The sequence below is a fragment of the Kineosporia rhizophila genome (assembly GCF_021277265.1).
Classification (GTDB): domain Bacteria; phylum Actinomycetota; class Actinomycetes; order Actinomycetales; family Kineosporiaceae; genus Kineosporia; species Kineosporia rhizophila.
In genome coordinates, this window is sequence record NZ_JAJSOH010000002.1 from 685627 (window position 1) to 734817 (window position 49191).

Sequence of the window (49191 nt, forward strand, 5' to 3'; positions counted from 1 at the left end):
GCGCTCCGGCAGCGACAACCTGATCAGCTGGCGCCTGCTGGCCACCGACGCCAAGACCGCCGCGTTCGACGTGTACCGCGACGGCAAGCTGGTCAAGGCCGGGATCACCGGCTCCACCAACTATCTCGACAAGGGCGCCGCCGCCGGGGCCACCTACACCGTGAAGACCGGTTCCGAGACGGCCACGGTGCGCAACCTCTCCAGCGGCTACCTGCGGGTGCCGATCGCCAAGCCGGCCGGGGGCACCACGAAGGACGGTGTGGCCTACACCTACACCGCCAACGACGCCTCGGTGGCCGACCTCGACGGCGACGGCGAGTACGAGGTCGTGCTGAAGTGGGACCCGACCAACGCCAAGGACAACTCGCAGTCCGGCTACACCGGCAACGTCTACGTCGACGCCTACGAGCTCGACGGCAAGCGGCTGTGGCGGATCGACCTCGGCAAGAACATCCGGGCGGGCGCGCACTACACCCAGTTCCAGGCCTACGACTACGACGGCGACGGCAAGGCCGAGGTCGCGATGAAGACGGCCGACGGCACCAAGGACGGCAAGGGCACCGTGATCGGCACCGCGAGCGCCGACCACCGCAACAGCAGCGGCTACGTGCTCACCGGTCCTGAGTACCTCACCGTGTTCAACGGCCAGACCGGGGCCGCCGCCGCCACGGTCAACTACCTGCCCGCCCGCGGCACGGTCTCGAGCTGGGGCGACAAGTACGGCAACCGGGTCGACCGCTTCCTGGCCGGCACCGCCTACCTCAGCGGCAGCACGCCGAGCCTGATCGAGGCCCGCGGCTACTACACCCGCTCGGTGATCACCGCCTGGGACTACAAGGCCGGGAAGCTCACCCAGCGCTGGCAGTTCGACTCCTCGAAGCAGACCAAGCCGGCCGAGTGGGCCGGGCAGGGCAACCACCAGCTCTCGGTGGCCGACGTGGACAGCGACGGGAAGGACGAGATCGTCTACGGCGCGATGGCCCTGGACGACAACGGCAAGGGCCTGTGGACGACGAAGCTCGGCCACGGTGACGCGCTGCACGTGGGTGACCTGATCCCGTCCCGCGCCGGGCTCGAGGTGTTCAAGGTCAACGAGAGCAAGGGCAGCGGCCCGGCCGACTACGTGGCCGACGCGGCCACCGGCAAGATCATCACCAAGTCGGCCAGCTGCGCCTGCGACACCGGCCGGGGTGTGGCGGCGGACATCTGGGCCGGCAGCCCGGGCGCCGAGCAGTGGTCCTCCAGCGTCGACGGCACCCGGGACACGGCCGGCAAGAAGATCGGCAGCAAGCCCGGTTCCACGAACTTCCTGGTCTTCTGGGACGGCGACACCTCGCGGGAACTGCTGGACGGCAACAAGATCAGCAAGTGGTCGCCGACCGGTGAGACCCGGCTGCTGACCGCCGCCGGGGTGCACTCCAACAACAGCACCAAGTCCACCCCGGCGCTGTCCGGCGACATCCTGGGCGACTGGCGCGAAGAGGTCATCTGGCCGGAGTCCGACGACTCGGCCCTGCGCATCTACAGCACCCCGCACCAGAGCTCCACCCGGTTCGTCACCCTGATGCACGACTCGCAGTACCGGGTGGCCGTGGCCTGGCAGAACACCGCGTACAACCAGCCCCCGCACCTGAGCTACGCGCTCCAGAAGTAGAGACCAGAAATGCAGGACGACGAACCGGTGGGGGTACCTCCCGGAGCCGGAGGCGATGGGGGCCTGGTCCGCGCGGCCCAGGCCGGCGATCAGGCGGCTCTTCAGGAGCTGCTGGCCCGGTACGTCGTCCTGGTCCACAACCTCGTCGGCCGGTCGGTGAGCCGGCCGGCCGACGCGGAGGACGTCACCCAGGAAGTTCTGCTGCAGGTGGTGCAGGACCTGCCCACGCTGCAGAGCCCGGCCAGCTTCCGGTCCTGGCTGGTGGCGATCACCAGCCGCCGCATCGCCGACCACCAGCGTCGGGTGGGGGCCGAATCACTGCTGCCGGCCGTCCCTGCCGAGCCGGCGGAGACCTTCGAAGACCTTCTGGTGCTCCGGCTCGACCTGCAGGGCCAGCAGCGTGACCTGGTCCGGGCCGGGCGGTGGCTCGACCCGGAACACCGCGCGCTGCTGGCGTTGTGGTGGCAGGAGTGTGCCGGGCGGATCAGCCGGGCCGAGATCGCGAACGCCCTCGAGCTCGGCGAGGCCCACACCGCGGTGCGCCTGCAGCGCATGCGCGAGCAGCTGGAGCAGTGCCGGCTGGCCGTGGCTGCGCTCGACCGCGAGCCGCGGTGTGGTGGGCTCGTCCCGGTGCTCCAGGAATGGACGGGGCAGGCGAACCCGTTGTGGCGCAAGCGGATCACCAAGCACGTGCGCACCTGCGTGGTCTGCCTGCGCGAGGCCGAGGACCAGCTCCCGGCCAGCCGGCTGATCGCCGGCCTGCAGTTGCTGCCGCTGCCCGCCGCGCTCGTCGCCGCGCTGACCGGCAAGGGCCTGCTGGCACCGGAGTCCGGGCCGACCGAGCTCACAACGGCCACAATTGAAGACGACCGGCCGGACTGGGAGGTCGAGGAACCGGAACGGGGTGCCTGGGCTGCGGTCAAGTGGGCCGGGCGGGTGGCCACCGTGACTGCGGCGGCCACCCTGCTGCTGTTCACCGGGGGCTTCCTCTACGACGTGAACCGGCCGCCCACCGTGCGTTCGGAGCATCCGGTGGGCGCCGAAGCGCTCAGCGCTTCGCTGTCCACCTCTCCACCTGCGGTCTCGGTGTCGCCCACTCCCCCACCGGCTCCGGCGAAAACGGCCAAAGCCCCGGCGCCGGCGCCGGTGGTGAAAGACCGCTGCGACCGGTCCGGCCTCCCGAGCGGGGTCTGGCCCGCCTGGACCATGCCCAATTCCGGCGCCGATCTGCCCGACCAGCAGCGTTATTCGGTGCGCGAAGACGGAACCGTGCGCGACCAGATCACCTGTCTGACCTGGCAGCGGGAAACCCCGTCCGGGCGGTACACCTTCGCCGCCGCCAAGAAGTACTGCGCGAACCTGACCCTCGCCGAAGGGAACTGGCACCTGCCCACCCGGGTGCAACTCACGTCCATCATTGACACCACCCGACTGGGCCCGGCCATCGACCCCGAGGCCTTCCCGGGTACTCCGGTGTCGTTCTTCTGGACGGCATCGCCGTGGGCCACCCCGCACGATCCGGCCTTCGCCTGGATCGTCAACTTCTACGAGGGCCTGACCAGCAACGCGGCCGATCAGTCGGGTGAGTTCGCGGTGCGGTGTGTGCAGTCGCCGTCCGGCCAGGGCTCGGTGCAGTACGAGGTGAACGGCGACGAGGTGTCGGATCCGATGACCGGGCTCACCTGGCAGCGGGCTACTTCGCCGACGATGGCGGCGGGTGAAGCGGCTGCGTACTGCGCCGGTCTGAAGGGCGGGAACTGGCGCCTGCCGGGGGTTCAGGAACTGGCCACGTTGGTGGACGAGTCACTGGTGGGTCCGGCCATCGACCGTGAGGCCTTCCCGAGCACCCCGGCCCGCGGCTGGTACTGGGCCGCGAACCGGGCTGCTGAGGACGAGAAGGCGCGGTGGGCGCTGAACTACGACGACGGGTACACGAACTACCGGGATCTGGACGCCGGCGTGGTGCGCTGCGTGCGGAACCAGTAGGGGTAACCGGATCGCTGCCTGCAGCATCCTCCACCCGCATCGGGCACCGCCGTCCGGCACCCGGCACCCGTGCTGCCCCGGGCTCAACCTTGCGTTCGGCGTGTCGTGTTACCCCGGGTGGGAGGGCGGGTCAGGTGCGCTACTTTCTGACCACTTTCAGCCCAGTCGAACCGGCAGCGTCGAGGAGCTGTTCGAGAACATCGACGGGATCGGGATCAGTTCCGCCTCGTCCACCGCCAGCTCGATGCCCGGGAACCGGTCGAACACCGCCGGGATCGCGATCACGCCCTCCATCCGGGCCAGCACCGCGCCCAGGCAGACGTGCATGCCGCCCCCGAAAGCCAGGTGCTTGCGCTGGGTCCGGGTGATGTCGAAGACCCCCGCGTCGTCCCCGTGCTGCTTCTCCTCGCGGCCGACCGCGCTGTACGGCGCCATGATCGCCTCCCCCTTGGGGATCACGACCCCGGCGATCTCCACGTCTTCCAAGGGGTAGCGGAACGGGAAGTTGCCGATCGGGGCGTCCCAGCGCAGGGTCTCCTCGACCACCGCGGCCCAGACCTCCGCGCCGCCGGCGACCGCGATCGTCCTCTGTTCGGGGTGGGTCAGCAGGGCCCGCACGGCGTTGGTGATCAGCGCGACCGTGGTCTCCTGCCCGGCCGCGAGCATCACCAGCAGGGTGCCGACCAGTTCCTCCTCGCTCAGCGCGTCGGGCTCGGCGTCCCGGGCCGCGATCAGGGCGCTGGTCAGGTCGGCGCCCGGTTCGGCCCGCCGGGCCTCGACCACCCGGGCCAGCAACTGGTACGTCTCGATCTGGAAGCCGACCACCTCCTCGGAGGTGAGGTCGGAGCGGAAGATCTGGTCCATCAGGAACTTCAACCGCGCCCGCTCGGCCTCCGGCACCCCGAACAGCTCGCAGATCACCCGCACCGGCACCACGTCGGAGAAGTGCTTGCGCAGGTCCACCACACCGTCCGGGCCGGCCTGGGCGGGCAGGCCGGCCAGCAGTTCGGCGACGATCTGCTCGATCTGCGGGCGCAGCTCCTGCACCCGGCGCGGGGTCAGGTTGGCGGTGACCAGCTTGCGCAGCCGGCGGTGCTCGTCGCCGTCCGCGGTGACCATGTTGTTGACCTTGACCATGCCGATCAGCGGCCAGGAGTCGTCCACCTGACCGGAGCGGATGGCGTTCCAGTTGCGCCAGTTCTTGCTGAACCGCGGATCGGTGACCAGGTCGTTGAGCAGGGCGTGGTCGGTGACGCTCCAGGCGCCCACGTTGCCGGGCAGCTTGATCCGGACCACCGGGCCGAGGGCCCGCAGCCGGGCCGCCTCACCCTGGTGGTCACGGGCGGCGGGATCCAGTTCGACGACCGGGATGCTGTCGGGATCGACGGTGGTTGCGACGCTTTCGGACACGGTGGCCTCCTGGCAGATGAAAAGGGCAACCTCCCGGGCCGCGTCCGTGCGTCCCGGTCAAGTGATCAGCTCGATCAGCGGTGCTGCAGCTCCGGTGCCGCCGCCACGGTGGAGAACTCGACCGGCAGGGCGGTCGGCACCCGCGTCCACGGCGAGGGCAGCCAGGTGATCTCGGCCGCCGGTACCGAGAGATGGATGTCCGGCAGCAGGTTGAGCACGGTGCTGACCGCGGTGCGGGTGATCAGCCGGGCGGGCACCCGGGCCGGGCAGGAGTGCGGGCCGGCGGCGAAGGCCAGGTGCGCGCGGTTGCCCGGCTCGGCCATCGGGCCGAAACCGGTCTGCATCAGCGGGTCGTCGACCACCGCTCCCAGGCCGAGCAGGAGCACGTCACCCTTGCGGATCTGCTGACCGCCGAGCTCGGTGTCGTGCAGCGCGTAGCGGGCCGGCATCACGTTCATCGGCGGGTCGCGCCAGAGCGCCTCGTCGAGCGCGTCGTCGACCCCCAGACTGCCTCCGCGCAGCTGCGCCGAGAACCGCGGGTCGGTGAGCAGGAAGCGCAGGGTGTGCGAGATCCAGGCGGTGACCGTCTCGTTCGCGGCGGCGATCATCACCACCATCGACTGCAGCCGCTCGGCCTCGTTCTCCAGCGCCGGGTGCCGCAGGAACACCCCGGTCAGGTCGTCGCGGGTGTCGTCCGGATCGGCCGCCCGGGCGCGCAGCAGGTCCAGCAGGATCTCCTCGAACTGCCGGTTGCCGGACTGCGAGTTGTCCTGGCTGCCGAACAGCGCGATCAGCGCCTGGCGCAGCTCCAGGCCCTCTTCCCGCTCCATCCCGAACAGCGAGGCCAGCGCCAGCAACGGGATCACCGCGGCGTACTCACCGATCAGGTCGGCCGAGCCCCGGCCGGCGAACGAGGCGACCAGATCGGCGCAGATCGCCTCCACCTCGCGGCGGGTGCGGCGCTGGTCGATGTGGGCCACGCCCTCGTCGAGCGGGCGCCGCAGCCGGCGGTGGGTCTCCCCGTCGGCGCCGATCACGTTGGCCCGCCAGGCCATCATCGGCAGCAGACCGGAATCCGGGGCGACCACGCCGTCCTGCAGGTCTTTCCAGTTACGGGCGTCGTGCACGAAGGTGCGCTCGTCGCGGGTGATGGTCAGCAGCTCGCGGTAGCCCATCACCAGCCAGGCCCCCACGCCCGGCTCCAGCTCGACCCGGGCGACCGGCCCCTGCTCGGCCCGCAGCTGCCGGTAGACCACGCGATGGTCGGGCGAACCGGTGGCGGAGATCAGCGGAGTCAGCCCGGCCGTGCTCGAGTGGGCCGGACAGCCCGGGGGCGGGGTGTCCGGCTTGAGCTTCATGGTGTCCGAGACGGATCCGAAGACCCTTTCCGGCTCTGGCGTTTCGGTCACGTGGCGTACTCCCGGAAGGAACGCGGATCGTGGGTGGCGACGTACTCGCACAGGGCGAGCAGGGCCTGGGCGCTGGAGTGCCGGTTGCGCGCGTCGCACTCCACCACCGGTGTCTCGGGCAGCAGGTCGAGGGCGGCCCGTACCTCTTCGAGCTCGACCACCGGGCTGTCGGGGAAGCGGTTCACCGCCACCGCGAACGGCAGCTCGCGCTCCTCCAGCTGCTCGAGGACGTCGAAACTCTGCTCCAGGCGGCGGATGTCGACCAGCACCAGGACGCCGATGGCGCCCACCGCCAGATCGGTCCACAGGTCCCAGAACCGCCGCTGGCCGGGCGCACCGAACAGGTACAGCACCAGCTCGGCGTTGATGGTGATCCGGCCGAAGTCCATCGCCACGGTGGTGGTGCGCTTGTGGCTGTCGCCGGGCAGGTCGTCGACCCCGACCCCGGCCTCGGTCATCACCTCCTCGGTGCGCAGCGGGGTGATCTCGCTGACCGAGCCGACCAGGGTGGTCTTGCCCACCCCGAAGGCGCCGACGACGAGGATCTTGGCCGAGCGCTGGACCGTGTCCGGCAGGTAGCGGTCAGCGGATGCCGCGGAGTCCATGCAGCACCTCCTGCAGCAGAGAGGAGTCGGGGGCGGCCGGGCGGGCGGTGCCCGAGCGGGCCGAGAGGTAGCCGGCGTCGATCAGGTCCGAGGCCAGCACGCTGACCAGGCTGACCGGCAGGTCGAGGTGCGCCGCGGCCTCGGCCAGGGAGAGCAGCCGGGCGCACATCCGCACCAGGGCGCGTTCTTCGCGGGTGGCAGTGACCGGCAGTTCGCGGGTGGGGTCGGGGGCGATCAGCAGCGTCTCCACCCCGACGGTGTTGCGGCTGGCCCGGGCCCGGCCCCGGGTGATCACGTAGGGCCGCAGGGCGCGGGCGGAGAACTGCCCGGTGGGCGGGGCTGCGGCCCGGACTCTGGTTTCGTGGTCTGGTTCCCCAGACCCGGTCACTGGGGCGCGTCCTGGCGGGCGGGACTGCTGAGGTTGGCGGCACCGATCTTGAGCACCTGGGCCTGCATCGCCCGGGCCACCTGCCGCGGGTCGACCACCGGATCGGCGACCACCGCCAGGTGGGCACCGTCGGCGCTGCGCAGGAACAGGAAGCCGCCGTCGAACTCGATCATCTGGTGGCGGACCAGCCCGTCGCCGGTGCCGAACTCCTGGCCCAGGGCGCGGCCCAGCGACTGCAGCCCCGAACAGGTGGCGGCCAGCCGTTCGGCCCGGTCGCGGCCGAGGCCGGCCGAGCCGGCCAGGAGAAGGCCGTCGACGCTGAACACCACCACGTCACGGACCCCGGGGACGACGGTGACCTCGGCGATCATCCAGCCTCGGTCCGGGCGGGCGGTCCTCTGCTCCTGGCTCATCCCTGAGTCGCGTCCTTCCGGGTGGTCGAGGGAGTGTCCCCACCCTCGAGATCGGTTCCTGGCGTGGTCGTCCCGGGCTCGGCCGGGGTGACCGGGATGGGCTGGGAGCCCTCGAAGAACCGCTCCATCCAGTCGCCCGCGTCTTCGGGGTCGGTGGCCGGGGCGGTGGGGACGACCGGGCGGGTGGCTGCGGCCGGTTCGCTCCCGACCGGGGTGGCCGGGTTGCGTCGGCGGGACGAACGTCGTTGCGGTAGCTGGGTTTCGCCACCCGGTGCGGGTTCGACGACGGGTGCGGGTTCGACGACGGGTGCGGCCGGCCGGGTGTCGACGACCACCGGGGCGGGCGGCTCGGGCACCACCGGCGCCTCGGGCTCTGCGACGGGTTCCGGCACCGCGACCGGAGCGGGCAGGGCCACCGTCTGGACCAGCACGCTGGGTACCAGGACGACCGCCCGGACCCCGCCGTACGGGGAGATCCCCAGGTCGACGGTGAAACCGTGGCGGCGGGCGAAGCGGCCGACCACGGCGAAACCGGTCTGCGGGATCTCACCGACGTCGCTGACCCCGAGCAGACGACGGCCGGAGACGATCTCCCGGGCCTCGGCCAGACGGTAGTCGTCGAGGCCGAAACCGCTGTCGTCGACCTCGATCACGGCGCCGCGCTGGACCCCGCGCACCCCCACGGTGACCGGGGTGGAGGGGGCCGAGTACTCGGTGGCGTTGGCCAGCAGCTCGGCGATCAGGTGGATCAGCGGCTCGACCACGCTGGGCACCGCGGCCACCGTCTGGTCGCCGGTGACCTGCACCCGGCTGAAGGCGACGATCCGGCCGGAGGCGGCCCGCACCACGTCGACCAGGGCGAGCGGGGCCGGCCACTGCTGCCCGGGCCACTCGTCGCACAGGACCTTCACGCTCTGCGCGTGCCGGGCCTGCTGGGTGGCCGCGTGGTCGACCCGCATGGTGGTCTCGAGCAGGTCCGGGTCGCCCGGGTGCTGCTCGGCCAGGCCGCTCATCGCCTGCTGGATCCGGTGTGCGGAGGTCTGCACCCGGCCGGCCAGCTCGACCAGGGCCAGGCGGCGCGACTCCTCCCGCTCCCGCACGGTGCTGCCGACCTGCTCCAGCATCTCCTCGAGCAGGGCGGCGGTCTCGGGGCTGAGCTCCTGGGGCCGGTCGGCCGGGGGCACCTCGGCCCCGGCCAGGGCGGCCGGCATCCGCGCCTTGACCACGTGCTGCAGCTCCTGCTGCAACTGGATCAGGCGCTGACGCTCACGGGCCACCGCCAGGTCGAGCTCGGCCGGAGTGATCACCGGGCCGTCCGGCACCGGGGCGGCGGGCGGTGGGGTGGGCAGCGCCCGGGCCTTCTCGGGCCAGGGCAGCGAGCCCCCGCGCCGGGCCCAGGCGGCGGCCCCGGCGACCAGAGCACCGACCAGCCACGGAGACGGAGAACGACGTGGAGGCCGCGCTGTGCTCGTCAATGGACACCCTTCGCGTTGCGAGCCGAACACTTCGCCGAATTCGAGCCGTCCGATACGCACGCGGTCATCAAAGTCCTTTTACGACCGTATCGGACTAATGGGCCGAAAACCTAGCACAGGTGTCTGGGCACACCACAGGACGAAATGCTGCGTGACAGCGCTCGTAAAGTAGGCGCATGGATCCGGCAGAAGTGCGCCTGGACGTCTGGGTCTCGTCCGTGCGGTTGTTCAAGACCCGGTCGGCGGCCTCGAGCGCCTGCCGGGGCGGCCACGTCGCGGTCAACGGCAACAAGGCCAAGCCCTCGACGATGGTGCGGGTGGGCGACAAGGTCGAGGCCCTCACCCCTGGCGGGGAGCGGATCGCGCTGGTGCGCAGGCTGATCCAGAAACGGGTGGGGGCCGCGGTGGCGGTGACCTGTTTCGAGGACCTGACCCCGGCGCCGCCGCCGAAGGAGGAGATCGTGCACGTGGCCGTGCGCGATCGGGGGGCGGGCCGGCCGACCAAGCGGGAGCGCCGGCAGCTCGACCGGTTCCGCATCCAGTAGGCGGGGCCGCACCTTTCCCGCCGGTAGTCCCGAGGCTCAACTTCGTCCTGGTGACGTCCGAAGTACCACTGTCGGACGCGTCCAGGAGGATCAGTGCTCAGTCAGCTTCGCCGGTTCCGCATCGGCACCCGTCTGGCAGCGGCGTTCGCGGTGGTCACGGTCCTTCTCGCGATCGCCTCCGGGGCGGCCCTGCACGGCCTGTCCAAGCAGCGGGCCTCGGCCGAGCGGGTGGACGAGCTCACCGACCTGGTGCGCGCGGTGGACAAGGTCAACTTCTACAACGCGGACGTGACCGGCTGGCAGGCCGTCTACGGCTGGGACGCCCGGCGTCTGGGCAGTCAGGCCGCGATCGCCGACGACTCGCCGAACCGCGCCGGATTCCTGACCTCCAAGGCCGGGCTGCTGCAGTTCCTGCAGGACTTCCCGGTGGGGTCGATGACCGCCGCCGAGCGGGAGACCTTCGACGCCATGTCCGCGTCCTGGAACAGCTTCTTCGCCGCCGACGACGAGGCGGTCGAGCTGTACCGGGCCGGCCGGGTCCGGGCCGCCGAGACCCAGATCCTCGAGACCGGCATGACCGTGTACACCGACGTCCTGGAACAGACCGCCTCGATCGCCGACTCGGTGACCGGGCGCCGGGACGCCGAGACCGAGGCCGCCGCGACCAGCGCCACCGAGGTGCGCACCACCGTCCTGGGCGTGCTGGTCGTCGCCGTGGTGCTGGCCACCCTGCTGGCCTGGACGGTCACCCGGAGCATCACCGGTCCGCTCGGCCAGACCGTGAGCAGCCTGCGCCGGGTCGCCTCCGGCGACCTCACCAGCACCCCGACCCCCTCCGGCAACGACGAGATGACCACGGCCGACCGCGCCCTGGGCGAGGCCGTGGGCAACACCCGGACCGCGGTGCTGGCCCTGACCGAGAGTTCGACCACGCTGCACAGCCTTTCCGAGAGCCTGAACCGCACGGTGGTCAAGCTGACCGCCGGCAACACCGAGAGCGCGGCGCAGGCCGGGCTGGTCGCCTCGGCCGCGGACACCGTCTCGACCAACGTCCAGACGATGTCCGCGGGCAGCCAGGAGATGGGCCAGTCGATCCAGGAGATCGCCACCAATGCCACCGAGGCGGCGCGGGTCGCCGCCCAGGCGGTCGGCAGCGCCGAGGCCACCAGTCACGTGATCGGGCGGCTGGGCGAGGCCTCGGCCGAGATCGCCACCGTGGTCCAGGCGATCACCTCGATCGCCGAGCAGACCAACCTGCTGGCGCTGAACGCGACCATCGAGGCGGCCCGCGCCGGGGAGTCCGGCAAGGGGTTCGCGGTGGTCGCCAACGAGGTGAAGGAACTGGCCCAGGAGACCGCCAAGGCCACCGAGGACATCGTCTCCAAGGTCGCCGCGATCCAGTCCGACACCAGTGCGGCGGTCGCCGCGATCAGTGAGATCTCCGAGGTCATCGACCAGATCAGCACGTACCAGAACACCATCGCGGCCGCGGTGGAGGAACAGACCGCGGTGACCGCCGAGATGACCCGGAACGTGGCCGGGGCGGCCGGCAGTTCCGGTGAGATCGCGGCCAACGTCCAGGCCGTAGCCCGGGCGAGCGAGCAGTCGTCCCGCGACCTGGGCGAGGTCCGGGACGCGGCCGGGGCGCTCGAGGCGTCGTCACGGGACCTGCAGAACGTGGTCCGCCGCTTCCAGGTCTGAGGACAGCTCAGGTGTCCACATCGAGCGGATTGTCCGGATGCCCCGGCGTCGCGCCTACTGGAGGAGTACCACCTACTCGTCCCCGGCACCCAGAGACCGACGGGCGGATGCCGGACGCCCTGCGGGTGGGGCAGGACGCCGCTCGGGCGGCGGCGCGTAGGACGGACGCGCGGTCCCTGACCGACGGGGGCAGGGACCGCGCTCCTGAACGAACGGCGGTGCAGAGATCGGCGGACCGTCTAGGACGGCGGCGCCGAGCTCTCCCGGATCACCAGCTCCGGCTCGATCACGAGCCGCTCCGGCACGCTCTCACCGGTCTCGATCTGCGCCAGGAGGGCCTTCAGGCTGCGACGCCCGACCTCCTCGAACGGCTGGCGCACCGTGGTCAACGGTGGGCTGAAGTAGCCGGCCTCGGGGATGTCGTCGAAACCCACCACGCTGATGTCGCCCGGCAGGTCGCGGCCGTTCTCCCGCAGCGCCCGCAGCACCCCGACGGCCATCGAGTCGTTGGCCACGAAAACGGCCGAGACGTCGGGCATCCGGCTCAGGATCTGCCCGGCCTCGTAGCCGGTGGGGGCACTCCAGTCGCCGTAGAGCAGCGGCGGCACCTCGGCACCGGCCCGCTCCAGAGCGGCCGCCCAGCCCGAGATCCGGTCCTGGGCCTCGTAGAAGTGGCTCGGCCCGGCGACGTGCCAGACCGTGCGGTGGCCGAGCGCGAGCAGGTGCTCGGTGGCCACGGTGGCCCCGGCGATCTGGTCCACCGAGATCACCGGAAGGGCGCTGTTGAGCGAACTCTCGACCGCCACCAGGGGAAGGTGGCGGGCCATCGTGGCCAGGCTCTCGCCCACCGAGGTGAGCGGGGCCACCACGACGATGCCCTCGACGCCCTGGCGTTCCAGCCTGGTCACCGCACGTTCAACCGAACCACCCTCACCGCCACCGACGTTCGCGACAGTGAGGATGTAGCCTTCCTCGCGGGCGGCCGACTCGACGCCGTAGAGCATCGACATCGGCCCGTAGAGGGCGCCCCCGATGGTCACCAGCCCGAGCACTTTCGAGCGCCCGGTGACCAGTGTCCGGGCCGCCGAGTTGGGCCGGTAGCCCAGCTCGTCGATCGCGGCCAGAACCACTGCGCGGGTGCGGGAGCTGACGCCGTCACTGCCGTTGAGCACACGTGACACCGTCTGGTGGGAAACGCCGGCGAGGCGGGCGACGTCGTGCATCCCTGGGCGTTTGCGCGCTGCCGCGCCGCCCGGAGAGCTGGGATGGGCTGGATCGCCGCCGGCCTGGGCCGCCGCCCGGGACGGAGGTCTCATCGATCTGGTCCATTCCTCGCGGGAATCACCGGCCCGGTGTGGGACCTACGGCCCGGGCACCTGGAAGGGAGCCCGGGCCGTAGGCCTCACCCGGCTGTCAACCGAACCGCAGCACCACTATCTGGAGCTGGAGCCGGCCCGGCGCTTGGTGATCACGTCGAAGGCGACCGCGGCCAGCAGCACAAGGCCCTTGACCAGCATGACCTCCTCGCTGCCGGCACCCAGCAGCGACATCCCGTTGTCGATCACGGCCATGATCAGACCACCGGTGATGGCGCCGATCACCTTGCCGACACCACCCTGGACGGCCGCACCACCGATGAACGCGGCGGCGATGGCGTCCAGCTCGAAGCTGTTACCGGCGGTCGGGCCGGCCAGGTTGAGCCGGCCGGAGAAGATGATGCCGGCCACGGCGGCCAGCACACCCATGTTCACGAACAGCCAGAACGTGACCTGCTTGACCTTCACGCCGGACAGCGTGGCGGCGTGCAGGTTGCCACCGATCGCGTAGATGTGACGGCCGAAGACGGCGCGGTTGGTGACCAGCGTGTAGATCAGGATGAGCGCACCGAGCAGGACCAGCACCCAGGGCAGGTTGCGGTAGCGGGCGAGCTGCACGATGACGAACATCAGCACCAGCGACGGCGCGATGATCTTCACCAGGAACAGGCCGAACGGCTCGACCGACTGGCCCAGCTTGATCCGGGCGGTGCGCGAGCTGTACTGGGTCCAGACGATCGCGGCCACCAGGGCCAGGCCGACCAGCAGGGTGACCAGGTCGGCGCCGCCGAGCCCACCGAGCGCGACGTTGCCGAGCCAGCCCGGGGTGAACCCGTTGGCCATGGTGCGGACCGCGTCGGGGAACGGGCCGATGCCCTGGTTGCCCAGGATGATCAGGGTGACCGCGCGGAACACGAGCATGCCGGCCAGGGTGACGATGAAGGCCGGGATGCCGAAGTAGGCCACCCAGTAGCCCTGCCAGGCGCCGATCGCGGCACCCATCAGCAGGGTCAGCGGGATCGCGATCGCCCAGTGGACGTCGTGATTGACCATCAGTACGGCCGAGAAGGCACCGGTGGCCGCGAGAACCGATCCCACCGACAGGTCGATGTGACCGGCGATGATGATCAGGATCATCCCGATCGCGAGGATCAGGATGTAGCTCTTCTGCACGATGATGTTCGACAGGTTCTGCGGCTGCAGCAGGTCGCCGCCGGTCAGAACCGCGAACAGCACCACGATCAGGGCGAACGCGAAGTAGATGCCGTTCTCACGCAGGCTGCCGGCGTTGAAACCCCGTCCGCCACTGCGGGTGGCGGTCGCGGCTCCGGCCGTCGCCGCCGCGGGGGCGGGCGAGGACGCGGCGACCGGGGCGGGCTGCGGCTTCTCGGCCGTGACCTCGGTGGTGGTCTCCGCCTTGGTGCCCTCGGCCTTGGTGGCTCCGGTGGCCTCGGGGGTGCCGTCGTCCTTCTTCCCCACCTCGTCGGTGGGGGTGGGCGAGGAGTCAGAGGTTGCCATCGGTCTCACACCTGCCCTTTGGTCATGTACTGCATGAGCAGCTCCTGGGTGGCTTCTTCACGGGACACCTGGCCGGTGATCCGGCCCTCGGAGAGGGCGTAGATCCGGTCGCAGATGCCCAGCAGCTCGGGCAGTTCGGAGGAGATCACCAGGATCGCCTTCCCCTCGGCCGCGAGCTGGTTGATGATCTGGTAGATCTCGTACTTGGCGCCGACGTCGATACCGCGCGTCGGCTCGTCGAGGATCAGCACGTCGGGGTTCGTGTAGATCCACTTGGCCAGCACGACCTTCTGCTGGTTACCACCGCTGAGCTTGCCGGTGATCGAGGCCACGGTCGGCGCCTTGATCCGCAGGCTCTTGCGGAAGCCCTCGGCGACGCTCAGTTCCTCGTTGTCGTCCACCCAGCCGCGCTTGGCCAGCTTGCCCAGGGCGGCGGCGGAGACGTTCCGGGTGATGTTGTCGATCAGGTTCAGCCCGTAGCGCTTGCGGTCCTCGGTGGCGTAGGCCAGACCGTGCTTGATCGCCTGCTGGACGTTCTTGGCCTCGATCGGCTTGCCGAACTTGTACAGCTGACCGCTGATGCCGGTGCCGTAGCTGCGGCCGAAGATGCTCATCGCCAGCTCGGTGCGCCCGGCGCCCATCAGGCCCGCCAGGCCGACGATCTCGCCGGCCCGCAGGCTGAGGTTGGCCTCGCGGATCAGGACCCGGCCGTGCTGGGTGGAGCTGTGCACGGTCCAGTTCTCGACCCGCAGCACCTCCTCGCCGATCTGGATGCTGGGATCCTTGTCCGGGTAACGGTTCTCCAGCGACCGGCCGACCATCAGCGAGATGATCCGGTCCTCGGTGACCTCGTCGCGCTTCATGTTGAGCGAGTCGATGGTCTGGCCGTCCCGGATGATCGTGACCGAGTCGGAGATGGCCTGGATCTCGTTGAGCTTGTGCGAGATGATCACACAGGTGATGCCCTCGTCACGCAGACCACGCAGCAGGTCGAGCAGGTGCTCGGAGTCGTCGTCGTTGAGCGCTGCGGTGGGCTCGTCGAGGATCAGCAGGCGCACCTTCTTCGACATCGCCTTGGCGATCTCGACCAGCTGCTGCTTGCCCACACCGAGATCGATGATCTTCGTGGTGGGGTTCTCGGCCAGGCCCACGCGCTTGAGCAGCTCCGCCGCCCGCGCGTTGGTCTCGTCCCAGTTGATCAGGCCGCGGGTGGCCGTCTCGTTGCCGAGGAAGATGTTCTCGGCTATCGAGAGTTCCGGCACCAGCGCGAGTTCCTGGTGGATGATCACGATGCCGCGCGACTCGCTGTCGCGCGTGCCGCTGAACTGGCAGACCTCGCCGTCGTAGACGATGTCGCCCTCGTACTCACCGAACGGGTAGACCCCTGACAGAACCTTCATCAGGGTGGATTTCCCGGCGCCGTTCTCGCCGCAGATGGCGTGGATCTCGCCCTCGGCCACCGTGAAGGTGACGTTCTGCAGCGCCTTCACGCCCGGGAAGGTCTTGCTGATGTTGCGCATTTCGAGAATGTTGCCGGGCATCCGTGCTCCTCAAGGGCTCTGCCAGGGGATGCGCCGGCCCGTCCACGGGCGGAGGGGTTGCCCGTGGACGGACCGGCAGCTGGGGAGCTCAGGTCAGCTGAGATCCGACTCGGCGTAGTAGCCCGAGTCCACGAGGGTTTCCTTGTAGTTGTCCTTGTTGACGATGACCGACTCCAGGAGCTGCGACGGGACGACCTTCTTGCCGTTGTCGTAGTCCGTGGTGTTGTTCACCTCGGGCTCCTCGCCCTTCATCACCGCGTCGGCCATCTTCACGGCCACGTCGGCCAGCTGGCGCGTGTCCTTGTAGATGGTGGCGTACTGCTCGCCGGCGATGATCGACTTCACCGAGGCGACCTCGGCGTCCTGGCCGGTGACGATCGGCCAGGGGTTGTCGGAGGTGCCGTAGCCGGTCAGCGCCGACAGGATGCCGATGCTCATGCCGTCGTACGGGGACAGCACGCCGTCGAGGCGAGCGCCCTTGTACGCCTTGGTGATCACGTTCTCCATGCGGGCCTGAGCGGTCTCGGGCTTCCACTGCAGGGTGGCGACCGTCTTGAAGTCCGTCTCGCCGCTCTTGACCACGAGGGTCTTGTCGTCGAGGTACGGCTTCAGGGTGTCCATCGCGCCGTTGAAGAAGAACGTGGCGTTGTTGTCGTCGGGCGAGCCGGCGAAGAGCTCGATGTTGAACGGGCCCTTCTCGTCGGTCCGGGTCGTGCCGTCGGCCTCGACCAGGCCGAGACCCTGCAGCAGCGAGGTGGCCTGCTGCACGCCGACCTTGTAGTTGTCGAAGCTCGCGTAGTAGTCCACGGCCTCGGTGTCACGGATCAGGCGGTCGTAGGAGATGACCTTGATCCCCTGCTCCTGGGCCTGCTCCAGCTGCGTGGTGAGCGCGGTGCCGTCGATCGCGGCGACGATCAGGACCCGGGCGCCCTGGGCGATCTGGTTCTCGATCTGCTCGACCTGGGTCGGGATCTTGTCCTCGGCGTACTCGAGGCTGACCTCGTAGCCGAGCTTCTCCAGGGCGGCCTTCACGTTGTCGCCGTCGGCGATCCAGCGCTCGGACGAACGGGTCGGCATGGTCACGCCGACGAGCGAGCCCTCGACGTCCTCGCCGGCCTTGGGGGCGGCGCCACCGGTCTTCTCGGTCGACCCACCACAGGCGGCCAGGGCGGCCACGAGGGTGAATCCGGCGACGATCCGGGTAACTCTGCTGCGTTGCATAGTTCTCTCTCCGGTTTCTCAGACGGCCATCCTTGGCCGCCGGGCAGTTGTGTTACTGGGGAGGGCTTGCGTCAGAACCCTTGAGCCAGGCGGAAGTACGCCTGGTTCCACTTCAGTTCACGTCCGAACCTACGGACGTCGGTCGAAGCGTCGATCAGTGCCAGCTCGGTCTCGAGCATGTCCGCAAGGTCACCGAGGTGCTCTGCGGTCAGCGCGCTGGACAGTACCGTGTGGTGGGGGCCACCGGCAGTGAGCCAGGCCTCGGCCGAGGTAGCCAGGTCCGGCTGGGGTTTCCAGACGGCCCGGGCGACCGGCAGCTTCGGCAGTTCCTCGAGGGGTTCTACCACCTCGATCTCGTTCGCGACGAACCGGAAGCGGTCACCCATGTCGGCGATGCCGATCGTGACCGCCGGGCCGGGGGCGGCGTCGAACACCATCCGGACCGGGTCCTCGCGCCCGCCGATACCGAGCGGGTGGATCTCGATGCGCGGCTTGGCCACCGCGATCGACGGGCAGACCTCGAGCATGTGCGCCCCGAGGATCACTTCCTGGCCCGGCACCAGGTGGTAGGTGTAGTCCTCCATGAAGGACGTCCCGCCGGGCAGGCCCTGGGCGGCGGCCTTGAGGGTGTGCAGCAGGACCGAGGTCTTCCAGTCCCCCTCGCCGCCGAACCCGTAACCGTCGGCCATCAGCCGCTGGACTCCCAGGCCGGGCAGCTGCCGAAGGCCGCCCAGGTCCTCGAAGTTGGTGGTGAAGGCGCCGAAGCCGCCCTCGGTGAGGAAGCTGCGCAGGCCCAGCTCGATCCGCGCGCCGTAGCGCAGCGAGTCGTGCCGCTCGCCGCCCACGCGCAGCTCCTCGGACACGTCGTAGAGGTCCTGGTACTCCTCCACCAGCCCGGTGACGGCCGCGTCGTCGATCGCGTCGACGACCTCGACCAGCTCGTTGACCCCGTAGGTGTTGACCGAGACACCGAACTTCAGCTCGGCCTCGACCTTGTCGCCCTCGGTCACCGCGACGTTACGCATGTTGTCGCCGAACCGGGCCAGGCGCAGGGTGCGCACGGCGTGCCGGCCGGCCGCGGCGCGGGCCCAGACGGCGACCTTCTCGATCGTGCGCGGCGAGCTGACGTGACCGGCCACGGTCTTGCGCGGGACGCCCAGACGGGTCTGGATGTAACCGAACTCGCGGTCGCCGTGGGCGGCCTGGTTCAGGTTCATGAAGTCCATGTCGATCGAGGACCAGGGCAGGGCCTCGTTCGCCTGGGTGTGCAGGTGCAGCAGCGGCTTGTCCAGCGCGTCCAGGCCGGAGATCCACATCTTGGCCGGCGAGAACGTGTGCATCCAGGCGATCAGGCCGATCACCGAGTCGTCCGAGTTGGCCTCGAGCATCAGCCGGCGGATCGAGGCGGAGTCCTTCAGGACCGGCTTCCAGACGATCTCGAAGGGGATCGCCTCGGCGCCGTCCAGGGCCCGGCTGATCGCCTGGGACTGCTCGGCGACCTGCTGGAGGACGTCGTCGCCGTACAGGTTCTGGCTGCCGGTCAGGAACCAGATGGTGCGGGTGGGCTGCTGCGTCATGTGGGAAGTCCTTGTCAGCGTTCCGGGTGGGGACGGGCGGTGGCCGCGCGGGCCACCGGCGTCACCGGCCGTAGACGTTCTGGTAGCGGTCGAAGAGGCTGTCGATGTCGGACTGGGCGAGCCGCTCGACCGGGCCCAGGGTGCGGGCCGTGTGCACGGTGCGGGCCACCTCCTCGAGCAGCACCGCGGCCTTGACCGCGGCCTTGGCGCTCTTGCCGATGGTGAACGGGCCGTGCTGGGCCATCAGGACCGCCGGGGAGTTGTGCCCGGTCAGGGTCTCGACGATGCCGCGGCCGATCGAGTCGTCACCGATCAGGGCGAACGGGCCGACCGGGATGTCGCCGCCGAACTCGTCGGCCATCATCGTCAGCACGCAGGGGATCGGCTCGCGCCGGGCCGCCCAGGCGGTGGCGTAGGTCGAGTGCGTGTGCACGACCCCGTTGACGTGGGGCATGTGCTTGTACACGTAGGCGTGCGCCGCGGTGTCGGACGACGGCGAGCGGGTGCCCTCGACGAGGTTCCCGTCGAGGTCCACGACCACCATCGAGTCAGCGTCGAGCTCGTCGTAGGAGACCCCGGACGGCTTGATCACGGCCAGGTCGGCGCCGGGCACCCGGGCCGAGACGTTGCCGGCGGTCCAGACCACCAGGCCGTTGCGCGGGAGCTCGGCGTGCAGGCGGGCGACCTCCTCCCGGACGGCCGACAGCGTGGTGCGGATGTCTTCGGTGATGGTCACTGCTTCTCAGCAATCTGTGCGCGGGCCCCGCGCGGGCGGGCCGGGGCGACGGTCACCGGCGCTGTGCACACCCGTCCTGCCGCCATGCCCGTCTCCCTCGACGCGAGTCAAAGATTGTGAACGTTAACAACGTTCGCTGCCGTGAGAGCTTGAGGGACAGGCCGCACCCGTGTCAAGAATCTCTTTACTGCCGGGTTACATCCACCTGGTCAGGGATCTTGTTCCCAGCCCAGAGGCCCGGTGCCGGGGTTCGCGCCGAGGGCGGCGCCGGCCTCGGCGGGGGCTTTGTGACCGTTAACTACTACTTCACTAATCGGGCATTCGCTCCGCGCCGTATCAGACCACAGTGCGTGCGACGCGTGTGACAGAAGTACCGTTGCCCGTCGACAAGCGGTCGAATCGGACCGCCGAACGGTCGGTGCGGTGCGGCAGGCGGTCATGGATGGCTCATCGGAAGATCGGCTTTGCTGCGCAAGGGAAAGACCGGCCGATCACCCGATCCGCTGACAGATCGTCACCGAAAGTAGACTGTACGCACTGAATGCCTGGTCAGAGGGGGGTTTACGTGCCGCGGTCGGGAGTTCTGTCCCGTCGTTCGATCCGTTACCGACATGCAATCTCCACGGCCCGCGTGGCCGCCCTGGTCAGCCTCACCTTCACTCTGACGGCGGGTCTGGAACTGCTGGTCGTCGTCACCGCGGCCGAACGGGCCGCCGGCGGCTCCGCCCTCGGGGCCGCCCTGGCCACGCTCGCCCTGGCCGCGCTGCCACTGGTCACGGCCATCGTCGCAACGTTGTGGCTGCGGCGCTCGGCGCTGAACTACCGGCAGCTGCTCACCGAGACCTGCTTCTGGGTGAGCAGCTGCGATGTCCTGGTGGCCCTTCTGGTGCTGCGCGGCTGAGCCGGAACGGCCCGTCAGTGGGCCAGTTTCAGCCCGACCACGCCGCCGACGATCATCAGCAGCAGGAGGATCTTGGTCACCGAGACCGTCTCGTCGCCGGTGACCATGGCGTACAGCACGGTGAGGACGGCCCCGATCCCCACCCATACGGCGTAGGACGTGCCTACCGGCAGCGAGCGCATGGCGTACGCGAGGCCGGCCATGCTGGCCACCACCCCGACCGCGAACACCAGGCTGGGGACAAGTTTGGTGAAACCTTCGGACCGGCCCAGGGCGGTGGCCCAGACAGCCTCGAGAACTCCGGAGACGATGAGAACGATCCACGCCATGACGAGCCTCCCCGATGCCGTCTTGTCGCGCTCCGGGTACGGCACCCCTCGTCCGGGGGCTGCGGATGAGGCAGGCCCTGCCGAACAGGCTCGCAAAACCCCGGTCGCTTGTCCAGGCCGGAGGCAGCACTCAGGCCGGGTAGGCCTTCAGCACCTCTTCACGCCACGGGATGCTGCTGGCCGCCCCGGGCCGCTGCACCGCCAGGGCACTGACCGAGGTGGCGAAGCGGGCGCCCGCCACCAGCCGGTCCAGAAGATCGGAAGACGGCTCGGCCCGGTCGATCTCGGCCGCCAGGGCGCCGCAGAAGGCGTCACCGGCGCCGGTGGTGTCGACCGCCTTCACCGGATGGGCAGGCACGGCGACCGGCTCCGCACCACGCACCGCGACCAGTGAACCGGCGGCCCCGAGGGTCAGCACGACGGCCGGAACCCGTTCCAGCAGAGCCTCGATCAGGACCGGAGGGGTGGCCGGGGCCCCGTGCAGGTCGGCTGCCTCGTGCTCGTTCACGATCAGCACGTCGACCAGGGCCAGCAGCTGCGGCGAGACCTCGCGGGTGGGAGCCGCGTTCAGCAGCACCAGGGCCTCCGGCGCCACCGCCGAGGCCGCGTCGAGCATCGCCGACTCGGGAATTTCCTGCTGCAGCAACAGGATCCGGGCCGAGGCGACGAGACCGCGCTCCTGCGCCGACAGTTCGGTGACCGTGGCGTTGGCCCCCGGAACCACGATGATCACGTTCTCCCCGTCGTCCCCCACCGTGATCCACGCGGTGCCGGTCGGCACCCCGGCTGCGGCGGTGCGTACCTGGGCGTCGACCCCGGCCCCGCGCAACTCGGCCAGCAGACGCGAGGCTGCCGGATCGTCTCCCATCGCACCGACGAAAACCGTCTCGGCGCCGCTGCGCCCGGCTCCGATCGCCTGGTTCGCCCCCTTGCCGCCGGGGTGCTCGGCCACCCCGGTGCCCAGGATCGTCTCGCCCGGACCGGGGATCCGCGGGGCGCGGACCACGTGGTCCAGGTTCACACTGCCGACGACGCAGACGCTCATCCGGGGCGGCCCTTTCCGTACTGGGCTTCGGGTGTTGATCGGGTGCGGTGAAGCCTACGCGCGGCGCGCGGCCCGGCGGTCGAGGACCGCGACCCCGGCGAGCAGGAGCACCAGGATCGCGGCGAACCAGGTGAGGACGGTGGCGGTGGGCCAGTTGCGCACGCCCAGGCCCATGCCCAGGACCGGGCCGATCAGGCCGAGGTAGCCGATCAGGAACAGCCCGGCCAGGGCCTCACCGCGGCGGGCCGGGGCGGCCATCGCCACGACGGTGCCGATCGCGGCCTTGAACAGCACGCCCGCGCCGATCCCGGCCAGCACGCCGCCGACCACGAAGAGCGCCAGGTTCTCGGTGCGGGTCCCGGCCACCGTGGCCACCAGACCGGTCACCTCGAACAGCAGGCCGACGTTGAGCTTGGCCCGGGCGGTGAGGCGGGCGGTGAGCACCTGGGCGGCGGCGGCCGCGCCGAACACCACGAACACGATCAGCCCGGCCAGCGCCCGCGAGGGGTGGTGCAGCGTGCCGGCCACGAAACCCGGTGCCACCGAGGTGAACAGGCCGAACACCGAGAAGCCGACGAACGCGGCGGCCGCGGCGGTGACGTAGCCGGCCGGGTCGCCGTGGTCGGCGCTGACCCGCTGCGGCCGGTAGGTGGGGGCGATCTCGGGACGGGTGACGGTTTCCGGTGCCTTCAGCACCGCGGCGACGGCGAGCAGCAGGAGCACCACGAAGACCAGGTACGGCGTGCGCAGCGGCGCGTCCACCCACTGGGCCAGGAAACCGGCGACCAACGGGCCCAGACCCAGTCCGCCGATGTTGGCCGCGGTGGAGACCGTCTCGAACCGCTGGGCCGAGGCGGTGGGCCGATGGGCGGCGTGCAGCTCGGCCAGGTGCGCAGTGGCGGTGGCGGTGATCATCCCGACCCCCAGGCCGGTGACCAGCCGGGCGAGGAGCAGCACGGTCAGGTCGGTGCTGACCACGAAGAGGACGGCGGCCACGAGTTCCAGCAGCAGCGCGGGCACCAGCACCCGGCGCCGGCCCACCCAGTCCGAGACGTGGCCGGCCAGGACCAGGCTGATCACGACGCCGACCGCGTAGACCGCGAACACCACGGTGACCATGAAGGTGGAGAACCCGTCGCGCGCCATGTAGAGCGGGTAGAGCGGGGTGGGGACGGTGGAGAAGGCCATTGCGGTGAGGAAGGCGAAGGCGATCAGCCAGAACCCGGCGCCGTGGCGACGGGAGCCCAGCGGGGCGGCGAGAGGAGCCGGCCGGGCCGGCGAAACAGCCGATGAGGACATGGCTCCCACTGTGGCGATCGACAGCTATCGCGTCCAACGAATGTTCTCGCTCATAGCCATCTCGGATCGCGATAGCTTGGTCAGGTGGAACTCCGTCACCTCGAGTACTTCGTCGCGGTCGCCGAGGAGCAGAACTTCACCCGCGCGGCCGAGCGCCTGCACATCGTGCAGTCCGCGGTCTCCGCGGCGGTGAAGAACCTGGAACGCAGCCTCGGTTCGCAGCTGCTGGAACGCGGCGGCCGCCGGGTCACGCTCACCGATGCCGGAGCAGTACTCCTTCCGCACGCCCGAGCAACTCTGGACGCTGCCCGCGACGCCCGCGACGCGGTCGCCCGGGTGCGGGGCGGGTTGGGCGGATCGTTACGGATCGGCGTGCTCACCTCGATCCGCTTCGTCGACGTGCCGGCCCTGCTGGGTGAGTACCACCGGCGCCACCCCGGGGTGCAGCTGCACACGCGCACCGCCGCGACCGGCACCCAGGGCCTGTTCGGCCTGCTCGCCGACCACCGCCTGGACCTGGCCTTCGTCACCCCCGGCGGGCCCCCGCCGGCCGGGATCCAGCTGATCGACCTGACCGCCTCGATGCTCGACCTGGTGCTGCCGGAGGGGCATCCGCTGGCCGAGCAGGACACCGTGCCGATCCAGCGGCTCGCCGACCTGAACTTCATCGACGCCCCGGTCGGCTACGGCAGTCGCACCGTGGCCGACCAGGCCTTCGCCGCGGCCGGGGTGCGCCGGCGGGTGGTCATCGAGATCACCGAGTACGCGATCGGCCCGGACTACGTGCGCAACGGGCTCGGGGTGGCTCTGTTCCCCCGCTACGGCCTGGCCGGGGTGCCCGGCATCGCGGTGCGCCCGGTGACCGGCGCGGACTTCACCTTCCCGCTGGCCCTGGCCGTTCCCGACGACCGCACCCCGAGCGCGGCCGCCCAGGCCCTGATCGGGCTGATCCGCGAGCGGGTCGAGGCTCCGGAGGACTGATGACCGGCGCATTCAGCAGGGATTAGGGAACCGTCGGGCACGATTGCGACGAAAGACCTGTGGCCACTGCGACATCCGGGTGAAGCGGCGCGCAGAGCCGGGAACCAGAGCGTTGGATGGCACGTTATGGCCCGGAGAACTGCCCCCCTACCCGGAGAGAGATGGACGACGACCACTATCCATGCCCCCTGATGCGCGCCACACCTGACGCGGGGAAGGGGGGAACGAACTGATGTGGGTCCTTTCACTGCTCCTGGGCATCCTGGTGGTGCTGGCGATCACCGCCGTCACCGGATACTTCGTGGCGCAGGAATTCGCATACATGGCGGTCGACCGGGCCGCCCTCACCGCCCGGGCCGCCGCCGGGGACAGCGCGGCCGAGCGGGCGCTCAAGGTCACCCGGCGCACCTCGTTCATGCTGTCCGGCGCCCAGCTGGGCATCACCGTCACCGGTCTGCTGGTCGGATACGTGGCCGAGCCGCTGATCGGTGAGGCCCTCGGCGAGGCGCTGGGCGGCGTCGGCGTGCCCACCGGCGTCGGCATCGCCATCGGCACCGTTCTCGCACTGCTGTTCTCCACCGCGGTGCAGATGATCTTCGGCGAGCTGTTCCCGAAGAACCTGGCCATCGCCCGGCCCGACCCGGTGGCGCTCTGGCTGGCCGCCTCCACCACCGCCTACCTGGCGGTGTTCGGCTGGCTCATCCAGATCTTCGACAAGTCGTCCAACGCGCTGCTGAAGGTCCTCGGCATCGAGCCGGCCCACGACGTGGAGCACTCGGCCACCGCCCGCGACCTGGAGCACATCGTGGCCGAGTCGGCCGAGAGCGGCGACCTGCCCAAGGAGCTCTCGCTGCTGCTGGACCGCATCCTCGACTTCCCGCAGCAGGACGTGCAGCACGCGATGATCCCGCGGGCGGCGGTGGGCGTGGTGCACGCCGACGACCCGCTGACCCGGGTGCGCGAGCTGATGAGCACCGGCCACAGCCGTTACCCGGTGCTCGGCCCGGCCGACGAGGTGCTGGGCGTGGTGCACATGCAGGACGTGCTGCCGCTGGCCCTGGACCAGCCCGGGACGGCCCGGGACATCATGCGCCCGGCCACCCTGGTGCCGACCACCATGCCGTTGCCCGCCCTGCTGCAGCTGCTGGTGATCAAGCGGGCCCAGATGGCCTGCGTGCTGGACGAGTACGGCGGTTTCAGCGGTCTGATCACCGCCGAGGACCTGGCCGAGGAGCTGGTCGGCGAGATCACCGACGAGCACGACCCGGCGTTGCGGCCCCGGGCCCCGCAGACCGCGGACGGCGTCTGGGTGCTGCCCGGCTCGCTCCCCCTGGACGAGGTGGAACGGGTGGTCGACGTGGACCTGCCGCGGGGTGACTTCGAGACGCTGGCCGGCCTGGTGATCGCTCGCCACGGCACGCTGCCCGGGGTGGGCACGGTGGTCGAGGTCGAGCTGCCGACCGACCCGGCGCTGCTGGCGATGGACGGCGAACCGCCCCGGTTCGTGATGCACGCCGAGGTGGTGCGGGTGCACCGGCACGTGCCCGCCGAGCTACGGGTCCGGATCGAGCAGTTCAGCAGCAAGCCGGAGGACGACGAGACCGCGCCGGCCAAGGAGGTGGACCGATGAGCAACCCGATCGTCGTCATCGTGACGACCATCGCGCTGATCGCGCTCAGCGCCTTCTTCGTGGCGGTGGAGTTCGCCCTGCTGGCGGCTCGCCGGCACCGGCTGGAAGACATGGCCACCGACAGCCGGGCGGCCCGGGCCGCGCTGCGCAGCTCCTCGGAGCTGACCGTGCTGCTGGCCGGTTCGCAGCTCGGGATCACCGCCTGCACCCTGGCGCTGGGTGCGGTGACCAAACCGGCCGTGCACCACTGGCTCACCCCGATGTTCGAGTCGTGGGGCATGGGTTACCTGCCGGCCGACATCGTCGGATTCGTGCTCGCCCTGATCATCGTCACCTTCCTGCACCTGGTGGTCGGCGAGATGGCGCCGAAGTCGTGGGCGATCGCCCACCCGGAGACCTCGGCGGTGCTGCTGGCGCTGCCGATGCGGGCGTTCATGGCCTTCACCCGGCCGCTGCTGACCGGGCTGAACGAGATCGCCAACTGGTGCCTGCGCCGGGTGAACGTGGAGCCGGCCGAGCAGGTGGCCTCCGGCCGGGACCCGGCCGCGCTGCGCAGCCTGGTCGAGCACTCGGCCAGCGTCGGGGCGCTCGAGGTGGGCTACTCCGACCGGATCAACAGCGCCCTGCAGCTCGAGGCGCTGACCATCGGCGACCTGGTGCAGCGCGAGCGCGGCACCACCTCGGTGCCGTCGGGGGCCAGCGTGCGGCAGGTGCGGGAGGCCTCGATGGCCTCGGGGCACCTGCGCATCCTGATCGGGGAGGGCGATCACATGCACGCCGTGGTGCACGTGCGCGACACCCTGCTGACGCCGGACGAGACCCCGGTCGAGGCCCTGGCCCGGCCGGTGTACACCCTGCCGGTGGAGACCAAGGTGTTCCAGGCGCTCAACCAGATGCGCGAGACCCGCAACCACCTGGCCGCGATCACCGAGAACGGCCGCTACGTGGGCGTGATCACCCTGGCCGACCTCCTGGAACGACTCTTCCCGGAGGCCGTCCCGGCCGCCTGATCACCCGATGAGATCCGGTACGCCGACCGCCCTGAGAGAATGTGGGGCATGTCGGCGTACCGGATCTGTTTCGTCTGCACGGGCAACATCTGCCGCTCGCCCTCGGCCGAGGTGATCCTGCGGGCCCGCGCCGAGGACGCGGGGCTGGACGTGGTGGTCGACTCGGCCGGCACCGACAGCTACCACGTCGGCGATCCGGCCGACCAGCGCGCGCTCCGGGCCATGAAGACGGCCGGATACGACGGCTCGGCCCACCTGGCCCGGCAGTTCGACGAGGACTGGTTCGCCGAGCGCGACCTGGTGGTGGCGCTCGACCGGGGGCACCTGCGGATCCTGTACAGCCTGGCCCCGGACGACGAGGCGGCGGCGAAGATCCGGATGTTCCGCTCCTTCGACCCGGAGCTGGAAGACCTCGACGAGGACGACCCCCGGCTCGACGTGGCCGATCCCTACTACGGCGACGACGCCGGGTTCACCACGATGATCGAAGAGCTCGAGGCGGCGGCCGACGGCCTGGTCGACTTCCTGCTGGAGCGCACGGAACACCCGGCCTGATGCAGTTCACCAAGCGCGACCCGCAGGCCGCGGCCGGTTTCTACCGGGTCGAGGCGGCGGGGTTGCGCTGGCTGGGCGAGGCCCAGGGCGGTGTGCCCACTGCCGAGGTGCTCGAAGTGACCGACACGTCGATCACCCTGCCTCGATACCCCACCGTCGCGCCGACGCCGGATCAGGCCCGCGAGTTCGGCCGCCGACTTGCTCTCACTCACCAGGCCGGGGCTCCGCACCACGGTGCTCCCCCGCCCGGCGTCGACGATGGTTTCATCGCCACTCTCCCCCTGCGCCATCTGTCGCAACCCCCGCGCCACTGGGGTGAGTTCTACGCGCGTTGCCGTGTGGAGCCGTTCGCCCGCTCCGCAGCGCAATCCGGCGCCCTGGACGCAAAGGGGCTCACAAGCGTCCTCAAGCTCTGTGACCTACTGATCGAAGGCCGGCTCACCGGCCCCGAGATCCCGGCCGCCCGCCTGCACGGCGATCTCTGGAGCGGCAATGTGCTCTGGACCGCGAAGGGAGCGCTGCTGATCGACCCGGCAGCCCACGGCGGCCACCCGGAGACCGATCTGGCCATGCTGGCTCTGTTCGGCCTACCCCACCTCGAAGTGGTGCTCGACGCCTACATCCAGACCGCGCCGCTGCCCGAGGGCTGGCAGAAACGCGTCCGTCTGCACCAACTGCATCCTCTGCTCGTGCACGCTGCCCTCTTCGGGCCGTCGTACGGAGCACAGTCGGCCGCGGTGGCACGCGCCTATTTGTGAACCAGCCAGAATATGGTCCATGACGGCACCGGGGGGCGAACGCAGAGGCGCACTGATCACGCTGCCGCCGCGCCGCTGGATCCGCCGTACAGCGATCGCCTCGGTGGTGTTTGCGCTGGTGGTCGGGGTAGGAGGTGGGCGGCTGTACTCCTTCCCGCGCACAGACGTGCTGAAGCCGGGCGACCAGGTGGACGCGGTGCTCGCCCTCGGTGGGCGCACCGAGACCGCCTACTACGCGATCTCGATGGCCGAGCAGGGCATCACCCCGGTGGTCCTGGTCTCCAATCCCTACCCCCAGGACGAGGCCTTCCAGGGCATCCACGACCTGTGCGCCACCCGGCCCACCACCTACGAGCTGATCTGCTTCGACCCCGACCCCCGCACCACCCGGGGCGAGGCCCAGGAGCTGGGCCGGCTCGCCGCCGGGCGGGGCTGGGACGAGGTCGCCGTAGTAGCGGCGAAGTATCACATCAGCCGAACTCGTACGATCACGAAACGCTGCTACCCCGGCCGTCTCTATCTGGTCGAGGCGCCGATGGAGATTCCGCCGGCGAACTGGGTGTACCAGTACGTGCGACAGACCCTGGGCTACGCGAAGGTGGCTCTGCAGCAGGGGTGTTAGGCCTGCAGCACGATCTGCCCGTCCACCTCCTGCACCTCCAGGACCTCCAGATCGGGCTGCCCCGAACGGGAGCAGCCGGTGGTCAGGTCCCAGGCGTTCAGGTGCAGCGGGCAGATGATCGTGTTCTCGTCGACCTGGGAGTCGGCCAACGGCCCGCCGGCGTGCGGGCAGACCGCCGGAACGGCCCGCAGCGCACCGGATCTCAGGCGGAACACGGCGATCGTACGTTCACCCAGCTGGTAGGCCCGGCCCTCGCCGGGCGGGATGGCCTCGACCGTGTCGAGAACGACCCCGGTGGACAGGATGGTCATGATGCATTCCCTTCGGTCACCAGCGGCAGGCGCGGGTCGGTGGTGGTGGAGCGACCGGCCCGGCCCCCCAGCGCGGTGCTGCCGTCGCGCACCGGCACCTGGGGAAGCGAGATCAGCGGCAGGGAGGTGCGGAACTGCCCGGGAACGGCGGGTTCCTGGCCTTCCTTCCACGGGTCGCGGTAGCCCTCGACGGTTTTCTGCATGCGCTCGTCCAGACCGGCCGCATCCTGCTCCATCTCCTGCCGGATGAAGTCCAGACCGAGCCGGGGCACGAAGGCGTAGGTGCGCTCCAGCCACTTGGCGTTCTCGCGGTAGTACTGCAGGAAGCGGCCGCTGACGGTGAGCACCTCCTCCGGGGTGTCCACCGTGACCAGCAGATCGCCCTTGCGGATGTGGGCCCCGGCCGCGCCGCCGACGTAGATCTCCCACCGGCCGCCCTCGACCGCGACCACGCCGATGTCCTTCACCAGCGACTCGGCGCAGTTACGGGGGCAGCCGCTGACCGCCATCTTGACCTTGCCGGGCGACTCGATGCCCTGGAACCGGGTCTCGATCGCCACCCCCAGCGCGGTCGAGTCGCCCAGGCCGAACCGGCAGAAGTCGGACCCGACACAGGTCTTCACCGTACGGAAGCTCTTGCCGTAGGCGTAGCCGGAGGGCATGTCCAGGTCGGCCCAGACGTTCGGCAGGTGCTCCTTGGGGATGCCGAGCAGGTCGATCCGCTGACCGCCGGTGAGCTTGATCATCGGCACCTGGTACTTCTCGGCCACGTCGGCGATGGTGCGCAGCTGCTCGATCGTGGTGACCCCGCCCTTCATCTGCGGGACCACCGAGAACGTGCCGTCGCGCTGGATGTTCGCGTGCACCCGGTCGTTGATGAACCGGCCGTCGCGCTCGTCCACGAACTCCTGCGGCCACATCGTGCGCAGCAGCGAGGTCAGGCCCATCTTGCTCTTGGCGTCCTCCGAGCCCCCCGGGGCCAGGGCCGCGAACACGGCCGAGACCGAGTACAGCTTCAGCTCACGGATCCGGTCCATCAGCTCGGGCTTGGCCAGCGGGATGCCCGGCACGTAGTAGTGCTCGGCCGGGTCGGCCTGGACGTTGTCGCCGGCCGCCCACTCCACGATCTGCTTGACCAGCGACTTGCACGAGCCGCAGCCCTTGCCGGCCCGGGTCTTGTCCATCACCCCGGAGACCGTCTTGCAGCCGTCCTCGACGGTCTTCACGATCGTGCACTTGGCCACGCCGTTGCAGTTGCAGACCTGGGCGTCGTCGGGCATGTCGGCCACGCTCGGCTCGGCCGACGGCCCGCCCAGGTCGAACAGCAGGCTGACCCGCTCCTCGGGCAGGGCCAGGCCCCGGTCGAAGGCCTGCAGCAGGAACGCCACCTTCTTCACGTCACCAACGCAGGTGGCGCCGATCAGCCGGTCGTCGCGGATGATCACGCTCTTGTAGACACCCCGGCGCGGCTCGCGGAACACCACGAACTCGTCGTCGTCGCGCTCGGGGGCGGTGATCCCCATCGAGGCCACGTCCACCCCGGCCACCTTGAGCTTGGTGGTGATCCGGGAGCCGTGGTACTCGGCGTCCGGGGCCACCCCGGTGAGGTGGTCGGCCAGCACCTTGGCCTGGTCCCAGATCGGCGCGACCAGGCCGTACACGCTGCCGCGGTGCTGCGCGCACTCACCGACCGCGAACACGTCCGGGTCGTCCAGGGTGCACATCCGGTCGTCCACCACGACCGCCCGCTCCACGGTGAAGCCGCTGGTGACCGCGACCTCGGTGTTGGCCCGGATCCCGGCCGCGACGACGACCAGGTCGCAGGGGATCTCGGTGCCGTCCTTCAGCACCACCCCGGTGACCCGGTCGGTGCCGGTGACCCCGGAGCTGAGGGCGTTCAGGCGCACCGAGATGCCCAGCGCCTCCACGCTGTTCTTCAGGATCTCGCCGCCGTCGGGGTCGAGCTGCTGGTTCATCAGGTGCCCCATCGCGTGCAGCACCTCGACCTGCAGCCCGTGCGACTGCAGACCGCGGGCCGCCTCCAGCCCGAGCAGACCGCCGCCGATCACCACCGCCCGCCGGTGCTCGCGGGCCAGCCGGACGATCTCGCGGGTGTCGTCGAGGGTGCGGAAGCCCAGCACACCGTCGAGCAGGCTGCCGTCGGCGCGGAACACCCCGTCCATCGGCGGGATGAACGAGCGGCTGCCGGTCGCGATGATCAGGATGTCGTAGGGGGTCTCGCTGCCGTCGTCACCGTGCACCAGCTTGGCGAACCGGTCGATCCGGGTGATCCGCACCGGCACCCGCAGGGTGACGTCGTTCTCCTCGTACCAGGCCAGGTCGTTGAGGAAGATGCCGGTCTCCTCCTCCTCGCCGGACAGGACGTGCGACAGCATGATCCGGTTGTAGTTGCCGTAGGGCTCGTCACCGAACATGGTGATGTCGAACATCCCGGCCCCGCCCCGCTCGAGGATCTCCTCGACCGTGCGGGCGGCGGCCATGCCGTTGCCGATGACGACCAGGCGGCGCTTGCCGACCAGCGGGCTCATACCTCCACCAGCCCGAAGTCGATCACCAGCGTGCCCTCGACGTCCTCCGGGGCGGCCAGGTGCAGCTCCAGAACCGTTCCACCGAGGAGGTCCTCGACCACCCGCAGCGGGACGTGCACGTCGGACCGGGCGCCGATCGGGAAGTAGCGCATCGGCCGGCCGTCGCGCATCAGTACCGCCGTGACCAGCTCGGCACTGGAGTTGCCACCGCGGAAGTACAGCACCTGCGCGGTCTTTCCGGCCGGGACGGTGTAGCTCAGCGCCGGATCGACCGGGGCGGGCTTCAGCAGTCCCTGACCGGTGAAGGCGAAGACTCCCTGGAGGAACCTCGGTGTGCTGTGCATGGCGCTGTTCTCCTCAATCGCGGTTTCGCGGTCCGGTTCGTCCTCGTCGTGCCTGCCGATCGCCACCGCGCAGACCTTGAAGGCCGGCATCCGCGAGAACTGGTCGAGCACGGGGTTGGTCAGGGCGTTGGCGTTGGACCGGCCGCCCCAGTGGAACGGGACGAAGATCGTGTCCGGCCGGACGGTGTCGGTCAGGCGGGCCCGGAAGACTCCGGTACCGCGCCGGGTTCGCAGTTCGACCTCGTCGCCCGGGCCGATCCCGTTGCGGCGGGCCAGGTCCGGGTGGATCTCGGCGAAGGCCTCGGGCTGGGCCATCCGCAGCGAGGCGACCCGCCGGGTCTGGGCCCCGCTCTGGTAGTGCTGCATCACCCGGCCGGTGGTGAGCAGGTACGGGTAGACCTCGTCGGCGGCCTCGGCCGGCTCGCGGTAGTCGGTGCGGACGAACCGGGCCCGGCCGTCCGGGGTGGGGAAGCGGTCGGTGAACAGCCGCCGGTTGTCCTGCCCGCTGCCCTGTGCGAGCGGCCAGAACACGCCCTCTTCGCGCTCGGCGGCCGCGTAGGTGATGCCGCTGTAGTCGGCGATCCCGCCCCGGCTGGCCTCGCGCAGCTCGGTGAACACCGTCTCGGCGTCGGCGCTGAAGAACTCGCCGCGGCCGAGCCGGTCGGCGATCTGCTTGAGCACGGTGAGGTCGTCGCGCACGCCTTCCGGTGGGGGCAGGGCCCGGCGCCGGCGGATCACCCGGCCCTCCAGGTTGGTCAGCGTGCCCTCCTCCTCGGCCCACTGCGCGGTGGGCAGCACCACGTCGGCCAGGGCGGCCGTCTCGGTGAGGAAGATGTCGCTGACCACCAGCAGCTCGAGGGCCTGCAGGCGGTTCTGCACGTGGGCGGCATTGGGGGCGCTGACCGCAATGTTGGAGGCCATCACCAGCAGGGCCCGCACCCCGCCGGCGGTGCCGCAGCGGTCGAGCATCTCGTAGGCCGACAACCCCGGCTGAGGCAGCTCACCCGGCTCGATGCCCCAGACCCCGGCGACGTGCGTGCGGGCCGCCGGGTCGTCGAGCTTGCGGTAGCCCGGCAGCTGGTCGGCCTTCTGCCCGTGCTCCCGGCCGCCCTGGCCGTTGCCCTGGCCGGTCAGGGTGCCCCAGCCGCTGAACGGCTTGCCCGGCAGGCCCAGGGCCAGGGCCAGGTTGATGAACGCCTGGGCGGTGCGGGTGCCCGCGCTGTGCTGCTCGGCCCCGCGCGCGGTGAGGATCATCGCCGAGCGGGCCCCGGCCAGGATGTCCAGCGTCTCGTGCAGCTGGGCGGCCGGTACCCCGGTGATCCGCTCGACCCGGTCCGGCCAGAACGCGTTGACCCCGGACCGGGCCCGCGCCCAGCCGGTGGTGCGCTCGGCGATGTACTGCTCGTCCACCAGACCGCGCCGCACGGCCAGGTGCAGCAGGCCGTTGGCCAGCGCCAGGTCGGTGCCCGGGCGGGGCTGCAGGTGCAGGTGCGAGCCGCGGGCGGTGGGCGTGGCCCGGGTGTCGACCACGACGTGCCGGGCCCCCTCGGCCCGGCCCTGGTCGAAGAACTGCATGGCCGGCGGCATGGTCTCGGCCGCGTTGGAGCCGACCAGCAGCACCGCCTCGGCCCGGGCGATGTCCTCCAGCGGGAAGGGCAGGCCCCGGTCGATGCCGAACATGCTGTTGGCCGCCGCCGCGGCCGACGACATGCACCAGCGGCCGTTGTAGTCGATCGCCGGGGTGCGCAGTGCCACCCGGGCGAACTTGCCCAGCGTGTAGGCCTTCTCGTTGGTCAGGCCGCCGCCGCCGAAGCAGCCGACCGACTCCACGCCGTACTTCTCCTGGGCCCGCCGGATGCCCAGGACGATCCGGTCGAGCGCCTCGTCCCAGCTCGCCCGGCGCAGCGGGCTGGTGCGGTCGCCCTCCCGCTCGCGCACCAGCGGGTGCAGCAGCCGGTCGGGGTGGTCGAGCAGCTCGGCCGCCGTCCAGCCCTTGGAGCACAGGCCGCCCCGGTTGACCGGGAAGTCGGGCTGCGGCTGCAGGGTGACCGGGCGGTCGCCCGCCGTGAGCTCGATGCCGCACTGCAGCGAGCAGTAGGGGCAGTGGGTCAGCGTGGTGGTGCTCACGTCTCCACGACCAGTCGATATCCGCGTTTCACCACGGTCTGAACGATTTTGGGGGTTCCCAGGGCGGCCCGCAGCCGGGCCACCGCGACCTCCACCGCGTGCAGGTCACCGGCCCCCGGCAGGGCCGAGAGCAGCGTTGCGCGGTCCACCACGTGCCCCGGCTGACGGGCCAGTTCGCGCAGGATCGCCATCGGGGCGGGCGAGAGGTTCAGGGTGCGCCCGTCGAGCCGGGCCACCTGCCCGCGCAGCTCCAGCGTGCCCGCCGAGGTGGGCAGGGTGCGCACCCGCACGGTGGTGAGGTGGTCGACGGTGGTCCGGATCAGCGCCCCCAGCCGGCCCCGGTCGGGGATCAGCGGGTCCAGCCCGGCGTCGAGCAGCGGGCGGGCGGTGACCCGGCCGACCGCGGCCGGCACCACGTCCTCCCGCATCGCGTCGAGCAGTTCCTCGTGACGGCCCATGTCCTGGGCCGCCTTCAGGAACGCCTCGGCCCCGGGGGCGCTGGTGAACACCACCACGTCGACCGTGCGGCTGCAGGTGGCCTCGATCGAGCGCTCCACCGCCACCGGGTCGGGGGCCGGGCCCCAGCGGTAGACCGGCACCGGCACCACGTCGGCGCCGGCCAGGCGCAGCTTCTCGATCAGGTGCTCGTCGGTGGCCCCGTGCAGCTGGAAGGCCACCCGGCGGCCGGCCACCCCCTGCGACAGCAGCGCCTCGACCACCTCGGAGGTGGTCTCCGAGGCCGCCGACCAGCTCTCGATCAGCCCGGCGGCGCGGATCGCACCCCGCGCCTTCGGGCCCCGGGCCATGATCCGCGACTCGGCCAGCACCTCGAGCAGGTGCGGGGCCAGCCCGGCCGAGTCGGCCGTCTCGATCCAGCCGCGGAAGCCGATCGCCGTGGTGACGATCACCGCGTCCGGCGGGCGTTCCACCACTTGTCGTGTCGCGCTCAGCAATTCGTCATCCTCTTCGAGGGGAAGGAACCGCAGGGTCGGCGCCTGGATCACGCCGGCCCCACGCCGGATGAAGTTCGCGGCCAGCTCGTCGGCGCGCCGGTCGCAGGTGAGAAGGATGCTGAAACCCGTCAGGGCCTCGGTGGCCATGTCTGTCGTACCTCCCGAGGGATAGGGAGCCAAAGCCTAAGCCCCCCAGGAGATCAGCGACAGAGACCGGTCAAACTCGTTCGCGCGCAAGCAGACTTCCCCGGCGGGCGTAGCGGAACCATGTCACGAACAGAAGAACGATGAAGAAGACCAGGTAAAATCTCAGGGCCGGCTCGATCGTGCCGAAGGTCGATTTCGACCACGCGTAGCAGATCGGGACGGCGAATCCACCGAAGGCGCCGACCGAACTGATCACTCCCAGCGCCCCGGCCGCCTCCCGGCGTGAGCGCAGCATGGTCTCCGGCGATCCACCCTCCTGCAGGCCCTTGAGCTGGAACAGCCGGGAGATCATCCGGTAGGTCGAGCCGTTGCCGATGCCGGTGGCCACGAACAGGAACATGAAGCTGAAGAAGAACAGCCCGAGGCTGGCCTGCTGCACCGACCAGAGGGCGGCGGCCGCCCCGATCGCCAGACCGGCGAAGGCGGCCATGGTCACCTGGGCCCCGCCCACCCGGTCGGACAGCCAGCCGCCCAGCGGCCGGGCCAGCGAGCCGATCCCGGCGCCGAGGAAGGCCCAGGCCAGGGCGATGTCCTGGCGGTCGAAGACGGCCACCAGCAGGGTCGGGAAGGCCGAGGAGTAGCCGATGAACGAGCCGAAGGTGCCGATGTAGAGCAGCGACAGCACCCAGGTGTCGGGAAAGCGCAGCGACTGCAGCACCGGCTTGGGGTCGGCCTTGGCCTCGGTCAGGTTGTCCATGAAGAGGAAGGCGCAGACCGCGGCCACGACGGCCAGCGGGATGTACATCAGGCCGGCGTAGGAGAGGGTCAGCCCGCCACCGAGCACGATGATCTGCGGTACGAACTTCTGCACCACGGCCACGCCCAGGTTGCCGCCGGCCGCGTTCAGCCCGAGGGCGAAGCCCTTCTCCCGCTCGGGGTAGAAGAACGAGATGTTGGCCATGCTGGAGGCGAAGTTGCCACCGCCGAAACCGGCTGTCGCGGCGATCAGCAGCAGTATCCCGTAACCGATCTCGGGCCGCTCGACCGCCCAGGCCAGACCACCCGCGGGGATGATCAGCAGCAGGGCCGAGGCGATGGTCCAGTTACGCCCGCCGAACTTCGGCACGGCGAAGGTGTAGGGGATCCGCAGGAACGCCCCGACGCCGCTGGGAACCGCTGTCAGCCAGAGGATCTGGCTGGTCGAGAGGTTCCAGCCGACGTCGTTCAGGCGCACCACGACGATGCTCCACAGCAGCCAGACCGAGAAGCCGATGTGCTCGGCGAAGATCGACCAGACCAGGTTGCGCCTGGCGATCGGGCGGCCGGTCTCCTCCCAGAACTGCGGGTCCTCCGGGTCCCAGTGGTCGATCCAGCGACTCCTGGCTCCTGGGGCCGTTACGGCGGGCGGCGTCGTGACGGTCTCAGCCATCGGGCAGCTCCTGGTCTCGGTCCGGGCAACTCGCGATCAAGGCGCGATCGACTCCTCACCGACAGTAGGAATCGCGTGTTACCCGGCCGTCCCGTCACCATTACCCGGCCGCTACGTTGTCCGCACAAGCCACCCGCCCGGTTGTGAGGTCGCGCCCCCGCTCAGGCCTGGACCGCCTCCAGGGCGGCCCGGGCGGCCTCCTCCAGGAGCTTCTCGTCCGGTTCGGCGTTCTTGCCGCTCTTGTCGGACATGATGGAGATCACAATCGGGGCCCGGCCGCCCTTGGGGTAGACCAGCGCGATGTCGTTGGCCGTGCCGTACGAGCCGGTGCCGGTCTTGCCGGCCACCTTCCAGCCCTTCGGGACGGCCGCGCGGATCCGCTCGCCGCCGGTGTTGCTGCCCTGCATCCACTGCTTCAGCCGGCGGCGGGCCGCCTCGGGCAGGGCGTCGCCCTCCAGCAGCATGTACAGGTCCAGACCGAGCATCTGGACGTTGCTGGTGTCGCGCTCGTCGCCGGGGACGGCCTCGTTCAGGTCCGGCTCGATCCGGTCCAGCCGGGTGACCTTGTCGCCCAGGGACTGCACGAACCGGTTGACCCCCGGCGTGCCGCCCACCTTCGCCAGCAGCAGGTTGCCCGCGGTGTTGTCGCTCTCCTGCAGCGCCGCCTGGCACAGCTCGCCCAGGCTCATCGAGGTCCTGCCCTCGGTCACCGGGGAGAAGTCGACCATGTCCTCCTCGGTGTAGCTGATCTGCTCGGACAGGCCCGGCACGCCGACCGCGGACAGCACCGTGGCGGCCGCCAGGAACTTGAAGGTGGAGCACATCGCGAACAACTCGTCGGCCCGGTAGGCGATGTCCCGGCCGGAGTCGGTGTCCACCGCGTACAGCCCCAGGCGGGCCTCGTAAGTCTCTTCCAGTTCGGTGAACACGGCCGTGCTCGGCGCCGCCGAGGCGGTCGTGGTCGGGGTGGGCGAACTGGTGGAGGTGGTGGCCGGAGGCGTCGCAGCGGCGTCGTCGGAGGACCCGCAGGCGGCTAGGGCGAGGCCGGTGAGCCCGAGCAGGGCACCCCCGAGCAGGCCGCGTCTGTCTATCGTCGGAACTTGGTGTCTCAGCGTCGGATCCAGCACGCCCAGAACCCTAGTCGCCAACCCTGCACCGGCACGTCGGATATACCCGAATTACCGGTGACGGTCACGGCAACGGGATGCCGGCGAAGCTGTCTTCCGGGTCGTACGCCTGCTTGACCTGGCGCAGCCGCTGGGTGTTGGGCCCCCAGGCGGCGGCGATCTGAGCGGTGTCGTCGGCCGCCAGGATGTTCGGGTAGCCCCCGGGCAGGGCCAGCGGCTCGAGGGCGGACCAGGCCTCGGCGGCCCACTGCCGGTGCGGGGCCGGGTCCTCGTCGCGCCAGGCGGCGATCAGCTCGAGCATCAGGTGCGGCCGGCGCTCGCCGAAAGCCGTTGCCTCCGGCGCCACCCGGGTGGCCTGACCGTGGAAGTGGTGCAGGCCGAAGGCCTCGTGACCGGACGGGGCGGCGGAGAAGGCCTCGACCAGGGCGCCGACGATGTCGGGGGTGAGCCCGGGCAGGTTGCGATTGCGCAGGTACCAGCCCCGGCCGTCGGCGGCGAACATCTGCTCGGTGGCCCGTAGCGGCTCGGTCAGCGGCAGCCGGGCGACCTGGCTGACCAGGGGCACACCCCAGCCCTCGATCCGGCGCACCCAGGCCGCGCCCTCGGCCGCCTCGCCCACCCAGGTGGGGTTGGCGGCGATCACCCGGGTGCCGTCGGGCAGCCCCACCCCGCCGACGTGGACGGACAGTTCGTCGGGCACCGAGGGGGCGGTCTGCGCCCAGGCGTTGAGAACGTCTTCGGCCTGGCTCCAGGGGAACAGGATCGAGCCGGCCAGGGCGGTGGCGAACGGGCGCAGCCGCAGGCGCAGTTCGGTGACCACCCCGAAGTTGCCGCCGCCACCGCGCAGCGCCCAGAACAGGTCGGGCTCGTGCTCGGCGTCGGCCACCACCAGCGACCCGTCGGCCAGGACCACGTCGGCTCCGACGATCATGTCCGACGCCAGCCCGGCACTGCCCAGCTGCGGCCCGTAACCGCCGCCCAGAGCCAGACCGGCCATCCCCACCGAGCCCACCGAGCCCGCCACCACGGTCTGCCCGGCGGTGACCGAGGCCTCCATCACATCGAGCGAGGTGGCCCCGCCCCCGGCCAGGGCCACGTCGCCGGAGACGGCCACCCGGTTCATCGGGGAAAGATCGATGACCACCCCGCCCTCACGCACCGCCCGGCCGGCCCAGTCGTGCCCGCCGCCCAGCACCGAGACCGGCCGCTCCTCGCGGCGGGCGTTCCGGACCGCCTCGCTGACCTGCTCGTTCGTGCCGCAGCGGACGATCTGCGCTGGTCTGGTGCTGATTGCGGCGTTCCACAGCCTCATGCCGACCACGCTATTCGGCGCGGCCCGCGAATGGCAGGATCAAGTGCGGTGCCACGCGGTCGTTGTGGCCAGGAGAAAGGACTTCAGGCATGACGCTAACCAACTGGGCCGGGAACGTGGTCTTCACCCCGGGCGACTACGTCCGGGCCACGAGTGTCGAACAGGTGCAGGAACTCGTGGCGGGCGCGCCCCGAGTGCGGGTGCTGGGCAGCGGGCACTCGTTCAGTACGGTCGCGGCCACCGACGGGCTGCTGCTCAGCCTGGAGGACCTGCCGCTGAGCGTGGACGTGGACACCGCCGCGGCCGAGGCCCGGGTCACCGCCAGCGCCCGGTTCGCCCACGTCATGCCCGCCCTGCACCAGGCCGGTCTGGCCCTGCACAACACCGGCTCGCTGCCGCACATCTCGGTGGCCGGGGCGGCCGCCACCGGCACCCACGGGTCCGGCACCGGCAACCGCTGCCTGGCCGCCGGCATCACCGGGATCGAGCTGATCGCCCCGGACGGCAGCCTGCGCACGCTGCGCACCGGCGACAAGGACTTCGACGGCTCGGTGGTCGCGCTCGGCCTGGCCGGGGTGGTCACCGCGCTCACGCTGAAGGCCCAGCCGGCCTTCGACGTGCGCCAGTACGTCTACGACGACCTGCCGCTGGCCGCCCTGGCCGAGAACTTCGGCGAGATCATGAACAGCGCCTACAGCGTCAGCGCGTTCACCCACTGGAACGGCCCCACGATGGACCTGCTGTGGCGCAAGCAGCGGGTCGACGAACCCGAGGCCCCGCAGACCTATTTCGGCGCGCGGCTGGCCGACGGGGCCCGGCACCCGATCGCCGGCATGCCCACCGAGAACGCCACCCAGCAACTGGGGGTGCCCGGTCCCTGGCACGAGCGGCTGCCGCACTTCCGGTTCGAGTTCACGCCCTCGCGCGGCGACGAGATCCAGTCCGAGTTCCTGCTGCCGATCGAGCAGGCCGGTGCCGCGCTGACCGCTCTCGACGCCGTGCACCCGCAGTTCCGGCCCGCCCTGCAGGTGGCCGAGATCCGCACGATCGCCGGTGACGACCTGTGGCTCAGCCCGGCCTACGGGCGCACCACCGTCGCCTTCCACTTCACCTGGACCGACGACCTGTCCGAGGTCACGCCCGCCATCGCCGCCGTGGAGAGCGCCCTGGCCGACTTCGACGCCCGGCCCCACTGGGGCAAGGTGTTCGGTCTCTCCCGCGAGCAGGTGCGCTCGCGTTACCCCCGGCTGGACGACTTCGAAGAGCTGGTGAACCGGGTCGACCCGCAGGGCAAGTTCACCAACGCCTTCACCCGCGCCTACCTGGATCTTCCGGCGTAGTCCCGGTCTGCTGCTCCTCTTCCTCCTTCCGGCGCCGGCGACGGGCCAGCAGGAGGAAGAGGAGCAGCAACAGCAGAAGACCAAGAGCGGGAAGAGCGAAGAACAAATAATGGACGTTTGACGCGTCTTGGTCGTTGCGGCCCACCGCCGGGGTGGTCGGGGACATTGAGGACGACGGGGTCGCCTTGGGCGTCGCAGTCGGGTCGATCTCGTTGTTGCCTCCCGACCCTCCGGTGCCCTCCCCCGCCCCGGAGCCGCCCTTCCCGCCGTCCCCCTTACCGCCGTTGTTGCCGTTGCCGTTCCCGTTGTTGCCGCCCGGCCCGTTCGATCCGTTGCCGTTGCCGTTGTTGCCGCCGTCACCGCCGTTGCCGGTGCCCTCGCCGTTGTCGTTGCCCCCGGCGCCGCCGGAACCCCCTCCCTCGGAACCGTTGTCGTTCCCTCCGCCTCCGCCGCTTCCGGTACCGCCCCCGCCGTTGTTGTTGCCGCCTCCCCCGCCGGTCCCTTCGCCGCCCTGGCCGGTGTCGGTGATCGTGATCCGCACCGCCTGCGAGGCCTGCTGCCCCAGAACGTCGGTGACCTGCATGGTGAAACCGTCCACGCCGGTCTGGGCGGGCGCGGTGTACCGGCAGAACGCCGCGTTCGCACCGACGACGCTGGTGCCCGAATTGGGCGTGGTGCAGGCCGTTACCCGCAGCCCGGCGTAGAGCGAACCCTGCGGCGCGACTGCGGTCGCCGTATTCACCGCCACCCGCAGGCTGATCGTGGCGTTGTCCAGCACCGGGACGAACGTGAACGGCTCGGCTGCTGAAGCGCTTCCGGCCGAGTTGCTGACTACGACCTCGGCCGGCCCCTCCGCGCGGGCAGGCGTTCGTACCGTCAGAGTGGTCGAGGCCGCGGCCCGGATCCCGCCAGAGAGCCGCGCAGGAGACAGCAACGACGGCTCAGCATCGCCCAAAACGACTTCCGCGCCCGGAATTCCGTCGAACGTCACCGTGGTCTGGCTGTCGAAACCGGAACCGGTGATCGTCACTTGGGTATTTCCGGCGACCGGTCCGACCGACGGCGACAGACCGGTCACGGTCGGGACGACTGCCGGCGCCACATAGACGTAGTCCACAGCATCAGTGCTGGTCCCGTCCGGAGTGATTACCGAAACCCGGACTGCTCCTTCAGTTCCTGCCGGAACCGTGGCCGTGATGGTCGTATCGTTCTCCACCGTGAAACTTGCCTCGGCTGCGCCGAAGCGCACCGCGGAAGCTCCACTGAAGCCGACGCCGGTCAGCGTGACCCGATTCCCGCCGGCCACCGGTCCACTCGCCGGGTCGACCTGGGACAGCACCGGGGCAGCCCGCGGCGCCACGTAGGTGAACTGCCCGCTGACCGTGCCCCCCGCAGTGGTCACAGCCACTGTGACCGGACCGGCCGGGTGAGCCGGAGTGCGGATCACGATCTGGTTGCTGCTCACCGACTCCGGCGTCACGCCCTCGCCGTCCACGGTGACCACGCCGTCGTCCAGGCCGGATCCGGTGATGGTCAGCACGGTTCCGCCGCTGGTGGGGCCGGCGTCGGGCGAAAGCTGGGCAACAAGTGGGACCGGTACGAAGGTGAAGCGCCCGGGCGCCGAATCACCGCCCGGGGTGGTCACCACCAGGTCGGCCGGGCCGGCGGCGTGCCCCGCCGTGATCGCGACGATGGTCTGGTCGTTCTGGACGGTGAACGAGTCCGCGGCGGCCGATCCGAACCTCACCTGTGTGGCGCCGGCCAGACCGGTGCCGCGGATGACGACCGACGTTCCCCCGCTGACCGGCCCCGAAGTCGGCGCCAGGCTGAAGATCACGGGCCTCAGCAGATAGGTGTAGGGCACCGCCACCGAATCCCCGCCCGGTCCGGTGACCACTACCCCGATCGGCCCGGCCAGGAGCCCGGCCGGAACCTGAGCCGTGATGGTGGCATCGTCGTTCACCGTCCAGCTCGGAGAGGCCGTGAGACCGAATCGCAGGGCAGTGGCACCGCTGAACCCGGACCCCTTGATCGTCACCGTGCCACCGCCGGCCAGAGGGCCGACCGACGGTGAGACGCTGGTGATGGCCGGCAGGTCCCGGTACTCGAAGCCCACCGAGTCGGCGCCGCCCGGTCCCGAGATGCCGACCGTCTCGGTGCCGAGCGTTCCGGCCGGGGTGGTGAAGGTGATCGTGTTGTCGTCCACCACGCTGAACGGCACGCTCGCACCGCCGCCACTCACCCGGTCGACACCGGTGAAGCCACTGCCCGACACGGTGACCGGGGTGCCTCCGCCGATCGGGCCGGAAGTCGGTGCGATGGTGGTGATCTGAGGCCGGGCCCGGTAGGTGAACTCGTCCGCGCTCGCCGTGGCGGAGGTTCCGCCGCTGGTGACCACCGTGAGGTCGACCGTGGCCGGGGCACCCGCGCCCGGCGAGACCGCGGTGATGCGGGTGCTGCTGTCCACGGTGAAGCTCAGGGCCGGATCAGCACCGAAGAAGACCTGCGAGGCACCGGTGAAGCCACTTCCCGTGACCGTCACGACGGTACCCCCGGCCACGGGACCGCTGTCGGGCTGGATCCCGTCCACCACCGGCCGAGCGACGTATTCAAAGGTGACCCCCGCCGCTGACGACCCACCCGCGGTGGTGACCACCACGTCCTCAATTCCGATCGGTCGGGCCGGGCTCGTGACCACCAGCTGGCTGGTCGAGACCCACTGAACCGCGGTTGCGTTCGCCCCACCGAAGGTCACCGTCGCCCCCGGAGAAAAGCCGGTGCCGGTGATGGCGACGCTCGTGCCACCCGTGGTCGGGCCGGCCCCGGGCGTCAGGCTGGAGACGACGGGAACGTCGAGGTAGGTGTACTGGGACCCCACGCTCCCCGGTGACGCACCCCCGGAACCGGCGACGCGGACGTCCACTGTTCCTGCTGTGTGCGCCGGAACGGTGGCGACGATCTCAGTGTCGCTGTTGACCGTGAAGCTGGTGGCGGGGGTAGCGCCGAAATCGACGGCCGTGGCTCCGGTGAAGCCGGTTCCTTGCACGGTGACGGTGTTTCCACCCGCAACCGGTCCTTCAGCCGGCTGGATGCTGGTGACGAAGGGGGCATCCGTGTAGGTGTAATCGTTGGCGGTGCCACTGGTCCCGGAGTTGCCGTAGGCGGTGGTGACCACCACGTCGACCGTTGCCGGGGAACTTGCGGCGGGCGCCTGGGCGATCAGCACAGTGGGGCTGATCCACTGCAGGGTGGTGACCGGCTCCGGCCCGAACGAGACCGTAGAGGCGAGGGTGAAGCCGGTGCCCGTGATGGTCACGCTGTTTCCGCCCCCGAGCGGTCCTGCCGATGGGTCGAGGTCGGTCACGGTGGGCGCGTCCACATAGGTGAAGGTCTCGGTGACCGTGCCGCCCGGCGTCGTGATGACGATGGACTTGGAGCCTGCGGTTCCGGCGGGAGTGGTGAACGTGATCGTCGAATCGTCGACCACGGTGAACGGCACCGCGACACCGCCGAAGGTCACATCAGCGCCGGTGAATCCGGAACCGGAGACGGTGATCAACGTACCCCCGTTCACCGGCCCCGAGGTGGGCGAGATGCTGGAGACCTGCGGGGCATCCCGGTAAGTGAACTGATCTGCTGGGATAGAGGTTCCACCCGGGGTAGTGACCAGAACATCAACTGTTCCGGCGGACCGTGCCGGGGTACGGGCCAGGATCTCGGTGGCGCTGTTCATCACAAAACTAGTTGCCGGAGAACCGCCGAAGGTGACGGCAGTCGTGCCGGTGAACCCGTTTCCGGTGATGGTCACCAGTGTGTTGCCCCCGGTCGGTCCCTCTGCCGGGGATAGGCCGGTGACGGCCGGGAGCGGCGCGTAGACGAACTGCACGGCCGAGCTCGTTCCGCCCGGAGTGGTCACTTCCACGTTCTTGCTGCCGGCGCTGCTCGGTGGGGTGGTGAAGGTGATCGTGGAGCCGTCGACGACGGTGAAGGGGATCGAGACCCCGTCGATCGTCACGCTCGACGTGCCGGTGAAGTCAGTGCCGGTCAGGGTGACCAGGGTGCCCCCACCCAGCGGACCGGCGGCGGGCGAGACCGTGCCCAGGGTGGGAATGCGTGCGTACCGGTAGGGCTCGGGTGCGGTAGTCCCGCCCGGTGTGGTGACTGTGATGCTGACCGTGCCGCTGCCGGGCGGGGCGACGGCGGTGATCTCGGTGTCGCTGAGCACGCTGTAGGTGGCCGTCGCGGAGCCGAAGCGGACATTGCTTGCTGAGGTGAAGCCGGTGCCGGTGATCGTTACGGAGGTGCCGCCGGCCTCGGGTCCAGCGTCGGGCTGTACCTGGGTGACGGCCGGAACGCCGGCGTACCGGAAGCTGCCCGTGTCGGTTCCGCCCGCGCCGGCCACGCGGACCACCGCGGTGCCGGCCGAACCGGGCGGGGTAGTGGCGGTGATGGTGTTGTCGTCGTCGACGGTGAACGCCGCAGCCGGGTTCCCGTCGAAGGTGACGGCGGTGATGTCGGTCAGGTGGGTGCCCGCGATGGTCACGATGGTGCCGCCCGCAGCCGGGCCGGCCGGCGGCGAGACGCTGGTGACGGTGGGAGGTTCGACGTAGCGGAACTGGACCGCGGTCGAGGCGCCGCCTGGCGTCGTCACCACCACGTTCGTGCTGCCTGCGCTGCCCGGTGGGGTGGTGAAGGTGATGGTGGAGCCGTTGACCACGGTGAACGGCACCGAGACCCCGCCGATGGTCACGTCGGTGGTACCAGAAAGACCCGTGCCGGTGAGGGTGACCAGGGTTCCCCCGCCCAGGGGCCCGGTTGAAGGACCGGCCGACCCGACGGTGGGCACCGGGGCGTAGACGTACTGCTCGGCCGCCGAGGTGCCGCCTGGGGTGGTCACCGTGATGCCGACCGTTCCCGTCCCGGGCGGGGCGGTGGCCGTGATGCTCGTGTTCGAAGAGACGGTGAACGTGGCGCCGACCGAACCGAAGCGGACTGCCGTGGCCCCGGCAAAGCCACTACCGGTGATGACCACCGTCGTGCCCCCGGCCTCAGGACCGGCCCTGGGTGTGATCGAGGTGATCGCAGCAACACTGCGGTAGGTGAAGTCGGCGGAGTTGGACGTGCCGTACGGGGTGGTGACGACGACCTGGACGGTCTCGGCCGGGGAATGGGCGGGTGACTCGGCCGAGAGTTCGGTGGGGCTGACGTACTGGACCGACGTTGCGCTGGTGCCGCCGAACGTGACGGTGGAGCCCGGGGTGAAGTCGGTTCCGGTCAGCGTGACCGTGGTGCTGCCGGTCAGCGGTCCTTCCGAGGGCGAGAGTGAGCTCAGGGTGGGGGCGTTGACGAAGCTGAACTGGAACGCAGTCGACGCTCCCCCGGGGGTGGTCACCACCACGTCCCGGCTGCCTGCGCCAGCGGGCGGGGTGGTGAAGGTGATCGTCGAGCCGTCGACCACGGTGAAGGCTGCCGGTGCGCCGCCCACCGTGACGCTTGTTGCCCCGGAAAGGCCGGTTCCGACAAGAGTTACCAAAGTCCCACCGGTGACCGGGCCGGAGTTCGGGGTCAACTGACCGACGGTGGGCACCGGGGCGTAGCGATAGTTGGACGGTGTCGAGGTGCCGCCGGGCGTGACCACCGTGACGCCGACAGTTCCGGTGCCAGCCGGGGCGAATACCCTGACCTCGCTGTCGCTGCTGACCGTCAACCCGGTGGCGAGGGTCGCGCCGAAACGGACCTCGGTAGCCCCGGTGAAGCCCGAGCCGGTGATCGTGATCAGCGTGCCCCCGGCCTCCGGCCCGGCAATGGGCGAAACGGCTGTGATGTTGGGCGAGGCGGCGTAACGGAAGTTACCGGTGTCCGAGCCGCCTACGGTGGTCACCCGCACTACGGCATTACCCGCTGAGCCGGGCGGGGTGACTGCGGTGATGGTCGAGTCGTTGTTCACGGTAAAGGAGGCCGGTGTGCCGTCGAACGTCACGGTCGAGGCGCCGGTCAGATCCGAGCCTGAGATGGTCACCGTCGTACCGCCCGCCAAGGGTCCGGCGGCTGGCGAAACTGTACTGACTGTAGGCGCGTTCGTGTACGTGAAACTGGCCGGGCTCGAGGAGCCGTACTGCGTAGCGACCACCACGTCAACGGCTCCCGCGGTGCCTCTGGCGGGCGAGACAGCTTCCAGGCGAGTCGGGCTCACGTACGTCACCGAGGTCGCCGGGGTCCCGCCGAAGGTAACCGTGGCCGCTGACGTGAAGTCCGTGCCGGTGATGACTACGGTCGTGCCGCCACCAAGGGGCCCAGCGGTGGCGGAAAGGTTGGTTACGGCAGGCGGATCGACGTAGGTATAGGCCTCAGGTCCGGACGTTCCGCCTGGGGTGATGACCGTGACGCCGACCGCACCCGTGCCTGCCGGCGCGAAGACCTTGACCTCGGTATCGCTGCTGACCGTCAGTCCGGCGGCGAGGGTCGCGCCGAAACGCACTTCCGTAGCCCCGGTGAAGCCCGAACCCGTGATCTTGACCAGCGTTCCCCCGGTCACCGGACCAGTGGTGGGCGAAACGGCGGCAATGCTGGGGACGGCCGCGTAGCGGAAGCTACCGGTGTCCGAGCCGCCTACGGTGGTCACCCGCACCACGGCATTGCCCGCCGAGCCGGGTGGAGTTACGGCGGTGATGGTCGAGTCGTTGTTCACGGTGAACGAGGCCGGCGTGCCGTCGAACGTCACGGTCGAGGCGCCGGTCAGATCCGAGCCCGAGATGGTCACCGTCGTACCGCCCGCCAACGGCCCGGCCGCTGGCGAGATCGAACTGACGGTGGGTGCGTTCGTGTAGGTGAAGCTGACCGGGCTGGAGGAGCCGTACTGGGTAGAGACGACGACATTGACGGCACCGGCCGAGCCCCGGGTCGGCGAAGTGACCTCCAGGCGGGTCGGGTTCACATAAGTCACCGTGGCGGCCGGGGCTCCGCCGAAAGTGACCGTGGCGGCCGGCGTGAAGTCGGTGCCGGTGATGACTACGGTCGTGCCGCCACCAAGGGGCCCAGCGGTGACGGAAAGGTTGGTCACGGCAGGCGGGTCGACGTAGGTATAGGCCTCAGGTCCGGACGTTCCGCCTGGGGTGATGACCGTGATGCCGACTGTCCCCGTGCCTGCCGGGGCGAACACCTTGACCTCGGTGTCACTGCTGACCGTGAGCCCGGTGCCCGGGGTAGCCCCGAATCGGACCTCCGTAGCCCCCGTGAACCCGGAACCAGTGATCGTCAACAGGTTGGCTCCCGCTACCGGGCCAGTGGTGGGCGAAAGGGCCGTGATGCTGGGGGCGGCCGCGTAGCGGAAACTTCCCGTGTCCGAGCCGCCTACGGTGGTCACCCGCACTAAGGCATTGCCCGCAGAGCCGGGCGGGGTGACGGCGGTGATGGTCGTGTCGTTGTTCACGGTGAACGAGGCCGGCGTGCCGTCGAACGTCACGGCCGAGGCGCCGGTCAGGTTCGCCCCGGAAATCGTCACGTTCGTGCCACCAGCCAGAGGCCCCGCTCCGGGCGAGACCGAGCTGATGGCAGGGGCATTCGTGTAGGTGAAGCTGACCGGGCTGGAGACGCCGTACTGGGTGGTGACCACCACGTCGACTGCTGCCGCCGTGGCCTTGGCCGGCGACTGGGCGATGAGTTGGATCGGGCTGACGTACTGGACCGAGGTCGCCGCGATCCCGTCGAAGGTGACCGTGGATGCCGGGGTGAAATCGGTGCCGGAGATCGTCACCGGGGTACCGCCGCCCAGTGGGCCGGCGTCGGGCGACAGTTGCGTAATAGCCGGAGGTTCGACGTAGCGGAACTGAAGTGGATTGGACGATCCGCCTGGTGTGGTCACCACGACGTTGACCGCGCCAGCGGCGCGGGGTGGCGCGGTCAGCGTGATTGTCCCGTCGTTCACCACTGAGAAGGGCACCGGCGTCCCGCCGATCGTCACTGCGCTCGCTCCGATGAATCCGCTACCTGTCAGCGAGACCGAGGTGCTGCTGGCAACGGGCCCCGAGTCGGGCGTCATCTGGTTGACCGTGGGCACCGGGGCATAACGGTAGTTCGCCGGAGTGGTGGTTCCGCCGGGTGTGACCACGGTGACGCCCACCGTGCCGGTGCCTGCCGGGGCGAAGGCCCTGACCTCTGTGTCACTGCTGACCGTGAGGCCAGTGGCAAGAACCGCACCGAAGCGGACCTCCGTCGCTCCGGTGAAGCCGCTGCCGGTGATCGTGACCAGCGTTCCACCCACTACCGGACCGGCGTTAGGCGAAACCGCACTGATGCTAGGGATCGCGGCGTAACGGAAGCTTCCCGTGTCCGAGCCGCCCACCGTCGTTACCCGCACGACGGCAGTGCCCACTGAACCGGGCGGGGTGACGGCCGTGATGGTCGAGTCATTGTTCACGGTGAACAAGGCCGACGTTCCATCGAACGTTACGGCCGAGGCACCAGTCAGGTCTGAGCCCGAAATCGTGACCGTCGTACCCCCGGCCAGCGGACCGGCCGCCGGCGAGACCGTGGCGATGGTGGGCGCATTCGTATAGGTGAAGCTGGACGCGCCGGAGACCCCGTACTGCGTGGAGACGACGACGTTGACGGCACCCGCAGACCCTCGGGGCGGTGCGACGACCTCTAGGCGGGTGGGGCTGACGTACGTCACCGAGCTCGCCGGGGATCCGCCGAACGTGACCGTGGAGGCCGGGGTGAAGTCTGTGCCGGTGATAACGACGGCTGTGCCGGCCAGGGGCCCAGCACTGGGTGAGAGGTTCGTGATGGCGGGCGGATCCACGTAGGTGTAAGTCGCCGGGGCTGAGGTTCCACCGGGGGTGATGACTGTGACGCCGACGGTGCCCGTACCGGCGGGGGCGAAGACCTTGATCTCGGTGTTGCTGCTGACCGTCAGCCCGGTGGCAAGG

General features: G+C 70.3%; 35 protein-coding genes and 1 riboswitch (1 of these 36 only partly in view). Of the genes, 12 read left to right on the forward strand and 23 right to left on the reverse strand.

Annotated features, from left to right (window positions below; genetic code table 11):
* Together LWF15_RS06495 and LWF15_RS06500 are read left to right on the forward strand one after the other, a co-directional pair.
* On the forward strand, positions 1-1654 hold the 3' portion of the coding sequence (locus LWF15_RS06495; RefSeq protein WP_232809451.1) for a rhamnogalacturonan lyase. It extends 218 nt beyond the left edge of the window; only the last 1654 of its 1872 coding nucleotides appear in the window; its start codon lies beyond the left edge, outside the window; its stop codon occupies positions 1652-1654.
* Positions 1655-1663: 9 nt separating this feature from the next.
* Positions 1664-3640, forward strand: a complete 1977-nt coding sequence (locus LWF15_RS06500) for a sigma-70 family RNA polymerase sigma factor (protein WP_232809452.1) — start codon at positions 1664-1666, stop codon at positions 3638-3640.
* A gap of 156 nt (positions 3641-3796) precedes the next feature.
* On the opposite strand, the gene LWF15_RS37345 is transcribed toward LWF15_RS06500, so the two are convergent.
* The 6 genes from LWF15_RS37345 to LWF15_RS06530 form a co-directional block, all read right to left on the reverse strand.
* A complete protein-coding gene (locus LWF15_RS37345) occupies positions 3797-5050 on the reverse strand; it encodes a cytochrome P450 family protein (RefSeq protein ID WP_232809453.1) in 1254 nt (417 codons plus the stop codon).
* A 74-nt stretch (positions 5051-5124) separates the two neighbouring features.
* Entirely contained in the window at positions 5125-6408 is a 1284-nt protein-coding gene (locus LWF15_RS06510; RefSeq protein ID WP_408622712.1) for a cytochrome P450 family protein, read from the reverse strand.
* 47 nt (positions 6409-6455) lie between these two features.
* Complete coding sequence (locus LWF15_RS06515) at positions 6456-7064, reverse strand: GTP-binding protein (protein WP_232809455.1); 609 nt, start codon at positions 7062-7064, stop codon at positions 6456-6458.
* The gene (locus tag LWF15_RS06520) at positions 7042-7371 is read right to left on the reverse strand and encodes a DUF742 domain-containing protein (protein ID WP_269809748.1); all 330 of its coding nucleotides are present in this window, start codon (positions 7369-7371) and stop codon (positions 7042-7044) included. Before LWF15_RS06520 ends, LWF15_RS06515 begins: the two co-directional genes overlap by 23 nt.
* 77 nt (positions 7372-7448) lie before the next feature.
* On the reverse strand, positions 7449-7865 hold the full coding sequence (locus LWF15_RS06525; protein ID WP_232809457.1) for a roadblock/LC7 domain-containing protein: 417 nt from the start codon (positions 7863-7865) through the stop codon (positions 7449-7451).
* Positions 7862-9340 carry an ATP-binding protein gene (locus LWF15_RS06530; RefSeq protein WP_232809458.1) on the reverse strand — a complete coding sequence of 493 codons (1479 nt, stop codon included), beginning with the start codon at positions 9338-9340 and terminating at the stop codon, positions 7862-7864. Before LWF15_RS06530 ends, LWF15_RS06525 begins: the two co-directional genes overlap by 4 nt.
* 176 nt (positions 9341-9516) lie before the next feature.
* Here LWF15_RS06530 and LWF15_RS06535 point away from each other — a divergent pair, with 176 nt between their 5' ends.
* Both LWF15_RS06535 and LWF15_RS06540 read left to right on the forward strand, forming a co-directional pair.
* Positions 9517-9885, forward strand: a complete 369-nt coding sequence (locus LWF15_RS06535) for an RNA-binding S4 domain-containing protein (protein ID WP_232809459.1) — start codon at positions 9517-9519, stop codon at positions 9883-9885.
* A gap of 93 nt (positions 9886-9978) precedes the next feature.
* Complete coding sequence (locus LWF15_RS06540; RefSeq protein ID WP_232809460.1) at positions 9979-11586, forward strand: methyl-accepting chemotaxis protein; 1608 nt, start codon at positions 9979-9981, stop codon at positions 11584-11586.
* 239 nt (positions 11587-11825) lie between these two features.
* On the opposite strand, the gene LWF15_RS06545 is transcribed toward LWF15_RS06540, so the two are convergent.
* The 6 genes from LWF15_RS06545 to LWF15_RS06570 form a co-directional block, all read right to left on the reverse strand.
* Positions 11826-12902, reverse strand: coding sequence for a LacI family DNA-binding transcriptional regulator (locus LWF15_RS06545; protein WP_232809461.1), 1077 nt, complete (start codon positions 12900-12902; stop codon positions 11826-11828).
* A gap of 117 nt (positions 12903-13019) precedes the next feature.
* Positions 13020-14420: a multiple monosaccharide ABC transporter permease gene (gene mmsB / locus LWF15_RS06550; RefSeq protein WP_232809462.1), complete on the reverse strand. Its 1401-nt coding sequence runs from the start codon at positions 14418-14420 to the stop codon at positions 13020-13022.
* A gap of 5 nt (positions 14421-14425) precedes the next feature.
* A complete protein-coding gene (mmsA, locus tag LWF15_RS06555; RefSeq protein WP_232809463.1) occupies positions 14426-15961 on the reverse strand; it encodes a multiple monosaccharide ABC transporter ATP-binding protein in 1536 nt (511 codons plus the stop codon).
* Positions 15962-16054: 93 nt separating this feature from the next.
* Complete coding sequence (chvE, locus tag LWF15_RS06560) at positions 16055-17182, reverse strand: multiple monosaccharide ABC transporter substrate-binding protein (protein ID WP_232809464.1); 1128 nt, start codon at positions 17180-17182, stop codon at positions 16055-16057.
* Positions 17183-17253: 71 nt separating this feature from the next.
* Positions 17254-18759, reverse strand: coding sequence for an L-arabinose isomerase (araA, locus tag LWF15_RS06565; protein WP_232809465.1), 1506 nt, complete (start codon positions 18757-18759; stop codon positions 17254-17256).
* Positions 18760-18820: 61 nt separating this feature from the next.
* Positions 18821-19495, reverse strand: a complete 675-nt coding sequence (locus LWF15_RS06570) for an L-ribulose-5-phosphate 4-epimerase (RefSeq protein WP_232809466.1) — start codon at positions 19493-19495, stop codon at positions 18821-18823.
* A gap of 565 nt (positions 19496-20060) precedes the next feature.
* On the opposite strand from LWF15_RS06570, the gene LWF15_RS06575 reads away from it, so the two are divergent.
* Positions 20061-20396: a hypothetical protein gene (locus LWF15_RS06575; protein ID WP_232809467.1), complete on the forward strand. Its 336-nt coding sequence runs from the start codon at positions 20061-20063 to the stop codon at positions 20394-20396.
* Between the two features lie 14 nt (positions 20397-20410).
* On the opposite strand, the gene LWF15_RS06580 is transcribed toward LWF15_RS06575, so the two are convergent.
* The 3 genes from LWF15_RS06580 to LWF15_RS06590 all read right to left on the reverse strand — a co-directional run bounded on the left by LWF15_RS06580 (position 20411) and on the right by LWF15_RS06590 (position 23069).
* Positions 20411-20725, reverse strand: coding sequence for a DMT family transporter (locus LWF15_RS06580; RefSeq protein ID WP_232809468.1), 315 nt, complete (start codon positions 20723-20725; stop codon positions 20411-20413).
* 11 nt (positions 20726-20736) lie between these two features.
* A riboswitch (guanidine-III (ykkC-III) riboswitch) is annotated at positions 20737-20804 on the reverse strand.
* Positions 20805-20855: 51 nt separating this feature from the next.
* Positions 20856-21770 carry a ribokinase gene (locus tag LWF15_RS06585; protein WP_232809469.1) on the reverse strand — a complete coding sequence of 305 codons (915 nt, stop codon included), beginning with the start codon at positions 21768-21770 and terminating at the stop codon, positions 20856-20858.
* A 54-nt stretch (positions 21771-21824) separates the two neighbouring features.
* Positions 21825-23069 carry an MFS transporter gene (locus LWF15_RS06590; protein ID WP_232809470.1) on the reverse strand — a complete coding sequence of 415 codons (1245 nt, stop codon included), beginning with the start codon at positions 23067-23069 and terminating at the stop codon, positions 21825-21827.
* 84 nt (positions 23070-23153) lie between these two features.
* Between LWF15_RS06590 and LWF15_RS06595 the strand changes: the two genes are divergently transcribed.
* From LWF15_RS06595 to LWF15_RS06620, 6 genes are all read left to right on the forward strand, one after another.
* Complete coding sequence (locus LWF15_RS06595) at positions 23154-24050, forward strand: LysR family transcriptional regulator (protein WP_232809471.1); 897 nt, start codon at positions 23154-23156, stop codon at positions 24048-24050.
* Positions 24051-24279: 229 nt separating this feature from the next.
* Positions 24280-25680, forward strand: a complete 1401-nt coding sequence (locus LWF15_RS06600; protein ID WP_352396491.1) for a hemolysin family protein — start codon at positions 24280-24282, stop codon at positions 25678-25680.
* On the forward strand, positions 25677-26690 hold the full coding sequence (locus LWF15_RS06605) for a hemolysin family protein (protein WP_232809473.1): 1014 nt from the start codon (positions 25677-25679) through the stop codon (positions 26688-26690). The genes LWF15_RS06600 and LWF15_RS06605 overlap by 4 nt, the downstream gene beginning before the upstream one ends.
* A gap of 48 nt (positions 26691-26738) precedes the next feature.
* Complete coding sequence (locus LWF15_RS06610; protein WP_232809474.1) at positions 26739-27245, forward strand: low molecular weight protein-tyrosine-phosphatase; 507 nt, start codon at positions 26739-26741, stop codon at positions 27243-27245.
* Positions 27242-28003 carry a fructosamine kinase family protein gene (locus LWF15_RS06615; RefSeq protein ID WP_352396490.1) on the forward strand — a complete coding sequence of 254 codons (762 nt, stop codon included), beginning with the start codon at positions 27242-27244 and terminating at the stop codon, positions 28001-28003. The genes LWF15_RS06610 and LWF15_RS06615 overlap by 4 nt, the downstream gene beginning before the upstream one ends.
* Before the next feature lie 19 nt (positions 28004-28022).
* Complete coding sequence (locus LWF15_RS06620) at positions 28023-28625, forward strand: YdcF family protein (RefSeq protein WP_232809476.1); 603 nt, start codon at positions 28023-28025, stop codon at positions 28623-28625.
* On the opposite strand, the gene LWF15_RS06625 is transcribed toward LWF15_RS06620, so the two are convergent.
* The 7 genes from LWF15_RS06625 to LWF15_RS06655 all read right to left on the reverse strand — a co-directional run bounded on the left by LWF15_RS06625 (position 28622) and on the right by LWF15_RS06655 (position 38924).
* Entirely contained in the window at positions 28622-28936 is a 315-nt protein-coding gene (locus tag LWF15_RS06625) for a Rieske (2Fe-2S) protein (protein WP_232809477.1), read from the reverse strand. The two genes, LWF15_RS06620 and LWF15_RS06625, sit on opposite strands and share 4 nt — an antisense overlap.
* On the reverse strand, positions 28933-31485 hold the full coding sequence (nirB, locus tag LWF15_RS06630) for a nitrite reductase large subunit NirB (RefSeq protein WP_232809478.1): 2553 nt from the start codon (positions 31483-31485) through the stop codon (positions 28933-28935). Before nirB ends, LWF15_RS06625 begins: the two co-directional genes overlap by 4 nt.
* A complete protein-coding gene (locus tag LWF15_RS06635; RefSeq protein WP_232809479.1) occupies positions 31482-33956 on the reverse strand; it encodes a molybdopterin oxidoreductase family protein in 2475 nt (824 codons plus the stop codon). The genes nirB and LWF15_RS06635 overlap by 4 nt, the downstream gene beginning before the upstream one ends.
* Complete coding sequence (locus LWF15_RS06640; protein ID WP_232809480.1) at positions 33953-35056, reverse strand: uroporphyrinogen-III synthase; 1104 nt, start codon at positions 35054-35056, stop codon at positions 33953-33955. Before LWF15_RS06640 ends, LWF15_RS06635 begins: the two co-directional genes overlap by 4 nt.
* Positions 35057-35126: 70 nt before the next feature.
* Positions 35127-36485, reverse strand: coding sequence for a NarK family nitrate/nitrite MFS transporter (locus tag LWF15_RS06645; RefSeq protein WP_232809481.1), 1359 nt, complete (start codon positions 36483-36485; stop codon positions 35127-35129).
* A gap of 161 nt (positions 36486-36646) precedes the next feature.
* Complete coding sequence (gene bla, locus LWF15_RS06650) at positions 36647-37612, reverse strand: class A beta-lactamase (protein WP_232809482.1); 966 nt, start codon at positions 37610-37612, stop codon at positions 36647-36649.
* A 64-nt stretch (positions 37613-37676) separates the two neighbouring features.
* A complete protein-coding gene (locus LWF15_RS06655) occupies positions 37677-38924 on the reverse strand; it encodes an FAD-binding oxidoreductase (protein ID WP_232809483.1) in 1248 nt (415 codons plus the stop codon).
* Positions 38925-39013: 89 nt separating this feature from the next.
* Between LWF15_RS06655 and LWF15_RS06660 the strand changes: the two genes are divergently transcribed.
* The gene (locus tag LWF15_RS06660) at positions 39014-40264 is read left to right on the forward strand and encodes a D-arabinono-1,4-lactone oxidase (RefSeq protein WP_232809484.1); all 1251 of its coding nucleotides are present in this window, start codon (positions 39014-39016) and stop codon (positions 40262-40264) included.
* On the opposite strand, the gene LWF15_RS06665 is transcribed toward LWF15_RS06660, so the two are convergent.
* Positions 40233-49064: an IPT/TIG domain-containing protein gene (locus LWF15_RS06665; protein ID WP_232809485.1), complete on the reverse strand. Its 8832-nt coding sequence runs from the start codon at positions 49062-49064 to the stop codon at positions 40233-40235. The two genes, LWF15_RS06660 and LWF15_RS06665, sit on opposite strands and share 32 nt — an antisense overlap.
* Between the last annotated feature and the right edge of the window lie 127 nt (positions 49065-49191).

Excerpts from the sequence above, each read along its gene's own strand:
- LWF15_RS06500 (WP_232809452.1), top strand. The coding sequence starts at position 1,664 with ATGCAGGACGACGAACCGGTGGGGGTACCTCCCGGAGCCGGAGGCGAT.
- LWF15_RS06510 (WP_408622712.1), bottom strand. The coding sequence starts at position 6,408 with ATGAAGCTCAAGCCGGACACCCCGCCCCCGGGCTGTCCGGCCCACTCG.
- LWF15_RS06515 (WP_232809455.1), bottom strand. The coding sequence starts at position 7,064 with ATGGACTCCGCGGCATCCGCTGACCGCTACCTGCCGGACACGGTCCAG.
- LWF15_RS06525 (WP_232809457.1), bottom strand. The coding sequence starts at position 7,865 with ATGAGCCAGGAGCAGAGGACCGCCCGCCCGGACCGAGGCTGGATGATC.
- LWF15_RS06535 (WP_232809459.1), top strand. The coding sequence starts at position 9,517 with ATGGATCCGGCAGAAGTGCGCCTGGACGTCTGGGTCTCGTCCGTGCGG.
- LWF15_RS06545 (WP_232809461.1), bottom strand. The coding sequence starts at position 12,902 with ATGAGACCTCCGTCCCGGGCGGCGGCCCAGGCCGGCGGCGATCCAGCC.
- mmsB (WP_232809462.1), bottom strand. The coding sequence starts at position 14,420 with ATGGCAACCTCTGACTCCTCGCCCACCCCCACCGACGAGGTGGGGAAG.
- mmsA (WP_232809463.1), bottom strand. The coding sequence starts at position 15,961 with ATGCCCGGCAACATTCTCGAAATGCGCAACATCAGCAAGACCTTCCCG.
- chvE (WP_232809464.1), bottom strand. The coding sequence starts at position 17,182 with ATGCAACGCAGCAGAGTTACCCGGATCGTCGCCGGATTCACCCTCGTG.
- araA (WP_232809465.1), bottom strand. The coding sequence starts at position 18,759 with ATGACGCAGCAGCCCACCCGCACCATCTGGTTCCTGACCGGCAGCCAG.
- LWF15_RS06580 (WP_232809468.1), bottom strand. The coding sequence starts at position 20,725 with ATGGCGTGGATCGTTCTCATCGTCTCCGGAGTTCTCGAGGCTGTCTGG.
- LWF15_RS06585 (WP_232809469.1), bottom strand. The coding sequence starts at position 21,770 with ATGAGCGTCTGCGTCGTCGGCAGTGTGAACCTGGACCACGTGGTCCGC.
- LWF15_RS06590 (WP_232809470.1), bottom strand. The coding sequence starts at position 23,069 with ATGTCCTCATCGGCTGTTTCGCCGGCCCGGCCGGCTCCTCTCGCCGCC.
- LWF15_RS06605 (WP_232809473.1), top strand. The coding sequence starts at position 25,677 with ATGAGCAACCCGATCGTCGTCATCGTGACGACCATCGCGCTGATCGCG.
- LWF15_RS06610 (WP_232809474.1), top strand. The coding sequence starts at position 26,739 with ATGTCGGCGTACCGGATCTGTTTCGTCTGCACGGGCAACATCTGCCGC.
- LWF15_RS06620 (WP_232809476.1), top strand. The coding sequence starts at position 28,023 with ATGACGGCACCGGGGGGCGAACGCAGAGGCGCACTGATCACGCTGCCG.
- LWF15_RS06625 (WP_232809477.1), bottom strand. The coding sequence starts at position 28,936 with ATGACCATCCTGTCCACCGGGGTCGTTCTCGACACGGTCGAGGCCATC.
- nirB (WP_232809478.1), bottom strand. The coding sequence starts at position 31,485 with ATGAGCCCGCTGGTCGGCAAGCGCCGCCTGGTCGTCATCGGCAACGGC.
- LWF15_RS06640 (WP_232809480.1), bottom strand. The coding sequence starts at position 35,056 with ATGGCCACCGAGGCCCTGACGGGTTTCAGCATCCTTCTCACCTGCGAC.
- LWF15_RS06645 (WP_232809481.1), bottom strand. The coding sequence starts at position 36,485 with ATGGCTGAGACCGTCACGACGCCGCCCGCCGTAACGGCCCCAGGAGCC.
- LWF15_RS06655 (WP_232809483.1), bottom strand. The coding sequence starts at position 38,924 with ATGAGGCTGTGGAACGCCGCAATCAGCACCAGACCAGCGCAGATCGTC.
- LWF15_RS06660 (WP_232809484.1), top strand. The coding sequence starts at position 39,014 with ATGACGCTAACCAACTGGGCCGGGAACGTGGTCTTCACCCCGGGCGAC.